This is a genomic window from Candidatus Thermoplasmatota archaeon, from assembly GCA_022848865.1.
GTDB lineage: Archaea > Thermoplasmatota > Thermoplasmata > RBG-16-68-12 > JAGMCJ01 > JAGMCJ01.
Genome location: JAJISE010000004.1, coordinates 1 through 57,671 on the forward strand (window position 1 = coordinate 1; position 57,671 = coordinate 57,671).

Below are 57,671 nucleotides of genomic sequence, written 5' to 3' on the forward strand. Positions count from 1 at the left end.
AATCGAGGTCTGGAGCATCTCGGAAGCGATCGAGAGGCTGCTGTGAGGGTTGCGTTGTGAGTCCGCCCGTATGAGATCGTCTCGGGACCCTACGCGAACGATACGGTCCAGATGGTGTCCGCCTCCACCCTCACCCAATATCCATATCCCGCCTGATGCACCTCCGGGTCCCCGAGCACTCTCAGGAAGTAAGGCGGATCAGGATCGTATCCTTCCACTCGCGTGGCGCCGGTCTCGGCCTTCAGGTCCGCGACGGTGTAGGACGCGTTGATTGAGGGGAACGAGGCGAGATTCCATCCCTCGTGCAGGTGTATCGTAGTCTGAGCGGGAACGATTCCCGCTACGGTGAGGTTCGAGGTCTTTGTCACGTTCACCCACATCCCCATGGTGTGATTTAGGCGCGAGAGCCCGCCAGAGTACGTCTTGTGCTTCATGGACGATTTCCACTCCCGGGAGGAGGAGTCGTAGGACCATACGTTATCATATCTGACTGTCTGCAGAACGATATCGATCAATCCGTCGAATGTCTTGAGCGGGACTGAGACGAGGTTCGGACCAGGGGCGAGCTGGCGAGTGAACTTGGCGCCCTGATAGGGGGCGCACGATGAGACATCCTTCGAGTTGACGGCACACAATCGATAGAAGTAGTTGTCAGGGTCACCTTCCCCCACCGAAAGGTCCACATACGTGGACGTGCCGTTCGAGAGTTGGTCAAGGAGGACGTATCCGTTCCCCCGCCTGTCGTAGGTGGTTCCCCTGTGAATATCGTACCTGATGACATCATCCTTCCCGCCTCCATCATCGGCGGAGAGGTTCCAGGTCAGGGTGACGTTCTCAAGGCCGTTCCCGCTCAGCCTTGCGTCAAGGTTCGTGGGAGGAAGGGAGTAGTCCGTTCCGAAAGGATGCACTAGGGGGTAGTCGTCCTGGCTGTCGGAATCTATGACGTATGGTGTATCACCTATGGAGTCGCTTCCAGGCTGGTCCTGATTGGGACCTGAGTACGCGTCTATGCCCGTGTAGTCGCTCCAGTAGTTCCCGCCGGACGGGTAGCCGTTGTCCCAGGAATTCTCGGACGCCCCTAAGTCAAAAGCTTGGATGGGATTGTCCACGAAGTTGTTATGGTACACGTGGGTGTCGCTCCACAAATCAGCATAGATTCCGTAGAGTCCGTTGGACGTGATGTTGTTCTCTCGTATGGTGGAGTTCGGAGATTCCGAGATTGCCAGTCCTAAAGCCGCATTCTGTACGATCTCATTCCCCACTAGTGTGATCCAGTCAGAAAGCCAAACTTCGATTCCGATTGCTGTATTGGATTGGACAGTGTTACCAATGACACTGACATTGGACGAGTAGTCGCCGATGCCGATTCCTGCGTAGTTCCCAGACAAGCTGTTCCGGATGATCTCGACATCCCATGACCCGCGGGAGCGAATCCCATCGTCCGCTACTGTGACTTTGTTGTCGAAGACGCCAATTGTCCAAGAGTCATACATCGATATGCCGTTGTTCGTGTCGTTGATTGTGTTGTTGGAGATGGTGTTGCTCCAGGAATCTTCCATGTACACACCATCACTCCACAGACTTCCTATTCGGTTCCAAGAGATGTCGTTCGAACTCGCGGAGTACATCGATACACCGTGGAAGTTAACGTTGTCCGATATGTCATTCCCTCGGACCTCGTTCGAATTGGAATATCCCAGATAGATTCCGTTGCCGCTACTTTTTCGAATCGTGTTGTTTAGTATCGTGTTGCCATCGGCATACCAGAGGGATATCCCATGATAGTCCACGCTATCCGAGATGTTGTTTCGAGAGACGTTGTTCCCCGTGGAGGCCTCGAGGTAGATGCCGTTATTGTTGTTCCTCCTGATCGTGTTTCCGAGTATTCGGTTATCGTGGGAATCCCAGACGCCTATTCCCTGGTACAGCTGGCTGTCCATGATCGTGTTCTTCACGATGCGGTTGGAGGTGCTCAGACTTGAGATTCTGATTCCATTCTGGTTGTTGCCGTAGAACTCGTTGCGAGAGACGGTGTTGTTCGCGCTCTCGTAGAGCCAGAGTCCCGTGTCAACGTTCATGCTGGCGTTGTTGCCGGTTATGTTGTTCGAATTCGACTGCCATATTACGATGCCACGAGCGGTGTTGAAGTAGAGCGTATTGTTCCTGACCAGGTTCTGAAAACCGGTGCTGATGAAGAGGGCGTCCTCATTCCTGTAGAAGGAGCTCTCGTTGATGGTGTTGTAGGACGATGTGGTGTAGATGCCTCTCACGGCATAGGAGATGTTTGCATGGTTCACGTGGCACTCTCCGAAGATGCTGAGGCCTCCCCAGTCCGATGGAGAAGGCGTCGAGCTGTTGGACGTGAAGAGGACTGGGTCCATGGCAGTTCCCTGGACGAGAATCCTCCCGCCGACGTACAGTCGGTATGAACCGTTGAACCTGACTTCCGCACCTGCGAGGACGACCAGCTCTATGCCTGCCAGAACTGTGACGTCCGTCTCAATCCAGTAGGGGCTTCCTGCAGGAGACCAGACCGTGTCTACCACGATGTCCCCTGTTACGGGGGTCCCTGCGTGAGCCTGTTCGGTGAGGAGCACCGTGCCTGTCGTGGCGAGAATCATGATCAGCGCGAAAGAGAGTATCCTCCACAAATGCCCCATGGGCGCACCTCCTTTTGCACATGAGGCGGTTTTCTTATCAATGTATCGGGAGAGGAGCCTGTCAAGTGGCAGGCAAGCCTGTGCAGGTCAAGATCACGGGCAAGTGGGCGGACGGCACGGCCCTCGAGGCGTACGACAGCATCAGGGTGATTGAGCCTGGCGTGTGACCATTTGAACCGAAATCTCTTGTGATGAAGCGGATTGGGAGGCAAGTGAAGTCACATACGTGCTGGCTGAATATGGTGACCTCCCACAAGAACCACTCCCGCTCGAGAGTGGCACTTCTGGGGGAGGGGACCATACCTGGGTCGCATTGCTGCGGACAGGACCGTACAGCACCTCGTTCCACGCGATCGGGGGAGACCAGGGAGCCATTAGCGGGTAGTTGTCCCGCGTGTCCCCGTCAATGACGTAGGGCGTGTCTCCGATGCCGTCCGGATCCGGGCAGTTGTCCTGGTTCGGTCCGCTGCAGTTGTCCACTCCCTCGTAGTCGGACCAGTAGTTGCCTCCTGAAGGATAGCCATCATCCCACGAGTTATTGGCGCCCATGTCATCGTACGCTTGCAGCGTGTTGTTGATGAGATTGTTATGATGAATGAGGGCGGATGACGTGTTTTCGAGGGCGATGCCTCTCTCACTCTCCGCGATGCTGTTCCCTGTGATGGTGATGTCGTGCCCATCCTGGAAGCGAATGCCTGCGTATTCGCTGCTTAGGATCTTGTTTCGGGTGACGGTGATGTTGGTGGAGTAAAACGATCGAATCCCTGTACTGTACTCCGAGAAGTTGTTTCCATTGATCGTGAGGTTCGCGGAGACCCATGTGCGGACGCCCTCAGCTCCTGAGAAGAACTCGTTCATTGAGATCGTAAGATTCTCCGAGTTCTGAATGTAGACGCTTTCACCACATCTAGATATGGTGTTGCCGATAATCGAAACATCGGTCGAGCGGAAAGGATGGATCCCGGATGAACAGTGGATGGTGGAGTTCGTGAAGATCCTGTTCTCCCTCAGTGTGATGTCGCGGGAGTAATATGGGCTGATGCCTCCGCCATTCCCCCAGACGTCGTTGTCGGCGATGGTCATCCTCTCCGAGAACCAGAGGAGGATTCCCTGGCCGTTGGTCGAGACGTTGTTGCCTGATATCGTGGCTCCGCTCACGTAACCTAATTGGATGCCCACATCGGTGCCGTTTATGTGGAGGTTTGAGACATTGACGCCCGTGCAGTTGGCAATGATGAGCTGACCGAGCTGGGTGCCGTCGACGTTCAGGCCCCGACGGTCCCTATAGTAGTGAATGGGTCTTCCATTGACCATGTTGTCCGTCGAAATCTTGTGCGTGCTGAAGTGGGAGACGGACCCGCCTCTCATGTATATCCCATTCCCCAGGAAGGTGTTCGCCTTGATGATGTCATACGTAGTCCCCTCCATGTGCAGGCCGCCGCCGTTTGATGATATGTTGTTACGACTGATCGTCACGTTGGCGGAAGTGTAGATGTACATGCCGTAGCCATGATTGTGCAGAATCTCGTTGTCGTGGATTCTGTTGTCGGGCGAAGAGCTGAGTTCCAATCCGTTCCAGTTCTCGACGAATGCGTTGTCTGCAATCGTGTTGTAGCTTGAGTCGTGCAGACTCAGGCCATACCAATTCCTTAAGAAGATGTTGTTCGAGATTGTGCAGTTCCGAGAGTACCAGAGATTCATTCCTACCATGCTTGGGTAGGACCACTCACCCACAAGAGAGAATCCTGTGACATTCACCCAATCAGCCTGGACAGAGACCAGACCACCGGGCACGATGTCCTTGATTATGGTCGTGTCCCTGTTCTCACCGACAAGGGAGAGCGTCTTGTTGATCCTGACCATCTCCCGATATGTGCCGGCGTAGACGTAGACGGTGTCCCCAGGGTCCGCGTTGTCGATCGCCGCCTGTATGCTCGTGTAGTTGCCAGGGCCGCCTCCGCCGACATAGCGGGTCGTGGCAGTCGCAGTTCCGGGCATGAGGACGACGGCGGCGAGAAGCGAGGCCGATAGGAGCGTCAACGCTAGAATCACGCTCGCCCTTCGACTGTCTGCCCACATCTCAGTCCCTCCAATATCGCAAATGGATGGGGTATATATGATTGTTTCGCGGCCCGCCCGCCACAAAGGCACTCAGGGAGTCCGTGCAGGTCAAGATCACAGGCAAGTGGGATGACGGCACCGCCTTCGAGGCGTACGACAGCATCAGGGTGATCGAGCCTGGCGGGTGACCACTCGAGAGGATATGTCTCGTGACAAAGCGGGAGGGGAGGCTGGTGAAGTCACAGATATGCAGGCTGAATCTGGGGACCTCCCGCAAGAGCCACTCCCGCTCGAGAGGGGCACATCCGAAGGAGCGGACGACCAAACCTGAGTCGCATTGCCACGGACAGGACCGTACAGCATGTCGACCCATACGATTGGGGAGGGCGGGAACCTCATCAGGGGGTAGTTGTCCTGGGTGTCCTCGTCGATGATGTAGGGCGTGTCCCCGATGCCGTCGCTTCCCGGTATGTTCTGCCCCGGGCCACGGAAGACGTCCACACCCGTGTAGTCGCTCCAGTAGTTCCCGCCGGAGGGATAGCCGTTGTCCCAGTCGTTGGTCGAATTGTGCACCCACACCTGCCTCGGATTGTCCATGTAGTTGTGATAGATTCGGCTGTTTTCAGACCACCAGCTCGATTGGATTCCCTGCTGGTTGTCGATGAACGTGTTGTTCGCTATCAGTGCCCACCGGGACCCCTCGAGCCAGAGGCCACAACTGTTATGCGAGATGTTGTTCCCGAGCACGGAGCTGTAATCCCCGCTAAAGAGCCAGATCCCGAAATAACCGTTGTTCAGAACGGTGTTGTTCGCGATTGTCAGGTACTCGGGGAAATCTGCGTGAATCCCTTCCCAGACACTCTCCAATCTGTTGGCGGTTACCAGATTCCCGATTCCTGCCCAGGAGTATATGCCGTAGCCGCCGTCCACCACCGTATTGTCGGATACCGTGGTGGTCCAGCTGCCCCGGAGTATGATTCCTACGCCCTCGCTCGCCAGGATGCGGTTGCCCGAGATTAGGCAGCCCTCACAGCTGACGGAGATCCCATGGTCGGTGTATTGCTGTCCTGTGTTTATGACGGTGAACCCTGTCACGTTGGACCTATAGCCAGAGACCCGAACGACGCCTCCCTCCGTCTCGTCCGTTATCACCGTCGTGTACTTGTTCTCCCCCACGAGGGAGAGGGTCTTGCGGACCTCGACCGTCTCGTTGTACGTCCCGCTGTACACGAATACCGTGTCCCCGGAGCTTGCCATGTCGATCGCACCTTGTATCGAAGAGTAGTTCCCCGGACCCGCTCCGCCAACGTACAGCGTTGCAGCTCTCGCGCTCGGCGTGACGGATATCCCGACAAAGAAAGCACTAGCCAGAAGCAGAAACGCCACAGTCAAGCTCCTCTTCCTCATGATCGCCGTCTCATCACTCCAGTTCATATTCGTGCTGGGAGGACTTAGGCTTTGTATAGCCAAAACCTCGGATTCTATCTGAAAACGGATGAGTTACTAGCACGTTTTCCATAGTATCACGATTGTGACGCTTCTTCCCCACGCTCAGACAATCTGTCGCGAGTGGAGCGGGATCCTCTAACAACGACCGCCTTCGCCCGGAGAACGAAGCCAGATACCCTTTTAAGGGCAGGAACGGATTTGTGTGTGGAGAGGGATACTTGGTCGACTCGAAGGAGCGGATATTGGGCGATCTCGACAAGCTCTTCCAGGACCTGAACGTGATCAGCGTCATCGCCTTCTCTCCCGTGTTCATCTACATCGCTACGACCGTGGGCTCCGCGCTGGACGGCAGGCCCGCGGAACTGCTGTACGCCCTGCCGTGGTTGATCCTGATGGTCGCGTACTGGTACTGGAGGTACAGGTATCTGCGGGTCAGATGCAGGGATTACGCGCGGGCGATGATGGTCCCGGAGTACGAGAGGACCATCAGATTGGATTCCGTCAGAACCGTCATCTTGGGCGCGACGGTGATCTCGACCCTCTTCTTCTTCCTCCTCCAGGGGGATAGCGCCTCACTGTTCGCGGCGCTCTTCATCGGCGGGCTGCTCGTGTATTCGATCCTCGTCGGCGTGACTTACTTCTCCTATTGGGCGAACTCTTGGTTAGCGTCGAGACGGGCGGGCGATTGAGGAGACCTGCTCGCAGCTCGGGAATCCACCCGCCCTTATGAAATCGTTTCGGGGGAACATCGCTGGCCCGCCTCTGGCTTTGTCACTAGCACTACTCTCATATGCGAACGAGAGCCATCTGAACCATAGACATGAAGATCAAGATCGTTCTTGAACCTCAGGAGGAGGGAGGCTATACAGTGTACGTTCCTTCGCTACCTGGCTGCGTTTCCCAGGGCGAGACGTACGACGAGGCGGTCGAGAACATCAAGGAGGCCATCGGCCTTCATCTCGAGTTCGACACGGAAGTGGTCACGCACGCCTGAATCCCATCCAGATGTGTCAGTACCGAAAGCTTTATCGTAATGCAAATCATTACATTGTAATGATGAAGTCCGTTCAGCTTCGCCTTCCCGATAAGGAGCTCGAGGAGATGGACAGCTTGTCGGAAGAGATGAAGATGTCCCGCTCAGAGGTCGCCCGCAACGCCCTCCGCGAAGGGCTAAGGAAGCTCAGGATGGAAGTCGCCGTCAGGAGGTACCTAGACGAGGAGCTGAGCCTCGGCGGGGCTGCCGATTCTGCCGGAGTGACTATCCACGAGATGGCCAGCTTCCTGTCGAAGGTGGGGGTTCCCTTCTTCCGCTATGCGCCTTCCGAGCTCGAGCGGGACACCGAAAGGGCGAAGGAATGGATGTGATGCGTGTTTTTGTCGACTCCTCGACAATGATAGCCCTTCTGAGCATCGGGCGACTGGACCTGCTTCGCGATTTGCTCGGCGAGGTCTGTGTCACACCGGAGGTTGTCGCTGAGGTCACTGCCAAAGAGGGGCCGCAGAAGGAGGCTTTCCATGGGGCCATGGCGGGATGGATCAAGGTCGTCGAGACGAAGGGCGATCTGGAGCGATACCTGAAGCAAGGGCTCGGGAGGGGCGAGGCGAGCATATTCCTCTCGAGGGACAGGCTGATCGTGGATGACAGGGTCGCAAGAACACTGGCTCAGGCGGAGGGAAGGGACTTCACGGGACTCCTTGGCCTGATGGTGGCGGGCGCGGATGCCGGGTTGCTGAAGAAGAAGGAGGCTCTGCAAGTTCTGGATGAGCTGGTCGAGAGCGACTTCAGGGTTTCGACGCCGCTCTACAAAGAGCTACGGAAGAGGTGGGAGTGAGCCCGCCCGTATGAAATCGTTTCAGGGAAACACTTAACCTCACGTCAGCGATTCTCACGACAGGAGGGATACGATCGTAAGGATCTCCTGGATGGACAGGGACGCCAAGATCAGGTTGTACGCCAAGGTCATGGCCAAGGCATTTCTCATAGCCTCGGTGGTGGACGCGGTTGCTGTCGGCATCCTCCTGATAGTCGGCTATGGCACTTCACGGCCTGAACTCTCCTTCATGTTGGCCCTCAGCCTGCTCATGATCCTAATGGGAATCGGAATCTCAGGCACTGTGCTCTACCTGTCGGGCGGGCTTCCGGTGCTGTATTTCGATACTTGGGCGGGCGGAGTCCTTCTTGTGGCCATCGGTCATAGCTTCTCTTTGCCTAGCGTGCTAGGTCTAAATTGGAGGAGTCTTGTCTCACTTATCCTCAGCTGGGCCTTCCTTGTGGGCACGATAGGTCTCAACTATGTTGCCGTGCGGAAGCTCACACGGCCCAAGTGAAATCGTTTCGGGGTAACTGCTGCGGGAATCGAGCAGATGAGCATCGAAATCCTTGAGTCCAATTCGTCAAGCGCTTCTAAGCGGAGGTGAAGCGGAGTGGGTGTGGAGGGGAAGTGGAGGGGAAGTGGAGGACCACTAGTGAGACATAGGAGAAAGAGTGGAGAAACAGTGGAGAAGCACTGGAGGCAAAGGTTCATAAAAGAAATAAGGTGGGGAGCCCGGAACTCCCCTTTTCGCGCATTTTGGAATGTCCCTGAGGCTGTAGCTACATCAGCTCCTCAAGGATTTCCTCTGGTGGTCGGATCTCTTCGGGGAGGTCCAGCACGACCCGCAGGCCGAGCGTCTCGCTCTCGACGGTCATCGGGACGTCGATCTCGAGGACGTCATGGATTGTCTCCACTATTTCCTCAAGGCCCGCCCGCCTCAGGACTATGTCGTATGGCACGTCCTGCACGGACATGGCGATCCCGAAGGTACCGTCGGAGAGGTCCTTCTGGAAAAGGGTCTTGCGACCCCTCCTCAGGATGAACCAGCAGCCGTCCAGGTCGGACTCGTCCACGCTTCCCTCGAAGACCACGGGCAGCTTGATCTCCTCGACTCCTGCAGTGTGGGCTTCCAGCCATCTCTTCATGAAGAGATTGAAGCCGGTCATCCCCTCTGCGAGGGCGTCGAAGAGCTGTTGCTGTGCCGTCAACAGGCCTTGCCAGGTGTCCACTCCCTTGGAGAAGATCAGCCTGTGCCTGACCTGCAGCGGTGTCCGCGGGTTCGAGGGTACAGTGTACTCCCTCAGGTAGTGGACGCCCTTCCATCTGGAGGCCGTCATGCTCTTCCCGATGGTTCCGCTGAACCTCGTTCCGAAGATGTTCTTCACTTCCACTTTTTTTTCACCTCCTTTTAAGTTCTCTGGGTGGCGCCGTTCCAGGCGATCTGACACAGGTCGGGGCGGAAAATATAGTCTGGCAGGAATTCTTCGGAACGTGTACACTTTCGAGTATGAATGCAACTGTGTAGGGGTACAACAGATGTTCAACATAACAACAAGTGTTGTGGGGCTGTATCATAACAAAACTATCATATACGTCAGAAAAGATGACTGGCCTCATGAAGGTCGTTATGGAACTCCCGCCGGAGATATACGAGCATCTGTCAGCGGTCGCCCGAGCGATGGAGATGAGCATCTCGCAGTTCGTGCAGGTCGCCCTGGAGAACCAGTTCGCCCTGGAGGGGCTCGAGGTGGGGGAGCGAATCGGCGCCAGATCCCTCGCCCGCTCGCGGGAGCACGCCCTCGTGGACCCCTGGCGGGGGCTGCGCGGGAGCGATATCCCCTGGGACAGCCTGAAGGTGGAGGAGGAGTACCACGCGTCGTCGACGGTGCTCTGGGGACAGGTCAATCGCCTCTTCCCGCTCAAGGTCTCCCTGCGCGTGCTGGCCAGCCTCAAGGAGAGAGTCCCGCTCAAGGTCTTCCACATAGAGGCGACGGAGGCGGCGGTCCGCGTCCGCATGCACCTCGAAGCCTTGGACAGGACGAACCTCATCCCGCGGGGCGAGAGGCTCGCGGCGGGCTTCCCGAAGAACGTGGACAAGTCCAAGCGGCGGTTCCGCAACCACTTCCTCTGCCACCTCGTGCGGGGCAGGAGACCGGCGGGCGCCCTGGCCCACCTGGGTTTCGTCGCGCTCTCGCGGGAGCCCGAGACCGTTTCGCTGACGTATCCGGGCATGGACTTCGCCCGCCTCAAGAACCCCATGTTGGAAGCCCCCTCGACGGAGGTCTTCAGCGGGGAGGAGATAGACTTCCTGCTGGAGTACTTCGAGCACGAGGTCAAGGGCGAGTACGAGCTCTACAGGAGGATGGCCCGCTGGATAGCGTCGGGGGAGGACACGCCCGACAGGCTGACGGCGAAGATGCTCGTGGGGAGCTCCAAGTCCGTGAAGGTCGTGAACACCATGCGGGCGGGCGCTCTCGGTCGGATGCAGGAGCTCGGTCTGGTGAGGCGCGAGCGGGACGGGAGGCGGGTGAGGTATCACGTGCGGGAGCGGGGAGAGCGGCTGCTGGGTTGAGGCGTACGATCGCATCAGGGTGATTGAGCATGGCGGGAAGCCTTTTTCTGACGTGAACCCCATTAGGAAGAGATTACGAAGGAGGTGAGAATGTGACTAGGAAGAAGAGCGGTCCGATCGAGCCACCTCGTCTCACGTGGTCCGCCTTTATCGCTCAAGTTCTTGAAGAACTCGGCGGAGAAGCCAATTTGCCTGCGATATATGAGCACATCGAGGCTAGCAGAAGCGCCTTCATCCAGAAGAAGGTCGAGCAAGGTCTCAACTGGAGGATGGAGGTTAGGGCGACACTGAGCGGCGAAGGCGACGGTCGTGGGCAAGACGTCTTCAGAAGCGTCGGAAGGGGATGGTGGAGGCTGAGGGGCGTCCCCATCTCGGACAGGATGGTTGTCAAGGAAATCAGGAAGACGCTGCGGATGTTGGGCAAGGTGAAGGACATCGAGCTGGACAGGATAGAGCTGGAGTCGCACCTGAATGAGAGGAACCGGGAATCCAGGGACCTGCGGTTCGTGTATCGGATGAAGAGCTGAGGTCGGGCGGCTGAAGGAGCCTATTCGGTAGAGCGGAAGCGGGACGGGAAGTGGGTCTGAGTTCGTGGAGCGATGGGTCCTGACACGGAAGAGACAGGAGAGGAAGAAGAGACGGGTTCTGACGTTTCAAGAAGGAACAACATCGTTTCGGTTCATAATGTGAACTGGGATGGGAAGTGGAGGAGGTCGAAGATAAGGCTAGATTTGTGACAGTCTACGGCGAAGTATCTATAGTTAAGTACTTCAAACGGATTAGATGACAGAGCGTGGTGGGGATATGCCGATTCCTGTTGAATCCTTTGAAGAGAGGCTGCCAGATTACGTACATGAAATCGAGTCCGCAAATTCGGAGAGTACGAAAGCCTTCAACTTCCTGAACTTGGTCAAGGAAGTCTTCATTGGAATCAAAGCAGACTACCCTCATGTTCTCTCTCCGAAACTTGAGAAATATGTCAAATCGAAAGGTTCTCAAGTGATGATCAGGGGTAGAATTGATGCCTTGCTTGGAAACCTGATTGTTGAGTTCAAGATGCGACTCGACGAACGGAGTCTGACTGAGGCCCTGAAGCAATTGAGGACATACCTAGCGGTTCTTTGGACGGAGGGGGAACCGAGGGTTCGGTATATCGCAATGGTATCGGATGGCATCCAATTCAGGGTCTATCAACCCTCGATTGGGGAAATCAACGAATCGATTCTGCCTGAAGACATCCGTCTCGAAGAAGTCAACACGCTGAACCTCAAGAAGGAGCGGCCTCAGCGCCTTCACGAGATGGGTGGCGTAGAGCGCAACGGGGTGCATCCCGCCAAGGACGGTGGGCGTGCCGAGGACGATGCCCCGCGAGTCCACGAGCTCCCTGGCGATGTCACCGATGTCCGCGTCGGGGAGCCTGAACAGGTTGACCTCGATCCCTTCCGAGAAGAGCGCCTCGACCATCGTCTTGATCATGGTCTCCGTCGAGTTCCACATGCTCACGTACACGACGATGACCTTCTCCTTTGTCTCTCCCGAGACCCACTGGCGGTATGCGCTGAGGATCCTGTCAGGGTTCCTGTGGACGGGTCCGTGACTCGGGGCGATGATTTTGATGTCAAGGCCGCCAATCTTCTCGAGGGCCTTCACGCCCATCTTCCTGAAGGGCATCATTATCTCGCCGAAGTACCTCTTCGCGAAGGGTATCAGCTCCTCCACCTCGTCGTCATAGAACCCGTGGGCGGTGTGCAGTCCCAGGAAATCGCACGGGAACAGCACTCGGGCCTCCTCGACGTAAGTGAACATAGTCTCGGGCCAGTGCAGCCACGGGGCCTCGATGAACCTCAGGGTCTTCCCGCCCAGCGGGATCGTGTCGCCATCGTTGACCACCCGTGTTCTCTCTGCCGGGACGCCGTACTGTACCGATGCCATCTCGGCCCCCTTCTTCGTCGTGACGAGCACAGCCGACTCGCTCTTCTCCATGATACGTGGAATCGAACCAGCATGGTCGGGCTCTGCGTGATTCATTATGACATAGTCCAGTGATGCCAGCTCGGTGACTTGGCCGATTCTTGCCTGCAGCTCCTCCTCGAACCCAGGCCTCACAGTGTCCACGAGCGCGGTCTTCTGTTCGCCCTTGACGATATAGGCATTGTACGTCGTTCCTTGCGGGAGAGGGATCAGGGCGTCGAACAGCCTCTGGTTCCAGTCCCTAGCTCCCACCCAATAGACCCCATCGGATATCTCCCGTGCGTTATAGCTCTCCAATTCCATCAACTCCATGAATCCATGGTCATGTGGAAGTGACACGCGTCCCCGTCCGAATCCGGCAGGCGCGGCATGCCTTCCGCTCCCTCTGATGGGGAGGTGATAGATAAATGCAATCCCGAGAAGACCTGATTCCGTGGCTCACCGTCCGCGGCTATAGCGGAAACATTTCCAACTACACAATGACAGAGTGGCCGAGGAGGCCGAGACCCTGGATGACGTTTCATTCGTTGACAACCAGGCACACGCTCTGCGAAGAACTCCTCAAGGGCACAGGCATCGTTGTCCTGCCAGGCGCCTCCTTCGAGAGGCCCAAGGAAGGAACTCCCGTCAGACTTCCTCGAGACGTGGCGCTCTGGCACGCTTGAAGGAGTGAGAAGAATCGCGCAATGGGCATTCCGCGGGAATCGAGGAAGAATCAGCTCTCCATCTCTGCGAGCTGTTGCACTTCATCAAAGGTACCGAGCTCTTCCAGTTCGAGGTCGTCCAACCACAGGGCGTCCTTTGCTCTCGGCGCGGAGAAGAACCCGCCTACGTCCTCAGGGTCCCTCGCCTGGTGGTATTTGAGGTAGATGGAATCCTCATCCAATCCCAGGATCTCCACCTTGCCCGTTGTGTGAGACATCACGTATCTGGCCCGCTTGGCGAGACCACTCATGGTCCTCTTGGCCTCCTCGAAGATGCCGTAGCCCTCTTCCATCGGCACGGAGAAGCATCTGTTACCCCTGGTCGGCCGGCACTGGAAGAGGTAGTAGGGTGTGACGCCAGAATGGCTAAGCCGATTGAAGAGCTCGGAGATGACGTCGGGGTCGTCATTCACACCTCGTATCAGGGGCGTCTGGTTGGCGAGCAGGACGCCCGAGTCCTGTAGCAGGGCGATCGCTCTCATCGCCTGACGTGTCAGCTCCCTCGGGTGGTTGAACTGGGTCATGATGTAGATCCTTCTCTGGGGATTGCTGTGCTCACTGAGCACCCTGAGCAACATCGGGTCCCGGATTATTCTGTATGGATTGTGAGCGGGCATCTTCGTTCCGATTCGAAGCGTCTTCACGTGGGGTATGCGGCGGAAGCTCGCGAGTATGCGCTCCAGTCGCTTGGTGCTCAGGATCAGCGGATCGCCGCCCGAGAGCAGCACATTATCGATTTCATCATGCTGACCGATGTACTCGAGACCCTCGGAGATGTCCAGACTCGCCTCCTTTCTTGAGGCGGCGAAGAGCCTCTTTCTAAAGCAGAAGCGGCAGATGCCGCCACACACCTTGCTGATGAGGAATAACGCCGTCGGTGAGTACTTGTGTTGCACCCCCTTGGCGACGTAGTTGCTCTTCTCGTTGCTCGGGTCGAGGGTTCCCCCGTTGTCGAGTTCGTCCAAGCAGGGGATCACGATTCTCTTGATGGGATCGTTCGGATCATCCCAGTCTATCAGGCTGAGGTAATAGTCGTTGGACCGGAAGGGATAGATTCTTGCCACTGGCTCGAGCTCGTCCCTTTCATCCTCTGAGAGTTCAGGGATATCCTCCAGTGACTTGAAGTACCGAACTCTATCTCTCTTTGTCCCAAGTATTCTATCAACCTCCGCTCTGTTGCTTTTCGAGCTTCTTGGGCGGGCTTTTCGAGCTGTTGTTGCGGAGTTACCCTTCCCCAATGTCAATCACAAATTACCTCGTGCTGCGAAATCCTCGCGTGCTCGAGACATGTAAGTGTAGGGTCTTACTGTATAAATGCCTTGCCCATGACAGACAGACATGTTCCAGTGTCTTCTGGTCAAAGAGTACGGGAACAGTCCAGCGCCCGCATGAACTCCCATGATGCGTTCCCTGATATCCTGTGAAGAGCCAATCCAGATGGAAGTTCAGAAATGCTCCAGGATTTGCATCCACATGCCGATACCCGCTCCGAGGACGGCCATGGCTCCGAAGATGACGAGCGCCTCCCCGTAGAAGTTGACCTCAGATGACCACTTGTGGTCCTTCCGAGCGAGCAAGGCCATAAACCAGAGAAGGACGCCAGCCGAGAGCACGCTCATGCCTATTTCGGCGGCGAACGGAACGAACATACCCAGAATGAGGCCCAAGAATCCTAGAACAGTGAAGATCAACAACCGATTGGGCCTTTCAGTGGAAGGCTCGGTGTGTGATTGCATGCGGTTCTGATCCCTCCGTTCATCATCACCGCGAAACCTTATAATAGCCTCCCTGATATCTGTTGAAAGACCCATTTGAGGCTCAAACCTAGCACTCTGGCTCTTCCTCACGGGGGTAGACGGTGAACATCGGCGTATTCGTCTGCGGTCGCGGGAAAGTTCTTATCCACACATCGTGATGATTCCACGAGGAAGATGCTCGATCTCAGCGTTCTGAGGGCAAAGGACCAAGATGAAGCCCGCTTCCGAAGGTTGGTGTTCTTGATAGTCACCGCAGTCCTGGTCGTCCTCGCCGCTTTGTCCGGCTGGAAGTTGTTCATGACGGGAGGAGGATGGGCCTTCTTCACTTGGGCAGAAATGATCTACTGGTGGCCCGGGTACCTCATAGGCTACGAACGCGGATCCTATCTCCCGATCGTTGTTTCCGTTCTCTGGTGGCTGCTGCTCGGGAGAGTCATCGCCACGCTACTGATGGTCGCAAGGAGAGGTCGGCCGGAAATGCGTACTCCAGCACCCGAAGAAGAATGAGCCCCCGCGAAACCTTATAATAGCCTCCCTGATATCTGTTGAAAGACCCATTTGAGGCTCAAACCTAGCACTCTGGCTCTTCCTCACGGGGGTAGGCTGTGAACATCGGCGTATTCGTCTGCGGCTGCAGCGGGAACATCTCCAAGCACATAGACACCGGCAAGGTGGCCAAGGAGGCCGAGACCCTCGATGACGTTTCATTCGTTGACAACCAGGCCCACCTCTGCGCTCTGGCGGGGAGGGAGTACTTCCAGAAGGCAATCAAGGAGCACGAGCTCGACCGGCTGGTCATAGTCGCCTGCTCGCCGAAGCTGCACGAGGACACGTTCCGCGGCTGGGCGTCCGAGGCCGGGGTGAATCCCTACCGCGTGGAGATGGTCAACGCCCGCGAGCACATCGCCTGGGTTCACGACGACAAGAGGAAGGCGACCGAGGCGGCGATCGCGGTCATGCGCGGGACGGTGGCGAAGGCCCGCTTGATCGAACCGCTCAAGCCGAAGAGGGTGCCCGTGGAACAGTCCTGCCTCGTAATCGGGGGCGGCGTGGCGGGGATCCAGGCGGCGCTCGACGTCGCGGACAACGGCTTCAAGGTCTACCTGCTGGACAAGGAGCCCAGCATCGGTGGCAAGATGGCGCAGCTGGACAAGACCTTCCCGACGCTGGACTGCTCGGCATGCATACTCACGCCCAAGATGGTGGACGCCGCCAGACACGAGAACATCGAGCTTGTCACGTACGCGGACGTCAAGGACGTGCAGGGCCATGTGGGTGACTTCACCGTGCGCGTGCTGCTGAAGCCGCGATACATAGACATGGACAAGTGCGTCGGCTGCGGCGTCTGCGCCGAGGAGTGCAGGATGGCGGGCCGCATTGACAGCGAGTTTGACATGAACCTCGGCAAGCGGGGGGCGGCGTACATACCCTTCCCCCAGGCGGTCCCGCTCAAGTTCCTCATCGACCCGGAGACCTGCCTTATGCTCACGAAGGGCAAGTGCGGCAAGTCGCCGAAGTGCGTCGATGCCTGCGCCCGCGAGGCGATAAACTTCGAGGACGTGGAGAAGGAGATAGACCTGCACGTAGGAACGATAATCCTCTCGACGGGCTACGACTTCTACGACGCCTCTCAGAAGCCCAACCTGGGGCTGGAGCACGAGGGCGTGATTACGGGAATGGTCTTCGAGCGCCTCGTCAACGCCAGCGGGCCGACGGGCGGGGAGTTCCTCATCAACGACAAGAAGCCCAAGAAGGCCGCCTTCATCCAGTGCGTCGGGTCGCGCGACGATTCCAAGGGCATATCCTATTGCTCGAAAATCTGCTGCATGTACACGGCCAAGCAGGCCCACATGATCCACGAGAAGATGCACGGCGGCGAGGTCGTCGTCTACTACGCCGACATGCGCGCGTACGGCAAGGGCTTCGAGGAGTTCTTCAACCGCGTGCGTGCCGAGGGCGTGGACTACCGCCGGCGGGAGCTGGACGAGGACATTCTCGTGGCGATGAAGAAAGGCGGGCTCGTGGTGAAGGCGAAGTGGCATCCGAAGTACGAGTGCGACCTGGTCGTGCTGTGCAACGGCGCGGTCCCGACCGCCGATTCAGAATTCCTATCCAACATACTCAACGTGAAGCGGAGCGAGGACGGCTTCTTCCAGGAGCAGCACCCCGCCCTGCATCCGGTGGACACGAACGAGCCAGGCATCTTTCTGGCGGGCTGCGTACAGGGGCCCAAGGACATCCCGGACTCAGTCGCTCAGGCGAGCGGGGCGGCCGCCAGGGCGAATCGCATCCTGGGCGCGAAGGAGATCTGGATCGACCCCACTATTGCGTACGTGGACACGGACCGTTGCCGATGGTGCGGTAAATGCGCTGACGCCTGCGAGTTCCGTGCCATCGAGATAGTGCAGACGAACGGCGTGCGGGCCGCGAAAGTCAATGACGTCCTGTGCAGGGGCTGCGGCGCCTGCGTGGTGGTCTGCCCGACGAACGCGATGGACATCCGCGAGTATTCGAACGATCAGATGGGCGCCGTCCTGGACGCCGCCGCGAAATGGAGGTCCTAGATGGCGTTCGAACCGAAGATACTGGCGTTCACGTGCGATTACTGCGCCTACTCGGGCACGGACCTGGCGGGCATCTCCAGGGCGAAGTACCCCTTCGACGTGCGAATCGTACGCGTCATGTGCTCCGGGCGGGTGGACCCGGGCATGATATTCCGTGCCTTCGAGCACGGGGTGGATGGCGTGCTCGTGGCGGGCTGTCACAAGGGAGACTGCAACTACCTCTACGGGAGCGAGAAGGCCGAGGAGAAGATAGGCGCCGCCAGGGAGCTGGCCGAGGCGCTAGGACTGGGAGAGGACCGCATCCGCCTGGAGTGGTTCTCAGCATCCGAGGGCAGGAAGTTCACGGAGACGATCAAGGACTTCGCGAAGGAGCTCAAGAGGCTGGGGCCGAACGCGGCGGGGGCGGTGAGATGACGCTGGAGGAGTCGATAAAGAGTACGAACGTCCAGCTGTGCTATTCCTGCGGGAAGTGCACGCTTGCCTGCCCGCTCACGCGCGGCGAGAAGGTCTACTCCCCGCGAAGGATAGTCGAGCGGATACTCGCGCACGGCGAGGAGGCAATCGACGCCGACGAGATGTGGGAGTGCCTGACGTGCAACCTGTGCACCGGCTACTGCCCCTCCGACGTCCACTATCCCGTCTTCGTGCGGGAGATCAGGGAAAAGCTCGTGGACGAGGGCTGCGAGGGCGAGTGCACGCACTCGGACGTGCTCAAGTCGGTCATGCGGCTCATGTCGGGCGGGAAGCTGAAGCAGAAGAGGCTGGAGTGGCTCGACGACACCGTGGAGACGGATGGCAAGAGCGACACCCTCCTATTCGTGGGCTGCGCGCCCTATTACGATCTCTACTTCAAGGACCTGGGCAGCCACATTGAATCCGCGAAGAGCGCGATCAGGCTGCTGAACCACGTGGGCATCAAGCCCCGCGTGCTGGAGGACGAGGTCTGCTGCGGGCACGACCTCCTCTGGACGGGGGAGAAGGAGGCCTTCGAGAGGCTGCGGGAGCTGAACACGGAGACGATAGGCAAGTCGAAGGTCAAGCGGATTATCTTCACCTGCCCGGAGTGCTACCACACGCTGAAGGAGGACTACGACCTCGCGGGCGTGGAGCTGGTGCACCTGTCCGTATTCCTGAGCGAGAACGCAGAGAAGCTGAAGTTCAAGGAGACGCCGAGGAAGGTGACATTCCAGGACTCCTGCAGGCTGGGCAGGTACCAGAAGATCTACGAGCCCCCGAGGGAGCTGCTGCATTCCATCCCGGGCGTGGAGCTCGTCGAGTTCGAGGACAACAGGCGCATGGCTGCCTGCTGCGGGACGTCCTGCTGGATGAACTGCGACCAGAACTCGAAGAGGATGCAGGTCGAGCGGCTGGTGGAGGCGGCGGGGATCGCTGATGCGATGGTGACGGGCTGCCCGAAATGCCTCATACACTTCCGGTGCGCCATGGACAATGAGACCGACGTAGACGTGGAGGTGACGGACCTCTTCACCTTCCTCGCTGATTCGTTGGAGGAAGCAGGATGAGCGAGAAGATCAGGATTGGGGTCTTCGTCTGCCACTGCGGCCTGAACATAGGCGCGACGGTCGACTGCGCGGCGGTGGCGGAGCACGCGAAGAAGCTGCCCCACGTCGTCTACGTGGAGCACAACATGTACACGTGCTCGGAGCCCGGGCAGCTGCAGATCAAGAACGGAATCAGGGAGCACGACCTCAATCGCGTGGTCGTTGCCTCATGCTCCCCGCGAATGCACGAGCCCACCTTCCGGGCGACGGTCGCCGACGCGGGACTGAACCCCTTCCTCTTCGAGATGGCGAACATCCGCGAGCACTGCTCCTGGATCCACAAGGACAAGGAGGCGGGGACGGAGAAGGCGAAGAGGCTCGTGGAGCTGTCCGTGGCCCGCGCCGCGCTGCTGGAACCGCTCGACAGCAGGGAGGTCGGCGTGACCAACACGGCCCTGGTGATCGGAGCGGGCGTGGCGGGGATGCGCGCCGCGACGGACATCGCGGACAGGGGATACGACGTCCACCTCGTCGAGCGGGAGCCATACATGGGCGGGAAGGCCGCCTGGTTCAGCAAGATGTTCCCGCTGCGGAAGTGCGAGGAGACATGCGTGGGCGACTGCCCGCACTGCTTGCTCGTGCCCGAGTTCGAGGAGGTGCTGGACAACCCGCGAATAACGCTGCATCTGAACTCCGAGGTGGCGAGCATCGACGGCTACGTCGGCAACTTCAAGGCGACCATCCGCACGCAGCCGATCTATGTAGACCGCGAGAAGTGCACCTATTGCGGTGAGTGCACGGAGGTCTGTCCTGTTTCGGTGCCGGACGAGCGCAACTATGGTATGCAGAAGAGGAAGGCGATATACCTGCCCTCAACCGGGATTGTGCCCCGCTCGTACGTGATAGACGACACTGTCTGCAGCCACTTCGTTGGCGGGAAGTGCGCGAAGAAGCCGTCATGCGTGAAAGCGTGCAAGTTCGGCGCCATCGACCTGAAGGAGAAGGAGCGAACGCAGGAAGTGGACGTCGGAACGATCGTCGTCGCGACGGGCTTCGACAACTACGACCCGACGAAGAAGGAGGAGCTGCACTACAAGCATCCGCGGGTGATCACGGCACCGGAGTATGAGAGGCTGTCCGCCTACACTGGCCCGACGGATGGGAAGCTGGTCATCGACGGCATCGAACCCAAGCGGGTGGCGTTCATATCCTGCGTCGGCTCGCGCGAGAAGGAAGGCAACGAGTACTGCTCCCGCGTGTGCTGCATCTTCACGGCGAAGCAAGCTCATTCCGTTTTGAAGAAGCTGCCCGACGCGAAGGTCGCCGTCTACTACACGGACGTCCGCGCGTTCGGGAAGGGCCACGAGGAGTTCTACCAGAAGGTGCTGGACGAGGGCGTGGACTACCGGCTGCGCGAGCTGGAGGACCCGCTAAAAGTCACTATCAATAATGATAACATCAAGGTCAGGTGCAAAGGGCACAAGGACTTCAAGGCCGACCTGGTCGTCCTCGCGACGGGACTGGTGCCCCAGCACGATTCACCCGAGATCTGCAGGCTGCTGAACCTCTCGCTGTCGGGGGACGGCTTCTTCATGGAGGCGCATCCGAAGCTGAGGCCGATAGACACGTTCACGGACGGCGTCTTCCTAGCGGGCTGCTGCCAGGGGCCCAAGGACATAGCCGACTCGATGGCGCAGGCGTCCGGAGCCGCCGCCAGGGCGTGCGGGATACTCTCCAAGATGGCCCTCACGCTCGGAGTGGAGACCGCCTTCTCGGACGAGACGTGCATCGGCTGCGGGACCTGCGTGGTGGTCTGTCAGTTCGGCGCGATAACGCTGGAGGAGATCGATGGTGAGCTGCGCGCGGTCGTGAACGAGGCCCTCTGCAAGGGCTGCGGGACGTGCATAGCCGCCTGCCCGTCGGGTGCGATGCAGCAGCGCCATTACACGGACGAGCAGATACTGGCGATGATAGAGGCCGTGGCGGGAGGTGGCGCGTGACATTCGAGCCCAACATCCTCGCCTTCTGCTGCAACTGGTGCTCGTACGCCGCCGCCGATCTGGCGGGGATCGGGAGGATGGACCAGCCCACGAACATCAAGATCGTGCGCGTCATGTGCTCCGGGCGGGTGAAGCCCGAGTTCGTCATCAAGGCCCTCTCGGACGGCGTGGACGGTGTGCTGATCCTGGGCTGCCACATAGGCGACTGTCACTACGTGACCGGGAACCACAGAACGCTGAAGCGCTTCCAGGTCCTCGAGAGACTGCTCGAGCACATAGGGATAGACCCGCGAAGGATACGCCTGGACTGGGCGTCCGCGGCGGAGGCGGAGCCGTTCTCGAACATGATCAGGGAGTTCACGGAGCAGATACGTGAGCTCGGACCGAATCCGTATGCTGGTTCTTATGCTTGAAGACATCCGCAAGCTCGTGAAGAGGACCCTGGACGGGGGAAAGGTGGACGGAGTCCTCGCTCTCTGGCGGGAGAACGGGCGCGTGGGCCCGCACCTCTTCGTGAAGGGCGACGACGTCTCCACGCTGGAGATAGACCCGAAGTACAACCTCGCGGCCGTGGCCATCCTTGCGCTGGCGTCGGGAGTGAAGAAGATCGCGCTCATCGGGAGGGGATGCGACGAACGAGCGCTGGTGGAGCTGTTCAAGCGGTATCAGATAGATGAGGATGCGATCGAGTTCATCGGCATGGCATGCAGCGCGGAGCAGGCGCAGGCGTGCGAGTGCGACATCCCGTACCCGACGGAGATCCGATTCGGCGAGAAGGTGAAGGGGGTAGTCCCTCCCGAGCTGGAGGACCTCACGGAGATGTCCCTGGACGAGCGGTTCGCCTACTGGCGGGACGTGTTCGCGAAGTGCATCAAGTGCTACGGCTGCAAGAACGCCTGCCCGGTGTGCGTGTGCCAGGACTGCGTGCTCGAGGACCCGATGTGGGTGAAGAAGGGCGAGATACCGCCGGAGTTCCCGATGTTCCATCTGATCCGGGCGTATCACATGGTCGACCGCTGCGTGCACTGCTACGAGTGCGAGGAGGCCTGCCCGATGGGGATACCGCTGACGCTGCTCTACAGGCAGCTGAGGCAGGACATGAAGGAGCTGTTCGACTACCTGCCCGGGGCGAGCGATGCGAAGCCGCCGCTGACGACCGTGCTGGAGGACGAGAAGCTGGAGGAGGGCGCATGAGCTACCAGAGCGTGCTGACGACCTGCCCGTACTGCGGCTGCGGCTGCCAGTTCTACCTGCAAGTGGTCAACGGGAACCTCGTTGGCATAGTGCCGGACAAGACGCACCCGATAGCCGAGGGAGCGCTCTGCATCAAGGGATGGAACGCGCACGTGTTCGTCCAGTGCGAGGATCGGCTGCAGAAGCCCCTGATTAAGGAGGACGGCGAGTTCCGCGAGGCCACTTGGGACGAGGCGCTGGACCTGGTGGCGGAGAAGCTCGGCGAGATCAAGGAGAGGCACGGGCCTGACGCTATTGCCACTCTCTGCAGCGCGAAGTGCACGAACGAGGAGAACTACCTGCTGCAGAAGCTGACGCGCGCGACCATAGGGACGAACAACGTGGACCACTGCGCCCGCCTGTGCCACGCGTCGACAGTGACGGGGCTCGCGCACGCTTTCGGAAGCGGGGCGATGACGAACAGCGTCCCGGAGATCGACGATTCTGATGTTATCCTGATCACTGGCTCGAACACGATAGAGCAGCACCCGCTGATAGGGTCGAGGATGGTGAAGGCCCGCGAGAGGGGTGCGAAGATCATCCTCATCGACCCGCGAAGGGTCCCGATGCGCCTGTTCTCCGACCTGTACCTGCAGTTCATCCCGGGGACGGACGTCGCCTGGCTGAACGGCATGATGCACGTCATCCTGAAGGAGAAGCTGCACGACAAGAAGTACATCAAGGAGCGCACGGAGGGCTTCGAGGACTTCGAGAAAGTGGTGAAGAAGTACGATCCGAAGACCGTGGAGAAGATCTGCGGGATCCCCGCCAACCTGCTCGAGGAAGCCGCAAGAATGTTCGCGAAGGCCGAGCGGGGCTCGATATTCTACTCGATGGGGATAACTCAGCACATCACGGGAACGGACAATGTGAAGTCCGTTGCGAATCTGGCGATGCTCACGGGAAACGTCGGAAAGCGCGCGGCGGGAGTGAACCCGCTCAGAGGGCAGAACAACGTGCAGGGCGCGTGCGATGTCGGCGCGTTGCCCAACGTGTATCCAGGGTATCAGGCGGTCGCAAACGAGGACGCCGCGAAGAAGTTCGAGAAGGCCTGGGGGACGAAGCTCTCGCGGGAGCCCGGGCTGACGATCGTGGAGATTACGGATGCCGCCAGAGAGGGCAATGTGAAGGGCATGTACATCGTGGGCGAGAACCCGATGATCAGCGACCCGGACATCGAGCACGTGAGGCAGGGGCTGGAGGCCCTTGACTTCCTCGTGGTGCAGGACATCTTCATGACGGAGACCGCCGCTCTGGCGGATGTGGTGCTTCCCGCTTCGAGCTATGCGGAGAAGGAGGGAACTTTCACCGCCACGGACAGGCGGGTCCAGCGGGTCCGCAAGGCGATAGAGCCTGTCGGCGAATCCCGCGAGGACTGGAAGATCATAATCGACATCGCCAAGCGCCTTGGCGGGAAGGGATTCGACTTCGAGTCGCCCGCCGAGATCATGGACGAGCTCGCATCACTTGCACCGATATATGGCGGGGTGTCCTTCGCCCGCCTGGACGCCGGGGAGGACCTGCTCTGGCCCGTGAAGGACCCCGGGCACGCGGGAACGGAGTTCCTGCACGAGGGGCAGTTCACCCGCGGGAAGGGAGTCTTCTCACCGATAGAGTTCAGGGAGGCGGACGAGCTTCCCGACAAGGAGTACCCGTACATCTTGACGACGGGGCGGCTGATGTTCCAGTACCACACGGGTACGATGACACGAAGAACGCCCGCCCTCGAGTCGGAGAGCCCGAACCCGTTCGTGGAAGTGAACCCCGAGGACGCGAAGGAGCTGGGCATCAAGGACGGCGACTGGCTGGAGGTGTCGAGCCGCAGGGGGAGCATAAAGATCCAATCTCGCGTCGCCAACATCGTCGGGAAGGGCGTTGTTTTCATCCCGTTCCACTACGCGGAGGCGGCCGCGAACGTGCTCACGAACCCAGCTCTGGACCCCGATTCGAAGATCCCGGAGCTGAAGGTCTGCGCGGTGGCCATGAAGCCGCTGACAAAGTGATCCAAGCCTTGGATATCGGAGCCTCCGATCCCGCGATTCCCGGAGAGACCGAAAGCTCGCTGTCGAATCACAAGCTATTTCTCATATAGTTCCATACACTGGCATCCAAAGTGAATGCGGGATGCACTCTGGTAAAGCCAAATCGAAGAGGCGAAAGCTCGGCTTGGACGAGCTAGTGGCCATCGGGATCGGCGGCATGATAGGCAGCGGCATCTACTCGCTCCTGGGTGTGGCCGTCCGCATAGCTGGCGGGTATGCTTTTCTCGCCTTTCTCCTGGCAGGAGCGATCGCTCTCTTCAGCGGGTACTCCTTCGCCAAGCTGGGGAGAGCCAGCAAGACGAATGAGGGGGCCTTCAGGTACATCCTGATGGCGTCGGGCAGTCGGGCCTTCGCGGGCTTCAACGCGTGGATGATGGTCCTCGGGTACATCGGCACCGTTGCCCTGTACGCCTACACTTTCGGCGCGTACTGCGCGTCCTTCTTCGAGGGTTATGCCAGCTACGCTGTGACAAGGAGCGTGCTGGCCGTCGTCGTGATAGCGGTATTCGTCGTCGTGAACCTCATGAGGGTGGAATCCTTCGGAAGGTTCCAGCTGGTCCTCGTCTCCGCGGGAATAGGCATCCTGCTCATCTTCTGCGTCGTGGGGGCGATCCACCTCGGTGTGGGGAACTCGGTGACTATAGAGAGCACTGACCCGCTCCTGATCCCCATCTCGGCAGGCATCATATTCGTGGGATTCCAAGGGTTCGAGCTCGTGACGGCATCCGTGAGGGATGCGAAGTCGCCTGAGAGGAACATCTCGAGGGCGATCTACATCTCCATAGTCATCACCATCCTGCTGTATCTTCTCGGGACCATCGCGGCCACCTCCGTCCTGACGCCCGCCGAGATCCTCAGGTTCGAGGAACGTGCGCTGGGAGAGGCGGCGGTTCCCATCTTGGGAGGATTCGGGTTCCTCCTCGTCGGCATAGGCGCCCTCATCGCAGCGGCTGGAGCGATCAACGCGACAATATTCGGCACAGCTCGATTCGCCAAGGACGTGTCCAAGAAAGGCATCATGCCATCCGTCTTCTGCAGGACGAAGGCCGACAGGGGAACGCCGTACGCCGGAATACTCATGATCGGCTTCTTCTCCGCCGTTCTGACGCTGACCGGGAGCTTGGAGGTCATAGCCGCCTTTGCCAGCATAATCTTCCTCCTCCTCTACGGGTTCGTCTCCCTGGCGAATCTGAAGCTCAGACTGCAAACTGGAAGTCCCGCTTGGATTCCTCTTGTGGGCTCCGCGCTCTGCTTCTTCTCCCTTGCTGCCGTCGTGATCTACCTGGGCCTGAGAGGCCCGCAGACCCTCCTGACCATCGGGATCATGTTCCTGGCGCTTCTCGTTCTGTGGCTTGCCTATCAGAGGTTTGCGGGAATGTCCAAGGAAGGACGCGGGACTTGACCGTTCACGCGTGAAACGAGAACTGGAGTGAAAGGTTTATCAATATCCTTCTCCTAGTGTCGCGCGCAAGATGAGCTTAGGGCGTCTGAGGCAGCGGATCAGGGACACGAGCGAGAGAACGGACCTCGCCTCAACATCGAGAAGGTATTTTGTGCTGGGAGCGTTCGATGGGACCCTCATCGTTCTCGGTGTCGTTCTGGGTGCATACGCTGCTGGCGTGGCCTCGGAGCACATGGAGATAATACTCTTCGCGGGGCTGTCGGCGGCAGTGGCTCTCTCTGTCTCCAGCGCTGTCGGGGCCTATGAGGCCGAGCGCGTGGAGAAGCTCCTCTCGAGGGCAAGCATCGAAAGGGCGCTTCTGACCGATGTGAGCGAGGAACAAGCCGAGGTCTTCAGGTTCGCCACCCTGCTCAGTGCCCTCGTTCACGCGTCCGCCCCGCTGATCGCAGCGACGGTTCCTCTTATTCCTTTCGTCATAATCCCGGACCTGGGGATGGCTGTTCTCACTTCCGTTGTGATGACTCTGAGCGTGCTCTTCATCTTGGGCGCTTACTTGGGCAACCTGGTGAAGGAAAGGGTGTTTATGACGGGGATGCGGTTCGTTCTCGCAGGTCTGGCGACGGCTGTCATCCTGTTCGCCATCGGGATGGTCAACTGACGGGCTCGGCACGCACATGCAAGGCCACCTGGTCCTGCCCTGCACGGTACCTTTAAAGTCGCTGAAGGAATAGCCTTCTGAATGGCGTTCCGCCGACTCCGGTACGAGGGAATGAACCTGGGCACCCAGCGCATCGAGAACCTCACGGACGGAATGTTCGCGATAATCATGACCATCTTGGTGCTGAATCTCTCATTGCCTGTCGTGACGGGATCCGGGTCGGATGACCTTTCGGAGAGGCTCATCGAGATGTTGCCGGACATCTGGGCCTACGCCTTGAGCTTCGCTGTGCTGGCCGTCGCGTGGATGTTGCATCACTATCAGTTCAGCTTCATCAGGGACACCGACAGCTTGCTCCTTTGGTTGAACATAATCTTCCTGATGTTCGCATCGCTGATACCCTTCAGCACCGTGCTCCTGAGGGAGCCGGACCAGGCGGTCGCGCTCAGGGTCTACGATACGAACATCTTCCTGGTCCTGCTCGCGCTCTACGCACTTTGGTGGTACGCCACCCGCGGTTGCCGCCTGGTGGACACGAACATCGAAAAGCGGGCGGTTCGCCTGATGAAGGTCACGCTCATCGCGGGCATGGCGTTCTTCGCGGTAGGAGTCGCACTCACCTTCTTCGATGCTGGAATCAGCGGTGGATTCCTCAGTGCGCTCGGCACATTATACGTTATCTTGACAGCGCTGGGAGCACATCGTGTCGGGCAATTGGCGGCTTGTGAGAGTGAGCAATCACAGGTCTGAAGAGAAGACAGAGCTTGCGCATGAATCCTGCTTCCGCACCAGCCGTCTGTCCTGTGCCGTTCCGACTCGCAAGCTACTTCACGGGCCATATGGGAGCAACGACCCTCCCGTACACTTCGTTCAGCACCTGAGCCAGGGCAGTGTATATGGACGAGAGCCCGCAGATTATGCCTTCGTAGCCCGCGATCTGCGTTATGGTGGAGTTGCCCGTGGCGTGTCCCAACGCCAGCAAGACGAACAGCAGTGTCAGGCTGCCGAAGATGAACTGGAGCGCTCTGTTCAGCTTCAACGTGGCTATGAACATGACCGCGGTGAACAAGCCCCACATGGACAGATAGGCGACCATCGCGGAGTCGCTGGCGGCCTCGCCCAGTCCCAGCTGTGGCATCACGAGCAGGCCGACCAGGGAGAGCCAGAAGAGGCCGTAAGAGGTGAACGCCAATGTCCCGAACGTGTTGTTCTTCTTCCACTCCATTGCCCCCGCGATGATCTGGGCTATGCCGCCGTAGAAGATGCCCATGGACAGTATCATGGTCCCCAACGCGAAGAAGCCCGCGTTGTGAAAGTTCAACAGCACCGTGGTCATCCCGAAGGCCATCAGGCCGAGCGGCGCGGGGTTGGCAGTCGTGTCCTTTATCTCCGTGGTCGATTCAGGCGATTCTTGCTGCATAATCATCACATCCAGAACTGAAGATTCACTCCATGGCCATGAAGAAGTCCTAATCCTCCATCGTGGACAGGTCGCCCGCCGGAAGTCCGAGCTCCCACGCCTTCAGGACGCGCCGCATGATCTTCCCGCTCCTCGTGACGGGCAGCTTGTCCTTGAACTCGATCTCGCGCGGGACGGCGTGGGCCGCCAGCCCTGTCTTGACGAACAGCGCTATCTCCTTCTTCAGCTTCTCGGAGGGCTTGTATCCCCTCCTCAGCTGAACGAACGCCTTGATGATGTCGCCACGGATCGGATCGGGCTTCCCAATGACGCCCGCCACCGCGACGGCAGGATGCTCGATGAGCTTGCTCTCCACCTCAAAGGGACCGACGCGCTCGCCGGCGGTCTTGATGACATCGTCGATTCGACCCTGGAACCAGAAAAAGCCGTCCTTGTCCATGTATGCAGAGTCCCCGCTAAGGAACCAGGGGTCGTTCTCGAAGTAGGACTTGTACTTCTTCGGGTTCTTCCAGATTTTGCGCATCATGCCCGGCCAGCCCTTCTTGATGGCCAGATTGCCTATCTCGTTGGCCGGGAGAACGTTGCCATCGTTGTCGATGATCGCCGCCTCGACCCCCGGGAGCGGGCGTCCCATGGAACCCAGACGGACCTCCATCGTGGGGACGTTGGCGATGAGCATGTGACCGGTCTCGGTCATCCACCAGTTCTCGTGTATGGTGCGACCGTCGTAGGCCTCCCATCCCCATCGGATGACCTCGGGGTTGAGCGGCTCGCCGACGCTGACTATGTACCGCAGGCTCGAGAGGTCGTACTTCTTGGCGGTGTCAGTCCCGGCGGCCATGAGCAGCCTGAACGCCGTGGGGGCGCTGTACCAGACCGTGATGCCGAGCTCCTCGATCGTCCAGTACCAGCTCTCGGGATTGAACCGACCGCCGCGGATGACGTTGGAGACGCCGTTCAGCCACGGGCCGAACATTCCGTACGAAGTTCCCGTCACCCACCCCGGGTCGGACGTGCACCAGTAGATGTCGTCCTCGTGAAGGTCGAGGACCCATCGAGCGGTCAGTAAGTGCCCGACCATCGCGTTCTGGACGTGCAGGACGCCCTTGGGTTTGCCCGTCGAGCCGGACGTGTAGTGGAGAATGAGCGGGTCCTCCCGCTTGAGCCACTGGATCCTGTCGAGCTTCTTGGAGGCCGAGTCCATCTCCTCCTTCCAGCTTACCTCGCCCTCTTCGAGCTCGTCCTGGTCAGCATCTATCACGAAGACGTGCTTCAGCGCGGGAAGGTCCTTCTTCGGTATCCTGTCCTTCATGAAGCTGGCGGTGACTATGGCGACCGCAGCGCTGTCCTGCATCCTGTCGCGGATGGCGTCCGCCATGAATGCCTCGAACAGCGGGCTGGGTATGGCGCCCACCTTGAGGATCCCGAAAATGCTGACGTACACCTCCGGCGAGCGGGGAGCGAACGTGAATACCCTGTCGCCCTTCTTGACGCCGTACTTGCGGAGGACATTGGCGAACCTGTTGGAGAGGAACATCATCTCCTGGAACGTGTACTTCTCGTACCTCTCGTCGTCGATGTAGTAGAGGGCGACCTTGTTCTTGCGCCACGTCTCGACGTGCCTGTCTATGGCCTCGTGGGCCATGTTCACCTTTCCAGTCTTGTGCCAATCGAACTCCTTCTCCCAGTCCGCCCACTTGAAGCCTTTGACGGCCTCCTCGTACAGCTTCATGTTGGGCTCTTCTTCGAAGGTCTTCTTTCGGAACTCAAGCTTCCTCTTCGGCATAGGGCTCACCAATTCTTCGTCGTTCCCCCGCACCGCGGATTGGACCGCCAGGGGAACCCCCGTTGAGGGGATTCACTACTATTTCGCATCGCACTATTAACCTTTGCATCGGGAGACTGCGGGCTCCTCGGTTCGAACGACCACCCGTCCCCGCAACAGGCACTGCCGATGCCGGCTATTCCTTCCCGCCCCAGCGGCTGATCATGATGATCAGGATTATCATCACGAACGTAAGTATGAGCGCCGTGACCATGAAGTATATCCAGCCCGCCAGGTCAGGTGTCGCCGCCAGGTCGATCCCCGCCAAAGCGAAGCCGCTCATCACGACCTCCTTCCATACGAGAGCGATCACGAAGCCGAACGCCGCAGCCAGGGAAGCCGCTATGGTGACCCGCACCTCCCTGACCGTCAACTTCCTCTCATCTTCATCCTCATCCATTCAAAGCACCTCTGAGCCCTGGGAAGGTCTGCCCAATGATAAGGCTTTTTAACCCGCCCCCGATGCCTACGACGATAGCCGTATGACCCTTCTGGAAGAGGACAAGATCGAGAGGACAATCAAGAAGGTTCCGAAAGAGTCGTTCACGGTCCTCGACTTCATGGACGTGTTCCAGGGGCTCTATCCAGAGGATTGGGAACGCTTGGTCCAGCGGTTTGGCGAATATGGCGAAAAGAAGGGCTACACGGTGACGACCTACCTCTCGAACAGGCTCGATCTCTATTCTCAGAAGTCTAACTCGATGCTTCGTCCCCTGGTGCGGTACAGCGAAGACAGGTCAAAGGACTACAGGAGAACGACTGGGAATGAGCGGGAGCACTTCGGCAGTCCTTGGATTGCCGTTTTCAAGAAGAAGTCCTAGCCCTGTGGAGCGCCGCAGACGTGGCAGAACTTGACGCCGGGTTGGAGAGGTGCTCTGCAATTCCGGCACTGGGGCTGTGCGGGTGGCTGGGGCTGTGCCGGCGCGGGTTGTGGCGGTTGCTGATAAGGAGCGGGCTGGGGCTGGGGATGCTGTCCATAAGTGGGCGGGGGAGCCCGGTATGCCGTGGCAGGCATCGGCTGCGTCGTCTGTCCCATACGCCGATACTCGTACCAGAGTACTGTGGCGGAGACCAGACCGCCGAAGAACCCGCCGTAGAAGCCAACATCGAGCCAATTGTTTGTGAGGTCCCAGGTCGCTGCGATGAGAATGATGCCGCCAAGGAGGGCTACTATGAAGACGACCATCGCTGCGATAGAGCCCCTTAGAATCAACGAGCGAGAGACGGGCTTCTGAAGCGCTTGAACGGAAACGAAGGCCGAATAGAAGAGCAGAATCGCCATCGGGAGAATCAGCACTATGGCAACGGAGCCTATGTTGATCCAGACCGTCTCTTCGATGTAGGTGCCGTAGTTGTACCACCCGCCGAAGTCTCCGACCAGCAGCATGATCGCGCCTACGAGACTGAATATCACCGGAATCACCAAGAGCATGGGTTTCTCATACGCCGAAGCGTACGGAGCTGCCACCGGGGCGACCGGGGCTGGTTGGGGATAAGCGCTCTCTGGCGTCGCTTGTCCAGCAAACGGGCTTCCGCACTTCAAACAGAACTTGTCCCCTTCCCTGATTGGCGCTCCACAATTCGTGCAGTTCATCCTGACCCTCCTCTGCGTTCATCATAAGCTCGTTATATTAATCTTTCTTGGGGGAGAAACATGCAGGACTGGATTGATGTCCACCCGTGTGGGCAAAGGACTTGTACGGATGCGCTCATTGCACAGCAACCGGAGGAGTGATTATGGAGAAGAAGAAGTCCGAGAGAGCGAAGGACATTGCCGGGATCTTGGGAATCGGGATGATGTTTGCCACAGCGCTCATGACGATAATCACGTGGCTGACTGCTTGGTGGAACGGCATGTCGACGGGATCCTTCACGGTGCTCGTGAACATAAACTCAATCGGGGAGATGTTCGCCGAGTTCTGGCTCATTTGGATCGTTCTAGGATTCTCCCTTTGGGGCATCTACTGGTACATGCACGAAGCTATGCTCGAGAAGGAAGAGGTGGAGTAGCCTCCCGTTTCCTGACAAAACCTTTATAGACTGGACTACCGTATTCGGCGTACCAGGTCGATATCATGATGTTCGTTGTTAGGCTCCATCCGAGATGCGAGATAGAGAGTGTGTGGAACTGGGTCGACAAGGCGTTCAGCGGCAAGAAGTCAGGTGACGTCGTTCCCCTGTACGTGTCGCAGAGAGAGGACCAGCACTACGTGGACACAATCCTGGAGGCCAAGGACGTAGAGGTCCTTGCGGAATTCCTCATCAAGCATATCCCGAAGTGCAGAGAGATAGACGACACGAGGACCGTCACGATCATGAAGCCCGCCTTCTATCCCGTTCCCGCGAGAGCGGGCAAGGACGTGAAGAGGTTCGCGATCTCCATCTCGGTCGACCCGCGCAACTATCGAACGGTCTATGACAGACTGCTCAAGATGAAGGTTCCGGAGGGCGTCTACCTGAACTACGTCGCATACGAGTTCGGCGACGACGACATTGTCATCTCCTCCCTCGCGAAGGACTGGACGACCATACGGAAGTTCGTGCGGGAGATGATACGGAACCTGCCCGGGGTCACCTCCGCGAAGCCTCACCTCATATGTCGGTCCAAGCGCTTGGCCTCGAAGCCCGTGTGGACAAAGCACCAGAAGAAGTATTCGGTCGAGAAGATGACCGGTGTCGCTCCCGAGGACAAGTGGGAGTACGACTGGACGTTCATCGACGAATGCGTCGTCTCGGGAGCTCTTCCGGACGAGGTCTAGTCCTCGATCCCGTGGGCGAGCTTGGCGGCCCTGACAGTGTTCTTCATAAGCATCGTGATGGTCATCGGACCGACCCCGCCTGGCACGGGCGATATCGCGGCGGCCTTCTCCTTGATACCTTCGAAGTCCACGTCGCCGACGAGCCTGTAGCCCCTCTTCTTCGTCGGGTCGTCCACGCGGTTGACGCCGACGTCTATGACGACAACGCCCTCCTTGACCATGTCCGCCGTGACAGTGTTCGGCCAGCCAGTGGCGGCGATGACTATGTCCGCCTCTCTCGTGAACTTGGCGATGTCATCCGTTCCCGTGTGGCATATTGTGACCGTCGCGTTCGCCCCGTCCTTCTTCTGCAGAAGTATGTTGGCGATAGGCTTCCCGACGATGTTGCTCCTTCCAACGACGACGACGTGCTTTCGTCCGGGGTCGTTCCCGCTGCGGATTAGCATCTCCTGGATCCCGTTCGGCGTGCACGGAAGGAAGAACGGGTCCCCGATCATCAGCTTGCCCACGTTGACGGGATGGAACCCATCGACGTCCTTCATCGGATCGATCGCGTACAGGACTTTGCTCTCGTTGATGTGCTTCGGAAGCGGCAGCTGCACGAGTATGCCGTGGTACGCGGGGTCCTTGTTGAACTTGTCCACCAGGGCAAGCAGCTCCTCCTCCGAGGTATCGGCGGACAGCGTCTCCGTGACCTCGTGGATGCCCAGCTTCTCGCAGGCCTTCCCCTTGTTGCGAACGTAGACCTGTGATGCGGGATCCTCCCCGACCAGGATAACCGCCAGACCGGGGGTTATGCCTTTCTCCTTCAGCTGATCGACCTCATCCTTGAGCTCAGCTCTTAGCTCCTTCGCAAGCTCCTTTCCGCTAATTATCTGCGCAGTCATTCAACTCCTCCCTTATCTCGATAGTTCAAACGATTTCCCTCTGTCTTCTTTCTCTTTTCACGAGGGTTGCAGTAGTGGAATCTTGAGGGCGTACTTAATCCTTATTGTTGGCTCCCTGCCAGTGCGTTTTGGGCGGACATCGACAATTGCACAAGGTTTTTAAGACGCAGCGGATATCCTCCCGCACCATTTGGGGGTGAGAAACTGAAGTCCGATTTGGAGATTGCTCAAGCAGCGACGATGAAGCCTATTGTGGAGATCGCGAAGGCTATAGGCCTGGAAGAGGATGAGATAGAGCTGTACGGGAAGTACAAGGCGAAGATCAAGCTGGAGGTCATGGAGAGGATCAAGGGCAACCCTGACGGGAAGCTCATCGACGTGACAGCCATCACGCCCACACCGCTCGGTGAGGGAAAGACGGTCACTCTGATAGGGGTCTCACAGGCTCTCGCCAAGCTGGGCAAGAGCGTGATAACGACCATACGGGAACCTTCCATGGGTCCCACGTTCGGAATCAAGGGCGGCGCCGCAGGAGGCGGATACTCCCAGGTCGTGCCCATGGAGGACATAAACCTGCACTTCACGGGAGACATTCATGCAATAGGGGCCGCGAACAACCTGCTGGCGGCGATGCTGGACAATCAGATGTTCCACCCGACGTTCAGGAGGAAGAACCCGCTGAACATCGATCCGTCAACGATATCGTGGAACAGAGTCGTGGACCTCAACGATTCGGCTCTGACGAACGTCACAATCGGCACGGTCTCCAAAAAGGATATCGAGGGCTATCCAAGAGACACAGGTTACGACATAACAGTAGCGTCAGAGGTCATGGCCATCATGGCGCTGGCATCGGACCTGAATGACCTCAGGAAGCGCCTCGGAAGGATCGTCGTGGCACTGACGAAGGACGGAAAGCCCGTCACGGCCGAGGATTTCAAGGCCGCCGGTGTCGTGACCGTGGTCCTGAAGGACGCCCTGAAGCCCAATCTCATCCAGACCCTGGAGAACACGCCCGCGATAATGCACTGCGGGCCGTTCGCGAACATCGCCCAGGGGAACAACTCGATCATCGCGGACAAGATAGCTCTCAAGCTCGCGGACTATGTGATCACAGAGAGCGGTTTCGGAGCCGACTGCGGCGCGGAGAAGTTCCTGAACATCAAGTGCAGGGTCGCCGGCTACAAGCCCAACTGCGTGATTCTGGTCGCGACGATAAGGGCACTGAAGCTGCACGGTGACGCCTTCGATTTCCCGCCGGGCAAGACACCGCCCAAGGAAGTCCTCGAGGCGGAGAACGTAGAGGCCGTGGAGAAGGGCAGCGTGAACATGATCAAGCACATAGAGAACCTCAAGAAGTTCGGCGTGCCTGTGGTGGTCGCGGTCAACAGGTTCGCCTCGGACACGGACGCCGAGGTGGATGCCGTGGTGAGGATCGCCAAGGAGAACGGTGCGGACTTCGCTGTGGATGGCGACTTCCACGCGCGAGGCGGTGATGGTGCCATCAAGATCGCGGAGGCAGTGGTCGCTGCATGTGACATGCCCAGCGACTTCAAGCTCCTGTACCCGGATGACATGCCCATCGCGGAGAAGATAGAGACGATCGCGAAGGAGATATACGGTGCAGATGGCGTGGAGTTCTCGGAGGAGGCGCAGAGGAAGATCGAGCTGTTCACGAAATACGGCTACGACAACCTGCCCATTTGCATGGCGAAGACGCACCTGTCCATATCGCACGATCCCAAGCTGAAGGGGCGCCCGTCGGGATTCATGCTGCCCGTCAGGGACATCAAGCCCTCCATCGGCGCAGGCTTCCTCTATCCGCTATGCGGTGAGATGAGGACCATGCCAGGGATGCCATCGGTTCCCGCATCGGAGGCCGTGGACATAGACGAGACCGGAAAGACGGTCGGTCTGTTCTAGGGCTTCCCCTCTCCCTCGAGCACCTGCCACAGTCTTCCTGAGAGAATGTGAGGACCAGTCCTGGTCTTGGCCCAGAAGCGTCCCGTCTGTCGAACTCCCGCCGAAGGTTCTCTACCCGCTCGACAGCGACCGTCGCCATTGACAGAGAATGCCCGCGGGATCACTATTCGCCTTCCTTTCGGGACCCGAAACCAAAAGAATTAACAGTCCGCATACTGTTTTCCCTCCGGGATACTATGAAGGTTCTTGCTGTGGGAGGAGGCGCGAGAGAACACGCGATTGTGAAGTCTCTGGTGAAGGACGGCGCGAAGGTCTTTACGGTGATGAAGAACAAGAACCCGGGCCTTGCCAGAGCCTCCGAGGAGATTCTTCTCGCGAACGAGATGGACATCGAGAAGGTCGCGGGGTGGGGAAAGAGCAAAGGCGTCGATTTCGCCGTTGTGGGCCCCGAGGCACCCCTGGGCGAGGGGATTGTCGATGAGCTGGCCAGGCACGAGATCCCTGCGGTCGGCCCGACGAAGTTCGCGGCGCAGCTCGAAATCTCGAAGGAGTTCTGCAGAGACCTGCTGCGGGAGCACAAGATCCCCGGCTCGATCGACTACTGGGTGTTCGACAACGTTCCCGACCTGAAGGCCCTGCTGAAGGACTACGACAAAGACGTGGTGATGAAGCCCATCGGACTGACAGGCGGGAAAGGCGTCAAGGTCATGGGCGAGCACCTCATGACGCATGAGGACGTTCTCAACTACGCTCAGCAGATAATCGACAACAAGATCGGCGGGAGCTCCCGCTTCGTCGTCGAGGAAAAGATCGTGGGCGAGGAGTTCACCCTCCAGGCGTTCGCGGACGGCAGGCGGGTCGTGCCGATGCCCTCGGTCATGGACCACAAGAGGGCGTATGAGGGAGACACGGGCCCGAACACCGGCGGCATGGGCTCCTACTCGATGAAGAACGGGCTGCCGCAGTTCGCGACATTCGAGGAGGTCGAGGAAGCAGTTGGCATAATGCAGCAGACGGTGGACGCAATGCGCGCGATTGAGCACCCGTTCCACGGAACCCTCTACGGGGGGTTCATACTCACAAAGGAGGGACCAAGGATACTGGAGTACAACGTTCGCTTCGGCGACCCCGAGGCGATGAACGTTCTTCCACTGCTGGAGGAGAACTTCGTTGACCTGTGCGGTCAGATCATGGACTCGTCGCTGCCCTCCGCGGTCAAGTTCGCCGAGAAGGCGACCGTGTGCAAGTACGTGACCCCGGTGGGGTACGGCGTCAAGTCCCAGGCGGGCGAGAAGGTGTTCGTAGATGAAGCCAAGATCTGCCAGACTGGCGCGGAGCTGTACTACGCGTCCGTCGACGAGAGGGACAGCGACATCTACACGACGACATCGCGCTCTCTGGCCATCGTCGGAATCGACGAGGACATTGCGGAGGCCGAGCGCATGAGCGAGAGCGCCCTCCAGTACGTGAGCGGGAAGGTCTTCATGCGCCACGACATAGGGAAGCCCGACCCCATAGAGAAGAGAATCAGACGGATGGAAGCCATACGAAGAGGTGAGATAGGATAGACGTAGTTGCCCTTACCAAGAGACTCGTCACGATACCCAGCGTCTTCGGTCGTGAGTGGGAGATAGGCGAGTTCATAGCCTCCTACTTCAAGGACGAGGAGCTGGAGAGGCAGAAGGTCCACGGCTACCCGCCAAACATCATCATCAGGCGCGATGTCGATGAGAGCCGCCCGACGATCCTGCTGAACGGGCACATGGACACGGTCGAGCCCTCGTTCGAGTGGACCAAGGCTCCCTTTTCGGCCACCGTCGAGGGGGACAGGCTCTACGGGCTGGGAGCCTCGGACATGAAGGGCGGTCTGGCCGTGCTGATGGACGCATTCAGGACCGTCACGTCGCCCAGGTCGAACGTGATCCTGTCATTAGTGGTCGACGAGGAAGGCGTCTCTACCGGAGCCTACAAGCTCCTGAAGGAAGTGAAGGCCGATGTGTGCCTTGTCACGGAGCCCAGCAACGGGAGGACGATCCTCGGCAGCAGGGGGAGATATGCCCTGGAAATCGAGCTCTTCGGCAAGAAGATGCACGGGTCCAGGCCCGAGGAGGGAGTCAACGCGGTCGCCGAGATGTCCCGCGTGCTGGACGCTCTGGACGAGATCCAACTCGGTAGCCATGACAAGCTGGGGAAGGCGTCTCTGGCCCCGCTCAAGATCCGGGGTGGCGGGGACTCCCTTTCCATTCCGGACTACTGCAACCTGCTCGTGGACCGTCACATAGTCCCAGGTGAGAACGGGGAGGATGTGATGCGAGCGTTCGAGGAGAAGATGGGCTCCCTGGGGCTCAGGTGCCGCCACAAGATCTCCTGGATGAAGAGGAGCACGCCGTTCCTGGAACCATATGTCCTGAGTCGCAGCAACGAACAGGTCATGAGGTTCGCGCAGGTCCATGAGGAGCACTTCGGGAGGCCGCCCGAGTTCGAGTACGCTAGCGGACCGGGTGACTACAACATCTTCGCGACGAAGATCCCCACGCTGGTTCTAGGACCCGCGGGCGGGAACTGGCACCAGCCCGATGAGTATGTGGAGGTCGAGTCGTTGAACGCGTGCAGGGACTTCTATGTGCATCTCCTCGAATCCTTCTAGCGGGAACGCGACGGTGTCGTGATATGGAACTCACACTGATCTGGCTCATAATCGGCGGGGCGCTGATAGGGACATCCGTGGCCGTCATGGCGCTCTTCAAGAAGGCGGGCTCTTGGCCTATGGTCTTACTCTTCATGGGACTCGCCTTCGTGATTCTCTACCTCGAGCCCCTCAAAGCCCCCGCGAATCTGGCGCTCCTCTGCGTCCTCGCGATTCTGAATGCGATATGGATGGGCGTCCTTGCTCACAAGGTCATACCGCGATTCTCGGTCCTGGTAGGGATGCTGGGCGGCGTGATGACGCTTCTCCTCGCTTTCCTCATCAGTTTCTGACGGTCCAAGACGTCGTGTCTGGGACATATATCCAGTACGCCTCTCCTGCTGCCATGAACTGGTTTGGCAGAAGCACCTGCATATAGTACGGTGGCGCGGCCTGGTCGAAACCCTCCACTCTCGTCGCTCCCGTCTCGGCCATCAGGTCCGCGATCTGATAATCGTCTTGGAAGGAGGGGAACCCTATCAGGTTCCAGCCCTTCGCGAGCTGTATTATCGTCTCGTCTGGAACAACGCCCGCCACGAGGAAGTTGCCGTTGATGGTGCTGTTCACCCAGACTCCCATGGTCAGGTCCACGTCGGAGAAGGCTGCGTAGTTCTTGAGCGGTGTGTGTTGCCGCCACTGCCGCCCGCCCCAGACGTCGTAGATTCTGGAGTCGGAGTAGTTGACGCTGCCGAGGACCTGCGAGACGGAGGGGTCCCTCAGCAGGAACGGAACGGAGACGAGGTTGCTTCCGAGCACGACGTGCTTGACGAGAAGACCGACCTGGTCCGTCGTCGACGCGGTGTTATTGGCACCATCCCTGGACTCCACGTAGCAGAACATGTTGCTCGGGACGGGGGGCAGGTCGTAGAGGAAGTGGTCCGTGCCCGCCGATACGGACGCGAGGAAGAAGTATCCCTGCCTGTCCCGGTCGTAGTTGACGCCGCAGTGAATGTCGTACGCCACCACGTCGTCCTCTCCCATCCCGTCGTCCTTCGAGAGGTCCCAGCTGATGTTCATCTGGGAATGGCCGGACACCATCTCGGCCATGATGTTGTACGGACGACCGACCTCTCTGTCCGGCCAGACGAGGACGTCCGGGAGGGTCTTCACGTAGATGTCCTTGTTGCCATGCCGATCCGTCTCCCATGCGACCCAGATGGAGTCCGTGTGGTCACTGGCGGCGAGGAAGGGCTCCTCGTCCGAGAATGCGCTCGTCGTCACCTGTATCGGCGGGGACCAGGAGCCGTTGTACCGCTTCAGGTAGACGTCCTTGTTGCCGTGTCTGTCCGTCTCCCACGCTATCCACACGTTGTCGTGAATGTCCAACACGACGGAGGCCTTTATGTCGTGCCCTGGGTCATCCGAGACCTGGAACTCAGGGGACCACGAGCCGTCGTAGTACCGCATGAAGATCTCCTTGTCCCCGGTCCGATCGGACTCCCACGTAACGTAGATGCCCCCCGTGCTGTCGGAGGCCATGGACGGTCTCATGTCGTTCAGAGGACTCAGGCTCACCCCCATCTTGGGTGCCCAGCCCGAGCCTGTCCAATATGTCGCGAAGACGTCCCATTGCGTGTTGGAGATCTCGGCCCCCCAGGCCGTCCAGACGGTTCCTGAAGCGTCGGTCGTAGCGGTCGGCCCTCCCCAGAAACCCTGCGACCCAGCGTCGTTGTTCACGACCATGTCCGTCGTCCATGTAACGCCGTCGAAGCTGGCGGCTGTTATGTTCATGTCGTTGTACGGGAGATTGTTCAGCTGCTCGCCACCCTCATAGAGGTCGTAGTGGGTGCTTCGCATCAGGACCCACAGGTCCCCAGCACCATCGATCGTCGCCACCGGGACCTGGTCCGAGTTGTCGATCTTCTCAGATGCTGTCACCTGGACCGTGGGCTCCCACGCAGCTCCGTTGTACTTCTTCGAGTACAGGTCGAACTTCTGGCTCCAGTAGTAGATGCCGCTCTTCAGGCTGATGAAGTCCTGCCACTCCACGATGTTGCTCGAGTATATCGTATATACGTTGCCGCTGTCATCCGCCACGAGATACGGTTGGCTCGTCCTCTTCGCATCGGTCACTATGGCGTCCTCGGGAGTGCACACCAGGTTCTTGCAGCTCCTCACGGCGATGTCCCAGTCGTCGTGCTTCGTGTACGTGTGATACGCGATCCACATGTTCCCGTTGCTGTCCTCCACCATGGTCGGCTCCAGGCTGTTGTTCATGTCGAACGTCATGCGGACGGGCGGGCTCCACATCCTCGTCCAGGAGGTTATGTTGAACCCTCTGAAAGCCAGGTTGTTCCCTTCGTCCAGTTCCGTGATAGTGTCACTGGAATCGATATGGACGTAGACATCGTGCAGGCCAGAGACCCCGCTGAGGTTCCACATCACGGAGGCAGTCGCGTTGTCACGGGCGGGGACGGTCAGTATGACCTGGGTCGTCCCGATCCGCTTGTTCAGCGTGGGTGAGCCGTCAAAGAACTCCACCTCTACGTCGCTCGCGTCGCCGCCACCCATGTTCCTGACGTTGGCGGTCAGCGTGATCATGTCCCCCTCTCCCGGGTCTGGTGGATCGGACGTTATGTCCACGGTGTCGAGGGCGAGGTCAGGCGGGCACGTGACGACGAGAGGAGTCCCAAGGATCTGGGCCATCGTGTCGTAGGTCGAATAGTTGGTAGTGTGCGCGATCTGAGGCAACAGCACTTCCCTGCTGGCATGGCTTTTGGCCGTGAGCGGGACGAGTATGAACCCGCCCGCGGTCCCTGTCTGGGTCAGGAAGGAGGCTCCCATTCCCAGTCCGGCCTGAGCTCGAGAGATGACTATGCCCCGCCCGACGTATCCATCCTCCTCTGGGATGAAGGGGTAGTAGCTGACATTCCCTCCCGCCCAGGGAAACTGGTCACCCGAATACTTGTCTCGATATGCAAGTCTCGCAAAGTCGGGTATGAATCGCATGGTCGCCCTGCCCGTGTTCGGGTTGGCCATGACGTAGTAGTCGAAGAAGTCGTCCGAGGTCCCTCTTATGACGAACTGACCATCATTGCCATCCTGATCGTAGTAGAACCTGTAGGTGCCGTCCGTCTGCGGTTCCATGTAGTTGACCGACCTCTGCGCGGAGCTGTTCCCCGCGTTCCGGTAGAAGGTCAGCCAGCCGTCGTTCGTTCCCACGGCGATGTCCTCGCGACCGTCGCCATCCAGGTCCACGAACTCTGGTGCGCTGTAGTCCCGCGTCCCGTCCGTCGCACCGCCGCGAACGTTGTTGAACATGCCCGGATAGAGCTGATCGTAGATAGGACCGAATCTCGTGCCCGTGTTGAAGTAGAGGACGAGGCTGCCGTAAGGAGCATTGTCCTGTCCCGATATGAAGTCCAGATCTCCGTCGCCATCGACGTCAGAGAAGGCGGGTGTCGCGTACTTCCCGGGCTTCTTGGACAACCCCGTGTTGATGAAGTCGAAAACCGACGGGTCGGGTGCCCAGGATGGTTGCGAAACAGTCCCTGTGTTCCTGTAGAGGTGCACGCAACCGGTGGCATTCCCCACGACAAGATCGAGGTCCCCATCAGTGTCTACGTCAACGAGTTCAGGGGCGCTGTTGTCCCCCGCATCTATTCCAGGGAACATCGACGCGTTGAGCGTCCATGAGGCCGAGACGTTAGTGCCAGTGTTCTCGTAGTACACCAGCGAACCATCGTCCCTTCCGAGGGCGAGGTCGAAGTCGTTGTCGCCGTCGAGGTCGCCGAGCGCCGGGACGCTGAGATTGCCGACATCTATGCCAGAGTAGAAGCTCGGATCCTCCCGCCACGATGCCAGGTTCGGAAGGCCTGCGTTCTCGAGATACCTCAGTGTTCCGTCATCCAAGCCGATTGTGAGGTCTTGGTCACCGTCCGAGTCCAGGTCGGAGAACTCCGGGACGACACGCGTGCCGAGGGAAGAGAACCTGTGAATGTAACTGTCCTGGATCCACAGGGGAGAGACGAGCGAACCCACGTTCTGGTAGTAGTAAAGCGAGCCGTTGTACTCTCCCGAGATGAAATCGAGGTCCCCATCCAAGTTGAGATCCGCCAGGGCGGGAGCCGCGTAGCCCCCTACGTCAATCCCCTGGAAGAGGGTCTGTTGTAGGGTCCAGTTGGCCACTGACGAGTTCCCTGTGTTGATGATGTTGATGATAGTCCCATCCCGGAGCCCAGCCACGAGGTCGAGATCTCCGTCACCATCCAGGTCGTCCAGTCCGGGGATGACGTTGGCACCTAGGCTTCCGAGAGCCTGGAACTCTAGCGGGTCAAGTGTCCAGCTCGGTGAGGTCGAGTTCCCATCATTCCTGTAGTAGACTAGGAAACCGCCTTCCTCGCCCACGACGAGGTCGAGATCGATGTCGTTGTCCAGGTCCCCCAGAGTAGGTGCGGAGAAGTTGCCCACATCGATTCCGGCGAAGGCGGTCATGTTCTGGCTCCATTGCGGTATCTGCGCCGTGCCAACGTTCTCGATCTCCACGAGGGTGCCGTTGTCCTTTCCGAGTACGAGATCGAAATCACCATCCCCATCGACATCCGCCAGCCAGGGGACGGAGTAGTTGGCCACGCCACTGAACGGAGCGAACATGTCCGTATCCCTGCTCCAGGCGGGCGCGTTCACGCTCCCTGTGTTTCTGAAGTACCATATCTCTCCTCCCGCCGAACCTACCACCATGTCATAGATCGTATCGTTGTCAAGGTCGGCGAATGCGGGAGCGCTTCGGTTCCCGATGTCGTGCGCCCTGAACACCGGATTAACCCGTGACCACGTCGGCTCTCTTGTCCTTGCGGTCATGATCTGATGTTGACTGTTCCCGAATATCTGCTGGTACTCAGCGTCCCCTCCATAGAGGACAGTGAACTCCATCACGAATCCATTGTGATTGTGGAACTTCTCGTTGACCTTCTTGTCGGTTATCGTCTCATACATCTCCCTGTCGTTGTAGAAGTTGATGTAGACATCTCCGGAGATGATATCCATGTCCTTGGCCATCGACCCGACGCCCCAGTTCCACATTTTTGGGTTCCCGTACTGAAGGTGAACGGAGACCATCACGTTGTTGATGTCGATCTCCTCCAGTGTCGGTCGGCCCCACCACATCTCCACGCTTGCCTGGTCTATCGTGAGCTGGTTCCCGCCAATCCTGACGAAGATGTAGCCGCGAACGGTTGGCGCGGAGCCGTTCTGATATGTGACGTAGACCCCGTTCCTGTTCTCCTCCGTCTTGGAGATAGTATATCTCCTGCTCCCGTCTCTGACCTCTACCGTTGACGGAGTGGAGTTCACGGTCATGTCGCCGGTCAGCGCCGTTGTGTTTCCAGTATCGATTTCGTACACCCTGGTCTCCAGCGGTCCGAAATCATCCTGGAACACGATATCCACCTTGTGCACGAAGCTTGACGGATACCTCTCCACCGTGGACTCAAGATGCCCGGAAAGGACCTCCTGGCCCGTTGAGGTGGCCCTTACTAGGAACTGAGACGGATCAAGAAGATGGAAGTTGTCCAGAGTGAGCGAATAGCGCACGACCTCGTTGGCCCTAGGAACATCAAGCGTGTTGGTCACCTGCAGCAGGAACATCTCCTGATCGGGCTCTGGATCCTCAGGCATCGCGTGCCTGTCAGGCTCCTCGGATGGAAGAACCGCGAAGGCCACAGGCAACACCATTGCCACCGCCACAGCGAGGCATAACAGACGAGCAAAGATTCTATCGGCACGAGCTTCCTCAGATTTCATACGCATAACCTCCTCCCGCTTAAGAAGCAAGCCAGCTAATGAGATACCCCTAAATCAAAATATCGTTCGGTTCCCGAAAGACAAAAAGACTTATGCCCGTGAGCGATTGCCATGAGCATGGAGAACCTCGAGGGGATCATTGAGGGGATGGAGGCCAGACTGGACGAGAAGGACGCCGTGCGGGAACTCGCCCTGAAATCATCCAGGACGATTGCGAGACTGGCTGGCGAGGCGGTCAGGCGGATCCATCGCGGCGAGGACATGATAGACCTCCTGCGGGAGGTGCGTGACCGGAACGGAGAGCTCTCGTCTGCTCTTCGGGACCATCTTGACATCTATTATGCCGGGTACATAGAGAACGCTCATCAGGAGCTCGCGGAGGTGAGCATCCTGCATTCGATAGTCGAGAACAAGCCCCTGCCCACACCGAGCGACCTCGAGGTGACGGACAAGGCCTATCTGATGGGCTTCGGGGACGTCGTCGGTGAGCTCAGACGGATCACGCTGGATGCCTTGAAGAGGGGAGACGCCGACGCCGCCAACAAGCACCTCCAGCAGATGGAGGAGATATTCACGGTGCTCATGAGGTTCGACTTCCCATCTGGGCTTCTCGCCATAAAGAGGAAGCAGGACATCGCCCGGAGGCTGCTTGAGAAGACGAGGGGAGAGGTGGCCGTGGCCACCTACGGGAAGTCGCTAGAAGAAAAGATGGACGACCTCTTGGACAAGCTCTAGGGCCTTCTCTTGGGCTTCGAAATCAGCCACATCGCGGCCAGCAAGGCCAGTGCGACGATGAGAGCCACGAGTATCCAAGTGATGTAGTTCACTCCGCCCCCAACGTAGAAGTATGAGATGGCGACCGAATCCCCTGCGTTCTCATCGATCGTACCGTCCCTGTCCAAGTCGACGACGACGGTGAGCGTGTACTGCCCTTCTTCAGGGTCTGCGATTATCCAGTCGAACGAGGCGTATTCGCTCTTTCCGGGAGCAATGGATTCTATCGTGGAACTTCCCACGAGCCGGTCCTCTGTCTCGCTCGGCTTTCTCACATAGAAGTCCACGGGAACTCCTTTCAGCTCGTATTCCAGCGGGTTGAAGATCTCCGCGCTGAGGACGATGGGGCCAACGACCCTTATCTTGGTCTTCACGAGTTTGAAGTCGGTCTCGTTCTCAAGGCTCGACGTGACGTTGATAACGAAGGTCACGGTCTGCGCCGCATAGGGCACGGTGATATTTATCTCCCAATGTGGCTCAGTCGTGAGATTTCTGAAAACCTTCCCCGGTGAAGGGTCTGCGCCTGTCAAGTTGTCCGCGAGGAGGAAGGCCGTGATATTGTAGTTCCCGCCTTGTTCCCCGGGGCCGCCTGCAGCGGTGATGTTGAACTGCGCCTTGCCGCCGATGGGCATGATCCTGGGGCCTTCAACATCGACGATGACGTCCTGCGAGGCAGCGCTCGGCACCAGCACAAGGAGCGAGGACATAATCAGGAAAGCAAGAACAACCCGCTTCACTTCCTTCTCCTCCTTCTCACAAAAGCGAGTGCGACGACAAGGGCAGCGACGATTACGCCCACGAGGAGGTAGCTCACATAGTCTTCCAGAGGTTCGGTGTGAGCGTTTGGGCCTTCGGCGAACATGTTCTCGCCAACGACCTGGGCGGTCGGTGATGCCACTTCGATGTCGATGGACTCATCATTGCCCCAGTTATCATGGGAGTGAGCGGTTATGCTCACGGTCTGGTTCAGCAGTTTTCTCGCCGGTATGAGCCTGAGACCGAACGTGGAAGTCGAATTGGCGGGAACCTCGAAACCAACCAATGACGCGGCCGTGTGCTGCGATGTCTGGTTTCTCAGTCCGACCTCCCACCCCTCGTTCTCAATCGGCTGGACGTTCGTTATCTCTATGAAGTACGAGTCGGGACCGTTGCCGGAGTTGGTGAGGTTCACGAGGATGTCCAGGTACGTGCCGTCGTAGACTGGTACATCGGAGGAGATCTCCAGGGCTATCCCCCAGAACTGCTTGATCTCTATCTCGACCGTGACCTCGTCCGTCTTGTCAGCGTCGTTGGCCGATGTCGCCAGGATCTTCACTGGGCCGTGCTCGATAAGAGCGTCCGCAGGAGCGGTGACCGTGACCTCAAATGAGCCATGGGCTTGCTCTCCCGTCCCGAGTGAGATCTTCGATGGGTTGAACTTGAATGTCCATCCGTCGCGGGGCGGGACACCCGTCATCTCGAATTCGTCGGGAACGTTGCCAGTGTTCTCGATTGTGATTGTGTATGTTACGCTTTCTCCTCCGCCGATCTTCCTCTTCTGGCCCGAGTCCCACGCGATATCGACGCCCCTGACGATTTCCTTTTCGAGCTTGAGGGAAACGACCTCGTTTCCGAAGACATCCAGGTTTTGCATCGCGCTGTACGTTATCAGCTTCTCTCCCTCGTAGTCCTCCGTGTACGCGTTGATCTCGTAGGGGCTCGGAGGCAGGTAGACCTCGAAGTAGCCATTGTCGTCCGACTCGAGGTTGTAGCTCCCCTCTCCTAGGACGTAGACGTACGTCTTCTGACGGAGCCCGTCCCGATAGCTTGCCGTGCCCGAGACCCTGTACGATTCCGTCAGCTCGAACTCGAACTCCCTGTCCTCTCCATGCACTATCTCGAAGCGACCGAGGAAGACGAGATGGCCCTCCTTCTTGTGGATGTATATGCTGTACTGTCCGGGAGCCAGCGTCAGGCTGAACGTGCCATCGGATTGTGACTGGACGGTTGTGTCCATGGCAGTCTGCGAATCAGCTGATATCGTCGCCTCAGCGTCGACACCCTGGCCCTGATGAAGAATGGTTCCTGAGACCGTCACGTTGTCGAACACCCTGACCAGGTTGATATTGTACGTCCTCTCGGGAAGTCCCTCGGTGATAAGAAGAGTCTCCGAGAACTGGTATCGCACGAACTTGAACAGCCCGTCGATAGTGGCGTTTTCGGGGTGATCAATCTCTACGACGAACCTCCCAGGTGGGAGATCTACAAAATACATTGCGGCGGTCGTGCCCACTCTATCTATCATATCACCGCTCTCAGACAAGAAGCTTATGTTCAATCTTGTCAAGTGTTCACTGCCGTTGTAGAACACCCTTCCAGTCACGTTAGTCTTAGGATGAAGCTCCATGTCCAGCGTCAACGGATCGGAGATGACAATCGATTTGACGCTCATGAACTCGGTCCCGTTGATGTCCTTCTGGGCGACGATGGTGTATTCGCCTTCCGGTAAGTAGAGTGAGAACTCTCCGCTCGGGAGCTCCGCGAAATCGCTCTGCGTGCCCGATATCGTGATGCTCGAGGAGACCTGAATCCCTTCAAGCGTGACGTTCCCCGAGACAAGGAACTTGTTCGTGATCGAGAGCTCTATTTGGACCGGGCGGTCGGTGGGCTCCAGCTTGAGCTCCATCGGGAGGACCAGCTGATATCTCTCCACCTCTGACCCGCCAACGGGCTCGTCTATGACTACATCGTATTCCCCAGGCCTAAGGGACAGTTGGAGCTCTCCCTGGGATGTGAGGATCTCATCAGAAACGGCACCATCGCCAGTGGATTCGAATCTCACTTCGAGCGTCTGGTCGGTGAAGATCTCCCCGTTCATCAAGACGGATCCCTGAACGCCAACGAACAGCGAGATGAGCTGTATTGCCCCGTATTGGTTGATGTCCGCAACGCTCGCAGGTCCGATCTGTTTGCTCGAGTAGCCCCTCTTCGAGAAAACGACGATGTATTGGCCAGCTTCGGGAAGCGGGCCCGTGAACTTCCCCGCGCCGTCGGTGAGGAACTTGACCGTCGCTCCCATCGAGTCGGTTATGGCGACCTCGACGTCCTCTATCCCCTCGCCGATGTCGTACACGTCGTTGGCGTTCTTGTCCTCATAGAGCGTGTTCGTCACAGAAACGCTCGTCTGGAGGCGAATGTCTATCGTTGTGTCCGAGGTGAGCTGCCTCTTCTCCAGATGAACGAAGTTCTGCTGGCTGACCCAGATGCTGTACTCTCCCTTTGGAATATAGAGGGAGTAGTCCCCCTTGGCGTCCGTGATCACCACAATTCTAGCGTCGCCTGTGCCGAAGTAGATCCTAATCTGGTTCTGCGGGACGTCGTTCGCGCCGTCGATGACGTTCCCCGAGACCTCGATCGCGTTCTCCAAGTTGACGTCGTAGAGAGTGGTCTCCCCCCTGCGAACGGTCAGCCCCCTCATGTGGACGAGCTTCTGCCCTTCTATGTCGTGAAGAGAGTATACCAGGTAGTCACCCTCAGGTAGATCGACCTCGTAGAACCCGCCCTCGTCCGTCCTCACGAAGACGTCGAACGTCTGATGTCTGAGACTCCTGAATACGATGGCAACATTGGATATCGCGTTCCCGAACTCTCGACTCCTGCCCTTCACATCTCCGCTGGGTAGGAGCGTCACATTCCTGATTCTACTGTCGCCCTCGTCCAATATCCTGAGTCTAAGCGGCAGGCTCCTGTATTCTCCTCTCTCTGCAAGTATGGTGAAGTTGCCAGGAAGGAGGGAGGTGAACTCGAAAACGCCATTCAATCCGGACATCTGCCCTATCTCCGTCCCATTGTGCTCGTCCAAGAGGACGACCGTTGTGTCCTCTGCGGGGGTGCCGTCCTCGAATCTCACCAGCCCGCCGATGCTCGAGGGTTGCACTGGGACGTTTGTAAGCTTCGTCTCCCCTGCCGTCACGTTCATATAGTACGGACCAAGGGTCCTGTCCGGAGTCACGACGATGAGCCCGTATTCTCCAGGGAAGGCTCCCGTCATCTTGTAGAAGCCATTCTCATTCGTCGTGGCCCTGACCTCCTTACCCGTGTTCACGTGAATGAATACGAGCTCCGCATTTGCTATCCTCGGCTCGTACGACTCTGAGAATGTGTTCTCGTTCTCGTCGATGAAGACCGATCCCGTGAGGCCGCCGCCATCGACGACGATGTTCTCCGTGATGTAGAAGTCCAGTTCTCCGTCTCCGTCCATGTCGTTGGGCATCCTCATCGCCTGCGCGTCCGTGACGGAGATCGTCGTCGTATTCAGGACGGTCTCTCCGATCATCGTCATGTTGTTCGATGTTCCGGTGGATGCGACCAAGTCGATATCCCCGAACGGTACGAGGACCTGATAGTTGCCGTTCGAGTCCGTATGCGACACGTAGTGGGGAACGCTGTATTCATCCCTGACAGTGACCCGGATGCCGCTGAGCGGCGTTTCTCCGTCCACGGTCACGGTGCCGCTCACAATGGCTCCGTGGTAGTACTTCAGGAACACAACACCGCTTGTCAGTCCTGACCTGGAACTGAGATCCACAACGCCCTGCCTAAGACCCACCTGGATCTCCTCCTGGTATCTCAGAGCATCATCGAAGTTCACCGCGGTCCAAGCGTCCGTGTGGTTCTGATACTGATCTGGGGGATACGGATTGTAGTAGGCGGTTCGGTATACCATCTTGAAGTGCTTCAGTCCCCAGCCGTGCAGTGGCATGGAGTTCATGTACTCGCCCGAGAGCCCTGGAATGCCCTCCCTGTCCTCGCCGAGGTCCTTCGCGCTGTACCCTATGTATGCCCGGTAGAACATGCTGTCCCAGAACATGTCCTTGTAGACGATCTCGAAGCTGGAAACGCCCTGGGCCGCGGTCACCTCGTCGCAGTTGTGCCCCATTCCTCTGGAATCCACGCAGATGAGATCGAAGAAGTCAATGGGAACATCAGGTCGCACCTCGTAATCCTTGATCCTGTGGTCCGAGAGCTTGATCGGCGCGTAGAAGATGCCCGGATTGCCCCCGCTGAAGGGGAACATCCTCGAGTCGACGGAGAAGTACCTAATGGACTTCCCAGTGGCGTCGATGATGTCCAAGTACAAGTCCGCCTGCTCATCCGTGTCGAGCTGCTCTATGAGAAGCTGCTTCATGTAGATGAGCAGCGCGTTCTGTGCCTGGATGACGTCGTCCCTGGGTCCGAAGCGGTCCGGGTCCCTGACGATCTCGTCTATGTAGATCGTCGGATAGCGCAGCACCATCTCCACCTCGTCCGGGTTGAGGCCGTGCGTCTCGAGTATCGCCCTGATCTCGGGACCGAGCTGTCTGCCATGCTCCGCGTAGTCGCCCTGAATAAGCTGTGTGGAAAGGTACGCGATCGCTGTGTTCTCATCTTGGGCCGCTATGAAATTGCCCGCCGTGGGGTACCCGTGGAGGAAGTTGTCCGCAACCGTCGGGTGTTTGCCCTCCTGGACGGCCTCGAAACCGTAGTCCCACCAGCTCAGGAACGCCGGTCTGTCCTCGTACGGGAGTATGTCCTCATCCTGCTTCTCGAGCCAGTCCCAAGCAGCGGGCCAGTATCTGTTGCTGAGCGGCAAGGAGTATCCGAACGCACCCAAGAACCACGGTGCACTGTAGTGCTCGGGTTGCATGAAGTACGGCGTGGAATCGTAGATCTCTTCATCAAGCCTCCTCTTGTCTTCGAAAGGTATGGACGCATCCACACCGTACCAGACGTTCGGCAGGACCACGAGGAAGGCTATGAAGAGCACTCCCACCACGTGTCGGACCTTGACGCCCCTTCTCAGGGCGTGAAGCTTGTTACCGCTCAGGCTGTCGTACACCTTTTTGGCGGACTTGAAGTCCAGTTTATCGATGACCAACATGACGATCCAGGCGGATGCGGCCGCGAAGGCGGGCCCGGCGTTGAATATGAACCTAGCCGCTGACAATGCCATGAAAATGGCGGCACCTGTCCACACGATTATGAAGAGGTAGTCCGGTTTCATCCTCTTCGGGAGCTGCACGGCAGCGTAGGCGAGTCCAAACAGTCCGAGGAAATAAGTGATCGCCCCGAACGACATCGCTTGCTGGCTGAACGTGGGTGGCTGGGCTTCAGCAATGGTCTCGTATGCTTTCGTCCTGATGAAGTAACCAGCGCCCGCGAGGAAAGTGGAGACGGTTGTCGGAACGAATATGAACATGAGGAACAGCGCAATACCTGAAGCGGCGAAAAAAGTAGGCATCACGAGAGACCAGGGATAGTCCCTGGTGACCACGAATATCACGCCGAAGACGAGACCGGCAATGAACATGTACGCCGGCGTGGAGAAATCCCCCATCTTCAGGAACTGGACATACCAGGGCATGGACAGAATGAGGGCTACGCCCACTGTGACGGCGAAGCAGACGAGGATGCCAGTGGAATCGACACCTCTGAACTTGTTCAGCAGGATCTGGAAGAAGAAGTACAGGAGCAGAATGACAACGACGTAACCGAACCCCTTCCACGCAAGTGCAATCGCGGTGAGGGATATGGCAGCCATGAAGGAGTAAAGGACAGGTTCGCGGTTCAACCTGAAGAACTCCGAGAGCCCCTTCGTGATGTCCTTTGGCTTGAACCAGTTGCGGACCCATTTTCTCTCTTGAAGTGTGCCCAAGGCCCTCATGAAGAAGAAGAAAGTCGTAACGACGAAGAAGAGAACGTATGCGTCGTGGTCGCCGTTTGTTAGCGGGCTTCTCTGGATGTGTGCGGGCATGACCGCGAGCAGGAAGGCCGCCAGCATCGCCGCCTTTCTTCCGAAGGCTCCCTTAGTCAGGAAGTACAACGGGAACACGGTCAGTGCGCCCCAGAGGGCCGTTGAGAATATGAACGAGTACCAGACGCTCGTGTCCACATCCGGGAACAGCGGCGCCAACGCCATGCCTGAGACGGCAACCGACCAGTCGAACATTGGCGGACGACCAGAGGCCTGGCTTCCGAAGGGGTACGCAAGGAGCGGTTCCTCCACCAGATGGTGGCCGGTGTCGACGACGTAGTCGATCACCCTCTTGTGGTAGTACGAGTCAGAACCCCCCGAGACGACAAAGCCAGTATCCGTTGCCAGGTCGAACGCGAAGTAACTTCTCAGGTATACCGCGAGGACGAAGATGAGCACCAGGGCTATGATGCTCGACCAATTCTTCCGGAACCAAGTCCGTGCCTCTTCACGGATTGATTTTGTCACCTGTATCACCGAGGGACTGGTAGCCCGTTCCATAGATGTTCTTGTATATGTTTGTTTTCCTGTGGAAGTCTACCTTGGTTTGGCAACCCGACGGGTCACGCAGACCTCTGGGCAATCTGCAGGTCGTGAAGATAAGCCTTACGGCTCTTGAGCGGGGGATTTCACCGCCGAGACCGTGACGTAGGCGGCTCTTCTCCTCCAGAAGCGCCCTTTTGCGAGCAGCCTTTCGTCGACCTGGACCAACAGCTTGCTCAGGCCGAGAAGCATCCTCCTCAAGCGGCCGCTGAGCCGGGACGCCAAGTGCGGCAGGAGATAGACGAAGATGAGGTGATATCTTGCCTCCAACATCGTCAGGCTGCTCGACACCGCCCGCTTGAGCCTTGCGGAGGAGAAGGCCCTCTCCGACGGATTGTGAAGCACAGTCCGGAAGATCCTACGCGCTAGCTCGGAAACGAGATTGTCAGATGTGGGTTCTTGACATATGAGGACCTGCCCGCTGCGGAGAACCCGTCCCGCCTCTTTGACAGCACTTTCGACGTCATCCGGCACGTGGTGCAGGATAGCCCTCGCGGACACGAGGTCGAACGATTCGTCCTTGAATGGAAGATGGAGGATGTCCGCCCGGATGAACTCCACTGTCTCGGCTGGAGCCGCGCCATGGCTTATGTCGACGCCGATGATCCTCGCCTCCCTGTCCATTGAGATGAGCTTCCCAAAAGCGCCGTTGGAGGAGCCCAGATCGAGGATCACAGAGAACGAGCGGTCCTTCACCATCTCTCTCGGTGCGTCCATCAGCCCCTTCCAGCAGATACTTCTGGCATCTTGATCTATCTTCCAGTCAAGCCTCATTCCGACCTCACCCCCACCACTTGGAAGGCATTGGCCAGATTCCAGAAGACCTCGTTCGCTTGGACGAGCTTCTTCCCGAACTTGTAGAGAATCGTTCTGGGATTCCTCGGTGGCTGCAGCTCGTACGTCAGCGGGAACTCGTCCAGTATCCTCTTCAGCTCGGAAAGGGTCAGAGGATAGATTCTGAAGCGATTTCCCCTTCCCATCAGCCTCACGTATCGATCCGCCCAGCTTCTCGGAAGATATGACAGGAAGGGGAGCTTGTGGTGTCCTTCCATGGGCCAGAGCTTGTTGTTTGTGGTCATGTAGAACGCACCACCGACCTGCAAGGCCTCCACGAGCACCTTGACCAGTCCTCTCTGATCCGGGACGTGTTCGATGACATCGCTGCATATCGCGATATCGAAGCTCCCCGCCCCATCGTAGTCATAGATGGAGACGGCCTCGAATCTCGCATTGTTGATGTTCTCCTTCTCTGCCCAGTCCTCCGCCATGCCGATGAGCCTCTCGTTATTGTCTATGCCGACGACGTCTCTCACCCTCATCGCGATGGGAATCGAGAGGGATCCTGGGCCGCAGCCGAGGTCCACCGCACGGCAGTCCTTCAGCGGTCTGTCAAGGAACGGCTCGAGAAGGGAGAGCAGATTGTCGATGTCCTCCAGTCTTCTCAACCATCTCCTTCTTGCCGCCTTCTCATCTGGAAGGACTGGATGCTCACCCATCGTGGTAGGGTTTATTGGCGGAGTATTCTTAATCTTATTGCCATCGAAGCCTTTAAGAGATGTCTGGAAAATCACCATGAAGGTGAGCGAGTGAAAAGGGACCTAATGGACATACTATGTTGCCCTGTCTGCAAGTCCGATCTTGAGCTGAAGGTCGAGCGCGAGGAGGGAGACGAGATCGTTACTGGAGACCTCTTCTGTTCAAAGTGCGATCACGCATTCAAGATAGAAGACGGTATCCCCAACCTTCTCCCGCCAGACTTCAAATGAACTCGTCCTGGACCTCGACAACCTCCTCGCTGGTCTTGGCCTTCGCATACAGCATGAGCGGTTCCTTGTTGAGCGTCAGGAAACCGGGACCCCATTTGAACTTGTTAAGAACCGCAAGGCTCTGGTCCTCGTGGCCCATGATGAAGAGGGCGGCGGCCAGGGCCTCCGCTGTTGACAGTTGGAACGGCTTGCCATAGTTGACGGGATTCGCGGCTATTAGGTATGGAAGGGCCCTGTCTATGGCGCCCCGTACCTCCGGGAAAGCGGGATGCTTCCAGCTGAGGTCGAGTGCCGCCAGCCCCCTCCTCGCTGCGTACTTCTCATCCTCTCTTGAGACCGCCCTGTCAGAGGTCGGGTTCAGGAGGACGCAACCCCTTGGCAGGCCCTTCGGACTGTTGGTGAGCGTGATCATGTCCATCCTGGCCAGCTTTCTCGCCGTGCACTTCTTAGGATCGCAAGCCTTGGCATCGTAAGCATAGAGCCTGATGCTCACGAAAGGGGCATCGTCGTTCCGTATTACATTCTTTCCACCGCAAATGATATGTTCATGGAGGGCGGTACTATCACCGCCACGATGATGACAAAGCCCTACGCTGAATCCTGATGAATGATGGGCGACCTGAGTGGCATGACAACATTTTTAAGCATCCTCGCCGTTTATGAGAATCGAAGGGAGAGTGGGATGCATGGTTACAGGATTTGATCTCCTCGGTCATAGCAGGAGCATTCAGGACCACTGGGCGAGAAGGGTGATTGCGTTCGGCGTTGACGTCGTTCTCGTGACGTTCCCAGTATGGATACTCCTTCAGTTCGTTCCTACGGTGAACGTCGCGCTGTTCGGTCTGCTCTCAGGCCTTTGCCTTTTCACGTACTCGTCCCTGTTCGAGACGTATGTCGGCAAGACACCTGGGAAGGAGCTCATGAGCCTGCGTGTGGATTCCACGGCCGGATCCATGAGCCTGTCCTCCGGAATGCTCAGGAGCATAGCCAAGTTCTTCTGGTACATCTTCCCCCTGATGGACACCCTGCTCGGAATGGCGACCGAGGGGGACCCTCGGCAGAGGCTCACTGACAGAGTGGCAGGCACGGTCGTCGTCAGAGTGGCTCACGTGTCCCCGAGGAGGGTGAAGGTGAAGAGGGCCCCAGTCCCTGAGGAACAGTGACTGGGCTGATTACGTTATATACTCCGAACACTTTCGCGGGCTCGTGGGAGATGTTCTTGTTGCCTACGACGGTTCCGAGGGCTCCAGAAAGGCCCTGGAGAAAGCCGAGTCGATGCTCAAGGAAGGCGACCAGCTCGTGGCCGTCTACGTCCTGCCGACGAAGGAGATTGACGGCTTCGCCTACTTCGACTACGAGCTCACCCGCGAGAAGGCGCAGGAGGCCCTCAACGACGTGGTGGAGGAGCTCAAGTCGAGGGACGTGGACGCCATAGGCATCTTCCGGGAGGGCGATGTCGCCGAGGAGATAATCAAGATCGCCGCCGACATCCAGTGCGATATGATCGTGATAGGCTCGAAGGGACTCAGCAAGGTCGGGACCTTCACGCTGGGAAGCGTTGCCGAGAAGGTTGCCCGGCACTCCAACCGGATGGTTCTCATTGTCAGGTGAGAGCTAGGGTTAAAATACTATGAGCCGCATTATTTCATAAGGCTGAGAATATGCTATTTGTGACCACTTTGAAACTTATGCCAGGGCAGTATGAGGATGCCACAAGGCTCTGCAAGCATCCCAAGATCCCAGAGAACGTGGAGATCAAGACGTTCCTCGGTCTTTTCGGTAAGCCCGATGTGCTGATAATCTTCGAGGCTCCCGATCCGACCGCCGCCGCTGACTTCGCTATTCAGTTCGGTCGGGTTGCGGAGTCCACAACGGCTGTGGCCCTGCCCATAGAGGAGTTCAAGTGGACTTGGTAGTCCCTTCTTCCTCTTCCTCGGACTCCATTTCTTGCCGTTTCCGGGCCCTTCTCCTGAAGACCAAGAAGGTCAGCCCTGCAAGCCAGACACCCTGGATTCCTATGACGAGCACCAATACCCAAAGAAGCATCTCTTCCTGCGTCATCCTAATTCTCCCGAATCCTGTGGGGACAATCCCTGTGTTGTACATTATGGGATGTCCCTACTGAACTGTTCCCACATCGCGAGATTTACCGATCCAGTCGCCTATTGCTCGGACCAGGACACGCCAAAGCTCTTGTCTCCCGTATTCCTCCATATAACGGCTAGTTCGTAGTCCGTGTCGGGGACCACAGAGACTGTGAATTTATCTCCCTTCGTGAGCTTGCCATCATAGTCGATTTATATGACGTTGCCGACAGTTCCCGGTTCCAACGGATCCATTCTGCTCGCCTCGTCGACTGTCCTATTGATTGGCAGCACCACGGAGAAGAGGCGGGAGGCCAGAGCGTTCTCGGGTGCCCCAGTCACTTCAAAAGCAGCAGTTCCCGGGTCCGAGGTTAGCTTGGAGAGAAGAATCATCGGCGGTGGATTCGGCGTGCTGGTCACAAGCGAGGATACCGTGATGTATACGACGGATGCAAGAACGACAGTGATGGATATCAATAACACCACCGCTATGACGGGGGACACACCCCTCGAGTTCATTGACTCATCCCGGCTGGGATTAGCTTGAAAAAAAAAGAAAGAGAGAGGTGCTAAGACCTCTACGGTACGTTGATGATTTCGCTCGTTATCACGCCGTCATCGGCTGCCCAGATCAATAAGAGTTCGTACGTAGAACCTGAGGACAAGCCCTCCAAGGTGAAGAAGTCCCCTTTGGTGAGCGTATCGACGCCCGCCACATCCGTGTAGGTCAGGTTCTCATTCGCTGGACCCGATCCGATGAGTCCCGCGCTCAAAGCCTTCGGGAAACCACTCCATGCAGTTCCGTCCATTAGGACGGATACCTCATAGGAGCTGTATCCTACTCCTCTGTCGGGTGTCACTTTAAGTTCGTATTCACCAATTCCGACTCCCTTCTGCATAATGTCGATAGTCGGCGCACCGCTAGAGCCAGTACCGATCAGGCCAGACACCATCACGTACAGCACAGCTGCAAGTACCACGGTAATCGCCACCATGAGAATGGTAGCAATAACCGGAGACACAGCCTTCTCATTCCTTCGTATGTACTTCATGTTGTGTCACTCCTGTAGGTTACCCTACAGCTATTACTTTAGGCTCTGTCCGATATAAACGTTTCGCTTGAAGAATCGATAACAGGAACGAGCACCAGTTATTTCGGTGTGATACCCTCTTTCGTTATGGTGTACTCGTGGATTCCAGTCATCTCTGGATGGTTCCTCACTTTCCTGATGACAAGGTAGTTCTTGAACGTGTTCTCTACCCTCTCCCTCTGAAGCTCGATCGAGCAGTCTACTATCTCCTCAACGCTGCTCTGGGTGCGAGTAGCATAGACTCCCGTTAACAGTGTGAGCAGAGCCACTCCCTCCTGATGCTGGGTGTGACCCTTTATAGTCCTCAGGGAGGAAAGGACGTCCACATGGTCGTAGTACTCCAGGAAGAAGTCCAGCGAGTCCACCACGACTCGGAACGGAGGATCCAGTCTGGACGTCTCGTACGTCAAGGCGGTGAGGAAGTTCATCCCGCCCCTGTCATCCACCTTCTCCTTCGTGGCAGCCATGAGATCCTTCATCGTTATCCCCTCCTGGCGGTAGCGGCTTATCTCGAGCTCCTTGGAGAGCACGTTGTCGTAGTACTGGTCAGCGATGTTGATTATCTTCATGCTCGACTTCCAGCCGAAGTGCTCCATCGTGGACGTAACGTCCAGATCCCTCTCCGTCGTGGTGAAGTAAGCGACGTTCTCGGAGTCTATCCCCGCGCTCGCGAACTGCTTCGCGAAGAGCTCTGTCCCAGAGCCAGGCGGTCCCGCGACCAGCAGGGTGAAGCCCCTGGGTATCCCATCCATGAGGGACTTGTCCAGAGCGGGGATTCCTGTTGTCACCGTGTCCATTCTACTCACCCGCCGCGACGATCGTCTCGTCAACCACGATATTGAGCATGTTCGAGATATCCTCGGACCTGTACTCCTCCATGGAGAATATCACTGTGTACGCCTTCTTGGCCCTGAGATTGTTGACGAGAAGGTGAAGGAACTCAGAGAGTATCTTCGTGTTGTTGTGGATTGCGAGCGAGTTGATGGAGTCCAGGATGACGATGTCGTTCT

The 57,671-nt window shown here is 58.2% G+C and carries 55 protein-coding genes and 1 pseudogene (1 of these 56 running past the window's edge); 32 read left to right on the forward strand and 24 right to left on the reverse strand.

Going from position 1 to position 57,671, the window contains the following annotated elements; all coding sequences use genetic code 11:
• Positions 1-89 precede the first annotated feature (89 nt).
• The 3 genes from LN415_01375 to LN415_01385 form a co-directional block, all read right to left on the reverse strand.
• Complete coding sequence (locus LN415_01375; protein ID MCJ2555745.1) at positions 90-2,660, reverse strand: right-handed parallel beta-helix repeat-containing protein; 2,571 nt, start codon at positions 2,658-2,660, stop codon at positions 90-92.
• Between the two features lie 141 nt (positions 2,661-2,801).
• Positions 2,802-4,739: a right-handed parallel beta-helix repeat-containing protein gene (locus tag LN415_01380; GenBank protein MCJ2555746.1), complete on the reverse strand. Its 1,938-nt coding sequence runs from the start codon at positions 4,737-4,739 to the stop codon at positions 2,802-2,804.
• 144 nt (positions 4,740-4,883) lie between these two features.
• On the reverse strand, positions 4,884-6,128 hold the full coding sequence (locus LN415_01385; protein ID MCJ2555747.1) for a right-handed parallel beta-helix repeat-containing protein: 1,245 nt from the start codon (positions 6,126-6,128) through the stop codon (positions 4,884-4,886).
• Positions 6,129-6,388: 260 nt separating this feature from the next.
• On the opposite strand from LN415_01385, the gene LN415_01390 reads away from it, so the two are divergent.
• From LN415_01390 to LN415_01410, 5 genes are all read left to right on the forward strand, one after another.
• A complete protein-coding gene (locus tag LN415_01390) occupies positions 6,389-6,859 on the forward strand; it encodes a hypothetical protein (GenBank protein MCJ2555748.1) in 471 nt (156 codons plus the stop codon).
• 131 nt (positions 6,860-6,990) lie between these two features.
• Entirely contained in the window at positions 6,991-7,164 is a 174-nt protein-coding gene (locus tag LN415_01395; protein ID MCJ2555749.1) for a type II toxin-antitoxin system HicB family antitoxin, read from the forward strand.
• Positions 7,165-7,223: 59 nt separating this feature from the next.
• Complete coding sequence (locus LN415_01400; protein MCJ2555750.1) at positions 7,224-7,535, forward strand: UPF0175 family protein; 312 nt, start codon at positions 7,224-7,226, stop codon at positions 7,533-7,535.
• Complete coding sequence (locus LN415_01405; GenBank protein ID MCJ2555751.1) at positions 7,526-8,002, forward strand: hypothetical protein; 477 nt, start codon at positions 7,526-7,528, stop codon at positions 8,000-8,002. Before LN415_01400 ends, LN415_01405 begins: the two co-directional genes overlap by 10 nt.
• A 91-nt stretch (positions 8,003-8,093) precedes the next feature.
• On the forward strand, positions 8,094-8,498 hold the full coding sequence (locus LN415_01410; GenBank protein MCJ2555752.1) for a hypothetical protein: 405 nt from the start codon (positions 8,094-8,096) through the stop codon (positions 8,496-8,498).
• A 265-nt stretch (positions 8,499-8,763) separates the two neighbouring features.
• Here the strand turns inward: LN415_01410 and LN415_01415 are convergent, their stop codons facing one another.
• Positions 8,764-9,375: a hypothetical protein gene (locus LN415_01415; protein MCJ2555753.1), complete on the reverse strand. Its 612-nt coding sequence runs from the start codon at positions 9,373-9,375 to the stop codon at positions 8,764-8,766.
• A 212-nt stretch (positions 9,376-9,587) separates the two neighbouring features.
• On the opposite strand from LN415_01415, the gene LN415_01420 reads away from it, so the two are divergent.
• The 3 genes from LN415_01420 to LN415_01430 all read left to right on the forward strand — a co-directional run bounded on the left by LN415_01420 (position 9,588) and on the right by LN415_01430 (position 11,293).
• Complete coding sequence (locus tag LN415_01420) at positions 9,588-10,556, forward strand: hypothetical protein (GenBank protein ID MCJ2555754.1); 969 nt, start codon at positions 9,588-9,590, stop codon at positions 10,554-10,556.
• Between the two features lie 92 nt (positions 10,557-10,648).
• On the forward strand, positions 10,649-11,083 hold the full coding sequence (locus tag LN415_01425) for a hypothetical protein (protein ID MCJ2555755.1): 435 nt from the start codon (positions 10,649-10,651) through the stop codon (positions 11,081-11,083).
• Positions 11,084-11,155: 72 nt separating this feature from the next.
• Entirely contained in the window at positions 11,156-11,293 is a 138-nt protein-coding gene (locus tag LN415_01430; GenBank protein MCJ2555756.1) for a hypothetical protein, read from the forward strand.
• Between the two features lie 373 nt (positions 11,294-11,666).
• On the opposite strand, the gene LN415_01435 is transcribed toward LN415_01430, so the two are convergent.
• Positions 11,667-12,839 (reverse strand): FprA family A-type flavoprotein, encoded by a 1,173-nt coding sequence (locus LN415_01435; protein ID MCJ2555757.1) that lies wholly within the window; start codon positions 12,837-12,839, stop codon positions 11,667-11,669.
• Positions 12,840-12,934: 95 nt separating this feature from the next.
• Here LN415_01435 and LN415_01440 point away from each other — a divergent pair, with 95 nt between their 5' ends.
• A complete protein-coding gene (locus LN415_01440; GenBank protein MCJ2555758.1) occupies positions 12,935-13,192 on the forward strand; it encodes a hypothetical protein in 258 nt (85 codons plus the stop codon).
• A gap of 50 nt (positions 13,193-13,242) precedes the next feature.
• Here LN415_01440 and LN415_01445 read toward each other — a convergent pair whose 3' ends face one another.
• Together LN415_01445 and LN415_01450 are read right to left on the reverse strand one after the other, a co-directional pair.
• Positions 13,243-14,388, reverse strand: a complete 1,146-nt coding sequence (locus LN415_01445; protein MCJ2555759.1) for a KamA family radical SAM protein — start codon at positions 14,386-14,388, stop codon at positions 13,243-13,245.
• Positions 14,389-14,676: 288 nt separating this feature from the next.
• Positions 14,677-15,078 carry a hypothetical protein gene (locus LN415_01450; GenBank protein MCJ2555760.1) on the reverse strand — a complete coding sequence of 134 codons (402 nt, stop codon included), beginning with the start codon at positions 15,076-15,078 and terminating at the stop codon, positions 14,677-14,679.
• Between the two features lie 84 nt (positions 15,079-15,162).
• On the opposite strand from LN415_01450, the gene LN415_01455 reads away from it, so the two are divergent.
• The 11 genes from LN415_01455 to LN415_01505 all read left to right on the forward strand — a co-directional run bounded on the left by LN415_01455 (position 15,163) and on the right by LN415_01505 (position 27,139).
• Positions 15,163-15,495 carry a hypothetical protein gene (locus LN415_01455; GenBank protein MCJ2555761.1) on the forward strand — a complete coding sequence of 111 codons (333 nt, stop codon included), beginning with the start codon at positions 15,163-15,165 and terminating at the stop codon, positions 15,493-15,495.
• Between the two features lie 98 nt (positions 15,496-15,593).
• A complete protein-coding gene (locus LN415_01460) occupies positions 15,594-17,552 on the forward strand; it encodes a CoB--CoM heterodisulfide reductase iron-sulfur subunit A family protein (GenBank protein MCJ2555762.1) in 1,959 nt (652 codons plus the stop codon).
• Positions 17,553-17,966, forward strand: a complete 414-nt coding sequence (locus LN415_01465) for a hydrogenase iron-sulfur subunit (protein ID MCJ2555763.1) — start codon at positions 17,553-17,555, stop codon at positions 17,964-17,966.
• Complete coding sequence (locus tag LN415_01470; GenBank protein ID MCJ2555764.1) at positions 17,963-19,075, forward strand: (Fe-S)-binding protein; 1,113 nt, start codon at positions 17,963-17,965, stop codon at positions 19,073-19,075. The genes LN415_01465 and LN415_01470 overlap by 4 nt, the downstream gene beginning before the upstream one ends.
• Positions 19,072-21,054, forward strand: a complete 1,983-nt coding sequence (locus tag LN415_01475; GenBank protein ID MCJ2555765.1) for a CoB--CoM heterodisulfide reductase iron-sulfur subunit A family protein — start codon at positions 19,072-19,074, stop codon at positions 21,052-21,054. The genes LN415_01470 and LN415_01475 overlap by 4 nt, the downstream gene beginning before the upstream one ends.
• Positions 21,051-21,467, forward strand: a complete 417-nt coding sequence (locus LN415_01480; protein ID MCJ2555766.1) for a hydrogenase iron-sulfur subunit — start codon at positions 21,051-21,053, stop codon at positions 21,465-21,467. Before LN415_01475 ends, LN415_01480 begins: the two co-directional genes overlap by 4 nt.
• Complete coding sequence (locus tag LN415_01485) at positions 21,460-22,248, forward strand: 4Fe-4S binding protein (GenBank protein MCJ2555767.1); 789 nt, start codon at positions 21,460-21,462, stop codon at positions 22,246-22,248. The genes LN415_01480 and LN415_01485 overlap by 8 nt, the downstream gene beginning before the upstream one ends.
• The gene (fdhF, locus tag LN415_01490; protein ID MCJ2555768.1) at positions 22,245-24,290 is read left to right on the forward strand and encodes a formate dehydrogenase subunit alpha; all 2,046 of its coding nucleotides are present in this window, start codon (positions 22,245-22,247) and stop codon (positions 24,288-24,290) included. Before LN415_01485 ends, fdhF begins: the two co-directional genes overlap by 4 nt.
• A gap of 121 nt (positions 24,291-24,411) precedes the next feature.
• Positions 24,412-25,731: an APC family permease gene (locus LN415_01495; protein ID MCJ2555769.1), complete on the forward strand. Its 1,320-nt coding sequence runs from the start codon at positions 24,412-24,414 to the stop codon at positions 25,729-25,731.
• 70 nt (positions 25,732-25,801) lie between these two features.
• Positions 25,802-26,389: a VIT1/CCC1 transporter family protein gene (locus tag LN415_01500; protein ID MCJ2555770.1), complete on the forward strand. Its 588-nt coding sequence runs from the start codon at positions 25,802-25,804 to the stop codon at positions 26,387-26,389.
• Between the two features lie 81 nt (positions 26,390-26,470).
• A complete protein-coding gene (locus LN415_01505; GenBank protein MCJ2555771.1) occupies positions 26,471-27,139 on the forward strand; it encodes a DUF1211 domain-containing protein in 669 nt (222 codons plus the stop codon).
• A 73-nt stretch (positions 27,140-27,212) separates the two neighbouring features.
• Here the strand turns inward: LN415_01505 and LN415_01510 are convergent, their stop codons facing one another.
• The 3 genes from LN415_01510 to LN415_01520 form a co-directional block, all read right to left on the reverse strand.
• Positions 27,213-27,809 (reverse strand): acetate uptake transporter, encoded by a 597-nt coding sequence (locus tag LN415_01510; GenBank protein MCJ2555772.1) that lies wholly within the window; start codon positions 27,807-27,809, stop codon positions 27,213-27,215.
• Positions 27,810-27,858: 49 nt separating this feature from the next.
• Positions 27,859-29,595, reverse strand: a complete 1,737-nt coding sequence (gene acsA, locus LN415_01515; GenBank protein MCJ2555773.1) for an acetate--CoA ligase — start codon at positions 29,593-29,595, stop codon at positions 27,859-27,861.
• A gap of 175 nt (positions 29,596-29,770) precedes the next feature.
• Positions 29,771-30,034 (reverse strand): DUF5654 family protein, encoded by a 264-nt coding sequence (locus LN415_01520; GenBank protein MCJ2555774.1) that lies wholly within the window; start codon positions 30,032-30,034, stop codon positions 29,771-29,773.
• An 82-nt stretch (positions 30,035-30,116) separates the two neighbouring features.
• On the opposite strand from LN415_01520, the gene LN415_01525 reads away from it, so the two are divergent.
• On the forward strand, positions 30,117-30,455 hold the full coding sequence (locus LN415_01525) for a hypothetical protein (protein MCJ2555775.1): 339 nt from the start codon (positions 30,117-30,119) through the stop codon (positions 30,453-30,455).
• Here LN415_01525 and LN415_01530 read toward each other — a convergent pair.
• Positions 30,452-31,048 (reverse strand): zinc ribbon domain-containing protein, encoded by a 597-nt coding sequence (locus tag LN415_01530; protein ID MCJ2555776.1) that lies wholly within the window; start codon positions 31,046-31,048, stop codon positions 30,452-30,454. The genes LN415_01525 and LN415_01530 overlap by 4 nt on opposite strands.
• A gap of 111 nt (positions 31,049-31,159) precedes the next feature.
• A pseudogene (locus tag LN415_01535) lies at positions 31,160-31,228 on the reverse strand (zinc-ribbon domain-containing protein).
• Positions 31,229-31,371: 143 nt separating this feature from the next.
• Here LN415_01535 and LN415_01540 point away from each other — a divergent pair.
• Both LN415_01540 and LN415_01545 read left to right on the forward strand, forming a co-directional pair.
• Positions 31,372-31,644 carry a hypothetical protein gene (locus tag LN415_01540; protein MCJ2555777.1) on the forward strand — a complete coding sequence of 91 codons (273 nt, stop codon included), beginning with the start codon at positions 31,372-31,374 and terminating at the stop codon, positions 31,642-31,644.
• A gap of 65 nt (positions 31,645-31,709) precedes the next feature.
• Positions 31,710-32,393 (forward strand): Lrp/AsnC ligand binding domain-containing protein, encoded by a 684-nt coding sequence (locus tag LN415_01545; protein MCJ2555778.1) that lies wholly within the window; start codon positions 31,710-31,712, stop codon positions 32,391-32,393.
• On the opposite strand, the gene folD is transcribed toward LN415_01545, so the two are convergent.
• Positions 32,390-33,280 (reverse strand): bifunctional methylenetetrahydrofolate dehydrogenase/methenyltetrahydrofolate cyclohydrolase FolD, encoded by an 891-nt coding sequence (gene folD, locus LN415_01550; protein ID MCJ2555779.1) that lies wholly within the window; start codon positions 33,278-33,280, stop codon positions 32,390-32,392. The genes LN415_01545 and folD overlap by 4 nt on opposite strands.
• A gap of 204 nt (positions 33,281-33,484) precedes the next feature.
• Here folD and LN415_01555 point away from each other — a divergent pair, with 204 nt between their 5' ends.
• From LN415_01555 to LN415_01570, 4 genes are all read left to right on the forward strand, one after another.
• Positions 33,485-35,203, forward strand: coding sequence for a formate--tetrahydrofolate ligase (locus LN415_01555; GenBank protein ID MCJ2555780.1), 1,719 nt, complete (start codon positions 33,485-33,487; stop codon positions 35,201-35,203).
• A 236-nt stretch (positions 35,204-35,439) separates the two neighbouring features.
• Entirely contained in the window at positions 35,440-36,771 is a 1,332-nt protein-coding gene (gene purD / locus LN415_01560; GenBank protein ID MCJ2555781.1) for a phosphoribosylamine--glycine ligase, read from the forward strand.
• Between the two features lie 194 nt (positions 36,772-36,965).
• Positions 36,966-37,850 (forward strand): M20/M25/M40 family metallo-hydrolase, encoded by an 885-nt coding sequence (locus LN415_01565; GenBank protein MCJ2555782.1) that lies wholly within the window; start codon positions 36,966-36,968, stop codon positions 37,848-37,850.
• Between the two features lie 23 nt (positions 37,851-37,873).
• A complete protein-coding gene (locus tag LN415_01570) occupies positions 37,874-38,182 on the forward strand; it encodes a hypothetical protein (protein ID MCJ2555783.1) in 309 nt (102 codons plus the stop codon).
• Here LN415_01570 and LN415_01575 read toward each other — a convergent pair.
• The gene (locus tag LN415_01575) at positions 38,172-43,562 is read right to left on the reverse strand and encodes an FG-GAP-like repeat-containing protein (protein MCJ2555784.1); all 5,391 of its coding nucleotides are present in this window, start codon (positions 43,560-43,562) and stop codon (positions 38,172-38,174) included. The two genes, LN415_01570 and LN415_01575, sit on opposite strands and share 11 nt — an antisense overlap.
• 180 nt (positions 43,563-43,742) lie before the next feature.
• Here LN415_01575 and LN415_01580 point away from each other — a divergent pair, with 180 nt between their 5' ends.
• Positions 43,743-44,366 carry a translin family protein gene (locus LN415_01580; protein ID MCJ2555785.1) on the forward strand — a complete coding sequence of 208 codons (624 nt, stop codon included), beginning with the start codon at positions 43,743-43,745 and terminating at the stop codon, positions 44,364-44,366.
• On the opposite strand, the gene LN415_01585 is transcribed toward LN415_01580, so the two are convergent.
• From LN415_01585 to LN415_01600, 4 genes are all read right to left on the reverse strand, one after another.
• Entirely contained in the window at positions 44,363-45,142 is a 780-nt protein-coding gene (locus LN415_01585; GenBank protein ID MCJ2555786.1) for a hypothetical protein, read from the reverse strand. The genes LN415_01580 and LN415_01585 overlap by 4 nt on opposite strands.
• Positions 45,139-51,645 carry a glycosyltransferase family 39 protein gene (locus LN415_01590; protein ID MCJ2555787.1) on the reverse strand — a complete coding sequence of 2,169 codons (6,507 nt, stop codon included), beginning with the start codon at positions 51,643-51,645 and terminating at the stop codon, positions 45,139-45,141. Before LN415_01590 ends, LN415_01585 begins: the two co-directional genes overlap by 4 nt.
• A gap of 138 nt (positions 51,646-51,783) precedes the next feature.
• On the reverse strand, positions 51,784-52,494 hold the full coding sequence (locus LN415_01595) for a class I SAM-dependent methyltransferase (protein MCJ2555788.1): 711 nt from the start codon (positions 52,492-52,494) through the stop codon (positions 51,784-51,786).
• Entirely contained in the window at positions 52,491-53,216 is a 726-nt protein-coding gene (locus LN415_01600; protein MCJ2555789.1) for a class I SAM-dependent methyltransferase, read from the reverse strand. Before LN415_01600 ends, LN415_01595 begins: the two co-directional genes overlap by 4 nt.
• Positions 53,217-53,306: 90 nt before the next feature.
• On the opposite strand from LN415_01600, the gene LN415_01605 reads away from it, so the two are divergent.
• Positions 53,307-53,486, forward strand: a complete 180-nt coding sequence (locus LN415_01605) for a methytransferase partner Trm112 (GenBank protein ID MCJ2555790.1) — start codon at positions 53,307-53,309, stop codon at positions 53,484-53,486.
• Here LN415_01605 and LN415_01610 read toward each other — a convergent pair.
• Complete coding sequence (locus LN415_01610) at positions 53,479-53,979, reverse strand: DUF367 family protein (GenBank protein ID MCJ2555791.1); 501 nt, start codon at positions 53,977-53,979, stop codon at positions 53,479-53,481. The two genes, LN415_01605 and LN415_01610, sit on opposite strands and share 8 nt — an antisense overlap.
• A gap of 193 nt (positions 53,980-54,172) precedes the next feature.
• Between LN415_01610 and LN415_01615 the strand changes: the two genes are divergently transcribed.
• The 3 genes from LN415_01615 to LN415_01625 all read left to right on the forward strand — a co-directional run bounded on the left by LN415_01615 (position 54,173) and on the right by LN415_01625 (position 55,402).
• On the forward strand, positions 54,173-54,649 hold the full coding sequence (locus tag LN415_01615) for an RDD family protein (protein ID MCJ2555792.1): 477 nt from the start codon (positions 54,173-54,175) through the stop codon (positions 54,647-54,649).
• A 43-nt stretch (positions 54,650-54,692) separates the two neighbouring features.
• Entirely contained in the window at positions 54,693-55,097 is a 405-nt protein-coding gene (locus LN415_01620) for a universal stress protein (GenBank protein ID MCJ2555793.1), read from the forward strand.
• A 68-nt stretch (positions 55,098-55,165) separates the two neighbouring features.
• Positions 55,166-55,402 carry a GYD domain-containing protein gene (locus tag LN415_01625; GenBank protein MCJ2555794.1) on the forward strand — a complete coding sequence of 79 codons (237 nt, stop codon included), beginning with the start codon at positions 55,166-55,168 and terminating at the stop codon, positions 55,400-55,402.
• Here LN415_01625 and LN415_01630 read toward each other — a convergent pair.
• The 5 genes from LN415_01630 to LN415_01650 all read right to left on the reverse strand — a co-directional run.
• On the reverse strand, positions 55,386-55,547 hold the full coding sequence (locus LN415_01630; GenBank protein MCJ2555795.1) for a hypothetical protein: 162 nt from the start codon (positions 55,545-55,547) through the stop codon (positions 55,386-55,388). The genes LN415_01625 and LN415_01630 overlap by 17 nt on opposite strands.
• 236 nt (positions 55,548-55,783) lie before the next feature.
• Positions 55,784-56,089: a type IV pilin gene (locus LN415_01635; GenBank protein ID MCJ2555796.1), complete on the reverse strand. Its 306-nt coding sequence runs from the start codon at positions 56,087-56,089 to the stop codon at positions 55,784-55,786.
• Positions 56,090-56,148: 59 nt separating this feature from the next.
• Positions 56,149-56,622, reverse strand: a complete 474-nt coding sequence (locus LN415_01640; protein ID MCJ2555797.1) for a type IV pilin — start codon at positions 56,620-56,622, stop codon at positions 56,149-56,151.
• 98 nt (positions 56,623-56,720) lie between these two features.
• Positions 56,721-57,458 carry an RAD55 family ATPase gene (locus LN415_01645; protein MCJ2555798.1) on the reverse strand — a complete coding sequence of 246 codons (738 nt, stop codon included), beginning with the start codon at positions 57,456-57,458 and terminating at the stop codon, positions 56,721-56,723.
• Position 57,459: 1 nt separating this feature from the next.
• Positions 57,460-57,671 carry the end of a hypothetical protein gene (locus LN415_01650; GenBank protein MCJ2555799.1) on the reverse strand. The gene runs 358 nt beyond the window's last position, so 212 of the gene's 570 nt are visible here — the last part of the coding sequence; its start codon lies beyond the right edge, outside the window; the stop codon is at positions 57,460-57,462.

Bases quoted from the DNA above. Each gene is read 5' to 3' on its own strand.
- LN415_01375 (MCJ2555745.1), bottom strand. From the start codon at position 2,660: ATGGGGCATTTGTGGAGGATACTCTCTTTCGCGCTGATCATGATTCTC.
- LN415_01380 (MCJ2555746.1), bottom strand. From the start codon at position 4,739: ATGTGGGCAGACAGTCGAAGGGCGAGCGTGATTCTAGCGTTGACGCTC.
- LN415_01385 (MCJ2555747.1), bottom strand. From the start codon at position 6,128: ATGAGGAAGAGGAGCTTGACTGTGGCGTTTCTGCTTCTGGCTAGTGCT.
- LN415_01395 (MCJ2555749.1), top strand. From the start codon at position 6,991: ATGAAGATCAAGATCGTTCTTGAACCTCAGGAGGAGGGAGGCTATACA.
- LN415_01400 (MCJ2555750.1), top strand. From the start codon at position 7,224: ATGATGAAGTCCGTTCAGCTTCGCCTTCCCGATAAGGAGCTCGAGGAG.
- LN415_01405 (MCJ2555751.1), top strand. From the start codon at position 7,526: ATGGATGTGATGCGTGTTTTTGTCGACTCCTCGACAATGATAGCCCTT.
- LN415_01410 (MCJ2555752.1), top strand. From the start codon at position 8,094: ATGGACAGGGACGCCAAGATCAGGTTGTACGCCAAGGTCATGGCCAAG.
- LN415_01420 (MCJ2555754.1), top strand. From the start codon at position 9,588: ATGACTGGCCTCATGAAGGTCGTTATGGAACTCCCGCCGGAGATATAC.
- LN415_01430 (MCJ2555756.1), top strand. From the start codon at position 11,156: ATGGGTCCTGACACGGAAGAGACAGGAGAGGAAGAAGAGACGGGTTCT.
- LN415_01435 (MCJ2555757.1), bottom strand. From the start codon at position 12,839: ATGGAGTTGATGGAATTGGAGAGCTATAACGCACGGGAGATATCCGAT.
- LN415_01440 (MCJ2555758.1), top strand. From the start codon at position 12,935: ATGCAATCCCGAGAAGACCTGATTCCGTGGCTCACCGTCCGCGGCTAT.
- LN415_01455 (MCJ2555761.1), top strand. From the start codon at position 15,163: ATGCTCGATCTCAGCGTTCTGAGGGCAAAGGACCAAGATGAAGCCCGC.
- LN415_01465 (MCJ2555763.1), top strand. From the start codon at position 17,553: ATGGCGTTCGAACCGAAGATACTGGCGTTCACGTGCGATTACTGCGCC.
- LN415_01470 (MCJ2555764.1), top strand. From the start codon at position 17,963: ATGACGCTGGAGGAGTCGATAAAGAGTACGAACGTCCAGCTGTGCTAT.
- LN415_01475 (MCJ2555765.1), top strand. From the start codon at position 19,072: ATGAGCGAGAAGATCAGGATTGGGGTCTTCGTCTGCCACTGCGGCCTG.
- LN415_01485 (MCJ2555767.1), top strand. From the start codon at position 21,460: ATGCTTGAAGACATCCGCAAGCTCGTGAAGAGGACCCTGGACGGGGGA.
- fdhF (MCJ2555768.1), top strand. From the start codon at position 22,245: ATGAGCTACCAGAGCGTGCTGACGACCTGCCCGTACTGCGGCTGCGGC.
- LN415_01495 (MCJ2555769.1), top strand. From the start codon at position 24,412: ATGCACTCTGGTAAAGCCAAATCGAAGAGGCGAAAGCTCGGCTTGGAC.
- LN415_01500 (MCJ2555770.1), top strand. From the start codon at position 25,802: ATGAGCTTAGGGCGTCTGAGGCAGCGGATCAGGGACACGAGCGAGAGA.
- LN415_01505 (MCJ2555771.1), top strand. From the start codon at position 26,471: ATGGCGTTCCGCCGACTCCGGTACGAGGGAATGAACCTGGGCACCCAG.
- LN415_01510 (MCJ2555772.1), bottom strand. From the start codon at position 27,809: ATGCAGCAAGAATCGCCTGAATCGACCACGGAGATAAAGGACACGACT.
- acsA (MCJ2555773.1), bottom strand. From the start codon at position 29,595: ATGCCGAAGAGGAAGCTTGAGTTCCGAAAGAAGACCTTCGAAGAAGAG.
- LN415_01520 (MCJ2555774.1), bottom strand. From the start codon at position 30,034: ATGGATGAGGATGAAGATGAGAGGAAGTTGACGGTCAGGGAGGTGCGG.
- LN415_01525 (MCJ2555775.1), top strand. From the start codon at position 30,117: ATGACCCTTCTGGAAGAGGACAAGATCGAGAGGACAATCAAGAAGGTT.
- LN415_01540 (MCJ2555777.1), top strand. From the start codon at position 31,372: ATGGAGAAGAAGAAGTCCGAGAGAGCGAAGGACATTGCCGGGATCTTG.
- LN415_01545 (MCJ2555778.1), top strand. From the start codon at position 31,710: ATGATGTTCGTTGTTAGGCTCCATCCGAGATGCGAGATAGAGAGTGTG.
- folD (MCJ2555779.1), bottom strand. From the start codon at position 33,280: ATGACTGCGCAGATAATTAGCGGAAAGGAGCTTGCGAAGGAGCTAAGA.
- purD (MCJ2555781.1), top strand. From the start codon at position 35,440: ATGAAGGTTCTTGCTGTGGGAGGAGGCGCGAGAGAACACGCGATTGTG.
- LN415_01565 (MCJ2555782.1), top strand. From the start codon at position 36,966: ATGGACACGGTCGAGCCCTCGTTCGAGTGGACCAAGGCTCCCTTTTCG.
- LN415_01570 (MCJ2555783.1), top strand. From the start codon at position 37,874: ATGGAACTCACACTGATCTGGCTCATAATCGGCGGGGCGCTGATAGGG.
- LN415_01575 (MCJ2555784.1), bottom strand. From the start codon at position 43,562: ATGGTGTTGCCTGTGGCCTTCGCGGTTCTTCCATCCGAGGAGCCTGAC.
- LN415_01580 (MCJ2555785.1), top strand. From the start codon at position 43,743: ATGAGCATGGAGAACCTCGAGGGGATCATTGAGGGGATGGAGGCCAGA.
- LN415_01595 (MCJ2555788.1), bottom strand. From the start codon at position 52,494: ATGAGGCTTGACTGGAAGATAGATCAAGATGCCAGAAGTATCTGCTGG.
- LN415_01600 (MCJ2555789.1), bottom strand. From the start codon at position 53,216: ATGGGTGAGCATCCAGTCCTTCCAGATGAGAAGGCGGCAAGAAGGAGA.
- LN415_01615 (MCJ2555792.1), top strand. From the start codon at position 54,173: ATGGTTACAGGATTTGATCTCCTCGGTCATAGCAGGAGCATTCAGGAC.
- LN415_01630 (MCJ2555795.1), bottom strand. From the start codon at position 55,547: ATGACGCAGGAAGAGATGCTTCTTTGGGTATTGGTGCTCGTCATAGGA.
- LN415_01635 (MCJ2555796.1), bottom strand. From the start codon at position 56,089: ATGAACTCGAGGGGTGTGTCCCCCGTCATAGCGGTGGTGTTATTGATA.
- LN415_01640 (MCJ2555797.1), bottom strand. From the start codon at position 56,622: ATGAAGTACATACGAAGGAATGAGAAGGCTGTGTCTCCGGTTATTGCT.
- LN415_01645 (MCJ2555798.1), bottom strand. From the start codon at position 57,458: ATGGACACGGTGACAACAGGAATCCCCGCTCTGGACAAGTCCCTCATG.